General features: G+C 69.4%; 50 protein-coding genes and 1 pseudogene (1 of these 51 running past the window's edge). 37 read left to right on the top strand and 14 right to left on the bottom strand.

Annotation, left to right across the window (positions count from 1 at the left end; translation table 11 throughout):
• On the top strand, window positions 1-1,676 hold the 3' portion of the coding sequence (locus J9611_RS07665) for an ATP-dependent DNA helicase (protein WP_281414539.1). It extends 424 nt beyond the left edge of the window; 1,676 of the gene's 2,100 nt are visible here — the last part of the coding sequence; its start codon lies off the left edge, out of view; it ends in the stop codon at window positions 1,674-1,676.
• Between the two features lie 49 nt (window positions 1,677-1,725).
• Here the strand turns inward: J9611_RS07665 and lexA are convergent, their stop codons facing one another.
• Entirely contained in the window at window positions 1,726-2,475 is a 750-nt protein-coding gene (gene lexA / locus J9611_RS07660) for a transcriptional repressor LexA (RefSeq protein WP_211879060.1), read from the bottom strand.
• 165 nt (window positions 2,476-2,640) lie between these two features.
• The gene (locus J9611_RS07655; protein ID WP_211879058.1) at window positions 2,641-2,850 is read right to left on the bottom strand and encodes a hypothetical protein; all 210 of its coding nucleotides are present in this window, start codon (window positions 2,848-2,850) and stop codon (window positions 2,641-2,643) included.
• On the opposite strand from J9611_RS07655, the gene J9611_RS07650 reads away from it, so the two are divergent.
• From J9611_RS07650 to J9611_RS07615, 8 genes are all read left to right on the top strand, one after another.
• Complete coding sequence (locus J9611_RS07650; RefSeq protein ID WP_211879057.1) at window positions 2,849-3,277, top strand: LysM peptidoglycan-binding domain-containing protein; 429 nt, start codon at window positions 2,849-2,851, stop codon at window positions 3,275-3,277. The genes J9611_RS07655 and J9611_RS07650 overlap by 2 nt on opposite strands.
• An 89-nt stretch (window positions 3,278-3,366) precedes the next feature.
• Window positions 3,367-4,485, top strand: coding sequence for a histidinol-phosphate transaminase (locus J9611_RS07645; RefSeq protein ID WP_211879056.1), 1,119 nt, complete (start codon window positions 3,367-3,369; stop codon window positions 4,483-4,485).
• A 71-nt stretch (window positions 4,486-4,556) separates the two neighbouring features.
• Window positions 4,557-5,183: an imidazoleglycerol-phosphate dehydratase HisB gene (gene hisB / locus J9611_RS07640; RefSeq protein WP_211879055.1), complete on the top strand. Its 627-nt coding sequence runs from the start codon at window positions 4,557-4,559 to the stop codon at window positions 5,181-5,183.
• Complete coding sequence (hisH, locus tag J9611_RS07635) at window positions 5,180-5,998, top strand: imidazole glycerol phosphate synthase subunit HisH (protein ID WP_307857041.1); 819 nt, start codon at window positions 5,180-5,182, stop codon at window positions 5,996-5,998. The genes hisB and hisH overlap by 4 nt, the downstream gene beginning before the upstream one ends.
• Complete coding sequence (locus J9611_RS07630) at window positions 5,999-6,157, top strand: CG2302 family histidine operon protein (RefSeq protein WP_211879054.1); 159 nt, start codon at window positions 5,999-6,001, stop codon at window positions 6,155-6,157.
• Window positions 6,158-6,211: 54 nt separating this feature from the next.
• Complete coding sequence (priA, locus tag J9611_RS07625; RefSeq protein ID WP_211879053.1) at window positions 6,212-6,958, top strand: bifunctional 1-(5-phosphoribosyl)-5-((5-phosphoribosylamino)methylideneamino)imidazole-4-carboxamide isomerase/phosphoribosylanthranilate isomerase PriA; 747 nt, start codon at window positions 6,212-6,214, stop codon at window positions 6,956-6,958.
• Window positions 6,959-6,971: 13 nt separating this feature from the next.
• A complete protein-coding gene (locus J9611_RS07620) occupies window positions 6,972-7,889 on the top strand; it encodes an SseB family protein (RefSeq protein ID WP_211879051.1) in 918 nt (305 codons plus the stop codon).
• A 71-nt stretch (window positions 7,890-7,960) separates the two neighbouring features.
• Window positions 7,961-9,289, top strand: a complete 1,329-nt coding sequence (locus J9611_RS07615; protein ID WP_211879049.1) for an MFS transporter — start codon at window positions 7,961-7,963, stop codon at window positions 9,287-9,289.
• Window positions 9,290-9,387: 98 nt separating this feature from the next.
• On the opposite strand, the gene J9611_RS07610 is transcribed toward J9611_RS07615, so the two are convergent.
• Window positions 9,388-9,774, bottom strand: a complete 387-nt coding sequence (locus tag J9611_RS07610; RefSeq protein ID WP_211879047.1) for a DUF1844 domain-containing protein — start codon at window positions 9,772-9,774, stop codon at window positions 9,388-9,390.
• A 429-nt stretch (window positions 9,775-10,203) separates the two neighbouring features.
• On the opposite strand from J9611_RS07610, the gene infC reads away from it, so the two are divergent.
• From infC to J9611_RS07590, 4 genes are all read left to right on the top strand, one after another.
• The gene (gene infC / locus J9611_RS07605; protein ID WP_372447772.1) at window positions 10,204-11,319 is read left to right on the top strand and encodes a translation initiation factor IF-3; all 1,116 of its coding nucleotides are present in this window, start codon (window positions 10,204-10,206) and stop codon (window positions 11,317-11,319) included.
• Window positions 11,320-11,435: 116 nt separating this feature from the next.
• Entirely contained in the window at window positions 11,436-11,630 is a 195-nt protein-coding gene (gene rpmI, locus J9611_RS07600) for a 50S ribosomal protein L35 (protein ID WP_009358635.1), read from the top strand.
• A 119-nt stretch (window positions 11,631-11,749) separates the two neighbouring features.
• Complete coding sequence (gene rplT / locus J9611_RS07595) at window positions 11,750-12,205, top strand: 50S ribosomal protein L20 (protein WP_211879043.1); 456 nt, start codon at window positions 11,750-11,752, stop codon at window positions 12,203-12,205.
• Between the two features lie 56 nt (window positions 12,206-12,261).
• Window positions 12,262-13,173 carry a TrmH family RNA methyltransferase gene (locus J9611_RS07590; protein WP_211879041.1) on the top strand — a complete coding sequence of 304 codons (912 nt, stop codon included), beginning with the start codon at window positions 12,262-12,264 and terminating at the stop codon, window positions 13,171-13,173.
• 125 nt (window positions 13,174-13,298) lie between these two features.
• On the opposite strand, the gene J9611_RS07585 is transcribed toward J9611_RS07590, so the two are convergent.
• On the bottom strand, window positions 13,299-13,565 hold the full coding sequence (locus tag J9611_RS07585; RefSeq protein ID WP_211879039.1) for a GlsB/YeaQ/YmgE family stress response membrane protein: 267 nt from the start codon (window positions 13,563-13,565) through the stop codon (window positions 13,299-13,301).
• A 227-nt stretch (window positions 13,566-13,792) separates the two neighbouring features.
• Here J9611_RS07585 and J9611_RS07580 point away from each other — a divergent pair, with 227 nt between their 5' ends.
• Entirely contained in the window at window positions 13,793-14,713 is a 921-nt protein-coding gene (locus J9611_RS07580; protein ID WP_211879037.1) for a cation diffusion facilitator family transporter, read from the top strand.
• A gap of 44 nt (window positions 14,714-14,757) precedes the next feature.
• On the opposite strand, the gene J9611_RS07575 is transcribed toward J9611_RS07580, so the two are convergent.
• Window positions 14,758-15,966 (bottom strand): MFS transporter, encoded by a 1,209-nt coding sequence (locus J9611_RS07575; RefSeq protein WP_211879035.1) that lies wholly within the window; start codon window positions 15,964-15,966, stop codon window positions 14,758-14,760.
• A 159-nt stretch (window positions 15,967-16,125) separates the two neighbouring features.
• On the opposite strand from J9611_RS07575, the gene J9611_RS07570 reads away from it, so the two are divergent.
• The 5 genes from J9611_RS07570 to J9611_RS07545 all read left to right on the top strand — a co-directional run bounded on the left by J9611_RS07570 (window position 16,126) and on the right by J9611_RS07545 (window position 21,686).
• On the top strand, window positions 16,126-16,629 hold the full coding sequence (locus J9611_RS07570) for a (deoxy)nucleoside triphosphate pyrophosphohydrolase (RefSeq protein WP_211879033.1): 504 nt from the start codon (window positions 16,126-16,128) through the stop codon (window positions 16,627-16,629).
• A 123-nt stretch (window positions 16,630-16,752) separates the two neighbouring features.
• A complete protein-coding gene (locus J9611_RS21780; protein WP_246527506.1) occupies window positions 16,753-18,609 on the top strand; it encodes an HNH endonuclease in 1,857 nt (618 codons plus the stop codon).
• Between the two features lie 166 nt (window positions 18,610-18,775).
• Window positions 18,776-19,945: a Re/Si-specific NAD(P)(+) transhydrogenase subunit alpha gene (locus J9611_RS07555; protein WP_211879031.1), complete on the top strand. Its 1,170-nt coding sequence runs from the start codon at window positions 18,776-18,778 to the stop codon at window positions 19,943-19,945.
• The gene (locus tag J9611_RS07550) at window positions 19,945-20,316 is read left to right on the top strand and encodes an NAD(P) transhydrogenase subunit alpha part 2 (protein WP_211879029.1); all 372 of its coding nucleotides are present in this window, start codon (window positions 19,945-19,947) and stop codon (window positions 20,314-20,316) included. The genes J9611_RS07555 and J9611_RS07550 overlap by 1 nt, the downstream gene beginning before the upstream one ends.
• Window positions 20,313-21,686, top strand: a complete 1,374-nt coding sequence (locus tag J9611_RS07545; RefSeq protein ID WP_211879027.1) for an NAD(P)(+) transhydrogenase (Re/Si-specific) subunit beta — start codon at window positions 20,313-20,315, stop codon at window positions 21,684-21,686. The genes J9611_RS07550 and J9611_RS07545 overlap by 4 nt, the downstream gene beginning before the upstream one ends.
• A 91-nt stretch (window positions 21,687-21,777) precedes the next feature.
• Here the strand turns inward: J9611_RS07545 and J9611_RS07540 are convergent, their stop codons facing one another.
• From J9611_RS07540 to J9611_RS07530, 3 genes are all read right to left on the bottom strand, one after another.
• Window positions 21,778-22,974 (bottom strand): Rv2578c family radical SAM protein, encoded by a 1,197-nt coding sequence (locus tag J9611_RS07540; protein ID WP_211879026.1) that lies wholly within the window; start codon window positions 22,972-22,974, stop codon window positions 21,778-21,780.
• Window positions 22,975-23,067: 93 nt separating this feature from the next.
• Window positions 23,068-23,706, bottom strand: coding sequence for an SIMPL domain-containing protein (locus J9611_RS07535; protein ID WP_211879024.1), 639 nt, complete (start codon window positions 23,704-23,706; stop codon window positions 23,068-23,070).
• Between the two features lies 1 nt (window position 23,707).
• The gene (locus tag J9611_RS07530; RefSeq protein ID WP_246527505.1) at window positions 23,708-24,199 is read right to left on the bottom strand and encodes a hypothetical protein; all 492 of its coding nucleotides are present in this window, start codon (window positions 24,197-24,199) and stop codon (window positions 23,708-23,710) included.
• 267 nt (window positions 24,200-24,466) lie between these two features.
• On the opposite strand from J9611_RS07530, the gene pheS reads away from it, so the two are divergent.
• The 3 genes from pheS to J9611_RS07515 are packed head-to-tail and all read left to right on the top strand — an operon-like array spanning window position 24,467 to window position 28,821.
• Window positions 24,467-25,528 carry a phenylalanine--tRNA ligase subunit alpha gene (pheS, locus tag J9611_RS07525; RefSeq protein ID WP_211879022.1) on the top strand — a complete coding sequence of 354 codons (1,062 nt, stop codon included), beginning with the start codon at window positions 24,467-24,469 and terminating at the stop codon, window positions 25,526-25,528.
• Window positions 25,529-25,530: 2 nt separating this feature from the next.
• Window positions 25,531-28,074 (top strand): phenylalanine--tRNA ligase subunit beta, encoded by a 2,544-nt coding sequence (gene pheT, locus J9611_RS07520; RefSeq protein WP_211879020.1) that lies wholly within the window; start codon window positions 25,531-25,533, stop codon window positions 28,072-28,074.
• A gap of 27 nt (window positions 28,075-28,101) precedes the next feature.
• Complete coding sequence (locus J9611_RS07515) at window positions 28,102-28,821, top strand: 4'-phosphopantetheinyl transferase family protein (RefSeq protein ID WP_307857039.1); 720 nt, start codon at window positions 28,102-28,104, stop codon at window positions 28,819-28,821.
• 29 nt (window positions 28,822-28,850) lie between these two features.
• Here J9611_RS07515 and J9611_RS07510 read toward each other — a convergent pair whose 3' ends face one another.
• The 4 genes from J9611_RS07510 to J9611_RS07495 form a co-directional block, all read right to left on the bottom strand.
• On the bottom strand, window positions 28,851-30,215 hold the full coding sequence (locus J9611_RS07510; RefSeq protein ID WP_211879018.1) for a M1 family metallopeptidase: 1,365 nt from the start codon (window positions 30,213-30,215) through the stop codon (window positions 28,851-28,853).
• 47 nt (window positions 30,216-30,262) lie between these two features.
• A complete protein-coding gene (locus tag J9611_RS07505; RefSeq protein WP_307857038.1) occupies window positions 30,263-34,216 on the bottom strand; it encodes a Pls/PosA family non-ribosomal peptide synthetase in 3,954 nt (1,317 codons plus the stop codon).
• 142 nt (window positions 34,217-34,358) lie between these two features.
• The gene (locus J9611_RS07500; RefSeq protein WP_211879016.1) at window positions 34,359-35,324 is read right to left on the bottom strand and encodes a quinone oxidoreductase family protein; all 966 of its coding nucleotides are present in this window, start codon (window positions 35,322-35,324) and stop codon (window positions 34,359-34,361) included.
• A gap of 82 nt (window positions 35,325-35,406) precedes the next feature.
• Entirely contained in the window at window positions 35,407-36,495 is a 1,089-nt protein-coding gene (locus J9611_RS07495) for a fatty acid desaturase family protein (protein ID WP_211879014.1), read from the bottom strand.
• Between the two features lie 221 nt (window positions 36,496-36,716).
• Between J9611_RS07495 and argC the strand changes: the two genes are divergently transcribed.
• The 11 genes and pseudogenes from argC (at window position 36,717) to J9611_RS07440 (ending at window position 49,861) form a co-directional block, all read left to right on the top strand.
• Window positions 36,717-37,760, top strand: a complete 1,044-nt coding sequence (gene argC / locus J9611_RS07490; protein ID WP_211879012.1) for an N-acetyl-gamma-glutamyl-phosphate reductase — start codon at window positions 36,717-36,719, stop codon at window positions 37,758-37,760.
• On the top strand, window positions 37,757-38,923 hold the full coding sequence (gene argJ / locus J9611_RS07485) for a bifunctional glutamate N-acetyltransferase/amino-acid acetyltransferase ArgJ (protein ID WP_211879010.1): 1,167 nt from the start codon (window positions 37,757-37,759) through the stop codon (window positions 38,921-38,923). Before argC ends, argJ begins: the two co-directional genes overlap by 4 nt.
• 33 nt (window positions 38,924-38,956) lie before the next feature.
• A complete protein-coding gene (gene argB, locus J9611_RS07480; protein ID WP_211879008.1) occupies window positions 38,957-39,910 on the top strand; it encodes an acetylglutamate kinase in 954 nt (317 codons plus the stop codon).
• A gap of 2 nt (window positions 39,911-39,912) precedes the next feature.
• Window positions 39,913-41,229 (top strand): acetylornithine transaminase, encoded by a 1,317-nt coding sequence (locus J9611_RS07475; protein ID WP_211879006.1) that lies wholly within the window; start codon window positions 39,913-39,915, stop codon window positions 41,227-41,229.
• Window positions 41,226-42,203, top strand: coding sequence for an ornithine carbamoyltransferase (gene argF / locus J9611_RS07470; protein WP_211879004.1), 978 nt, complete (start codon window positions 41,226-41,228; stop codon window positions 42,201-42,203). The genes J9611_RS07475 and argF overlap by 4 nt, the downstream gene beginning before the upstream one ends.
• Window positions 42,203-42,733 carry an arginine repressor gene (locus J9611_RS07465; protein ID WP_211879002.1) on the top strand — a complete coding sequence of 177 codons (531 nt, stop codon included), beginning with the start codon at window positions 42,203-42,205 and terminating at the stop codon, window positions 42,731-42,733. The genes argF and J9611_RS07465 overlap by 1 nt, the downstream gene beginning before the upstream one ends.
• A 45-nt stretch (window positions 42,734-42,778) precedes the next feature.
• On the top strand, window positions 42,779-43,984 hold the full coding sequence (locus J9611_RS07460; protein WP_211879000.1) for an argininosuccinate synthase: 1,206 nt from the start codon (window positions 42,779-42,781) through the stop codon (window positions 43,982-43,984).
• 6 nt (window positions 43,985-43,990) lie between these two features.
• Window positions 43,991-45,427 (top strand): argininosuccinate lyase, encoded by a 1,437-nt coding sequence (gene argH / locus J9611_RS07455; RefSeq protein ID WP_211878998.1) that lies wholly within the window; start codon window positions 43,991-43,993, stop codon window positions 45,425-45,427.
• Between the two features lie 160 nt (window positions 45,428-45,587).
• On the top strand, window positions 45,588-46,325 hold the full coding sequence (locus J9611_RS07450) for a maleylpyruvate isomerase family mycothiol-dependent enzyme (protein WP_211878996.1): 738 nt from the start codon (window positions 45,588-45,590) through the stop codon (window positions 46,323-46,325).
• A gap of 53 nt (window positions 46,326-46,378) precedes the next feature.
• Window positions 46,379-46,531, top strand: a pseudogene (locus J9611_RS07445) (argininosuccinate lyase); the annotation flags it as partial.
• 153 nt (window positions 46,532-46,684) lie between these two features.
• The gene (locus J9611_RS07440; RefSeq protein ID WP_211878993.1) at window positions 46,685-49,861 is read left to right on the top strand and encodes a bifunctional cytochrome P450/NADPH--P450 reductase; all 3,177 of its coding nucleotides are present in this window, start codon (window positions 46,685-46,687) and stop codon (window positions 49,859-49,861) included.
• Between the two features lie 45 nt (window positions 49,862-49,906).
• Here J9611_RS07440 and J9611_RS07435 read toward each other — a convergent pair whose 3' ends face one another.
• Together J9611_RS07435 and J9611_RS07430 are read right to left on the bottom strand one after the other, a co-directional pair.
• Window positions 49,907-50,419 carry a methylated-DNA--[protein]-cysteine S-methyltransferase gene (locus J9611_RS07435; protein WP_211878991.1) on the bottom strand — a complete coding sequence of 171 codons (513 nt, stop codon included), beginning with the start codon at window positions 50,417-50,419 and terminating at the stop codon, window positions 49,907-49,909.
• On the bottom strand, window positions 50,416-51,912 hold the full coding sequence (locus tag J9611_RS07430) for a DNA-3-methyladenine glycosylase 2 family protein (RefSeq protein ID WP_211878989.1): 1,497 nt from the start codon (window positions 51,910-51,912) through the stop codon (window positions 50,416-50,418). The genes J9611_RS07435 and J9611_RS07430 overlap by 4 nt, the downstream gene beginning before the upstream one ends.
• A gap of 102 nt (window positions 51,913-52,014) precedes the next feature.
• On the opposite strand from J9611_RS07430, the gene J9611_RS07425 reads away from it, so the two are divergent.
• From J9611_RS07425 to tyrS, 4 genes are all read left to right on the top strand, one after another.
• Window positions 52,015-52,665, top strand: coding sequence for a DNA-3-methyladenine glycosylase (locus J9611_RS07425; RefSeq protein WP_211878987.1), 651 nt, complete (start codon window positions 52,015-52,017; stop codon window positions 52,663-52,665).
• 54 nt (window positions 52,666-52,719) lie between these two features.
• Window positions 52,720-53,325 (top strand): hypothetical protein, encoded by a 606-nt coding sequence (locus tag J9611_RS07420; RefSeq protein WP_211878985.1) that lies wholly within the window; start codon window positions 52,720-52,722, stop codon window positions 53,323-53,325.
• 143 nt (window positions 53,326-53,468) lie between these two features.
• Window positions 53,469-55,697, top strand: a complete 2,229-nt coding sequence (locus J9611_RS07415; RefSeq protein WP_211878983.1) for a HelD family protein — start codon at window positions 53,469-53,471, stop codon at window positions 55,695-55,697.
• A 42-nt stretch (window positions 55,698-55,739) separates the two neighbouring features.
• Window positions 55,740-57,053, top strand: coding sequence for a tyrosine--tRNA ligase (gene tyrS, locus J9611_RS07410; protein WP_211878981.1), 1,314 nt, complete (start codon window positions 55,740-55,742; stop codon window positions 57,051-57,053).
• Window positions 57,054-57,281: the final 228 nt, after the last annotated feature.

Here is a 57,281-nt window from a genome sequence, read left to right as displayed (position 1 = left end):
AGCTCGAGGGCGGGTTCCCGTCCGAGGAACCGTCCGAAGGCCAGCTGTTCTCCCTCGGCGAGGACACTTCCGTGCCGCACTTCGCGGCGGCCCTGGGCGGCCCGTCCTCCCAGCTGGGGAAGGAAATCGTCCGGCTGCGCGAATGGGCCGAGGACACGGCAACGGGGGACCGGGACGAACTTGTGCCCGGTGTCACGGACCGGGCCTGGCGGCAGGTCTCCGTCACCTCGATGGAATGCCTCGGCGCCCAGAAGTGCCCGCTCGCGGCCGAATGCTTCAGTGAACTGGCCCGGCAGAACGCCGCCGACGCCGACGTCGTCGTCACCAATCACGCCATGCTCGCCGTCAGCGCCTTCGAAGGCCTGGCCGTGCTCCCGGACTACGATGTCGTGGTCGTGGACGAGGCCCACGAGCTCCAGGACCGGGTCACCGGGGCCGTCTCCGGCCAGCTTTCCGTGGCCATGGTGCACGCCGCCGCCTCCGGCGCCCGCAAGCACACCGGCATCACCGTGGACGCGCTGAACAACGCGGCCTCCCACCTCGAACTTGCCATCGAAGGCGCACCCAGCGGCCTCCTGCCCAACGGGCTCAACAGCGAACAGCTGGACTGCGTCGACCAGTTGCGCGATGCCTGCCGCGCGGCCCTCTCCGATTCCAAGGGGGACGGCGCCAGCACGCCCGACGGCGGCCGCCAGCTCGCGCGCTCGCGCCTCATGGTCATCCTGGAACTCTGCGAGCGGCTCCTGGCCGCCGGCGAAAACCGCGAGGTCGTGTGGTTCTCCCGCAACAGCACCTTCGACCCGGCACAGGGATACTCCCCGCCGGACGAGAGCGCACCGGCGCTGATCAACGTGGCACCGCTCAGCGTTGCCGGGCGGCTGCGGGAAGGGCTGTTCGCGGACCACACCGTCATCCTGACCTCCGCGACGCTGGCGATCGGCTCCGCGTTCGAACCGACGGCCGGAGGCCTCGGCCTGGTGGGCCCCGGCGCGCCCAGCTGGACCGGCGTCGACGTCGGTTCCCCCTTCGACTATCCGAAGCAGGGCATCCTCTACGTCGCCAAGCACCTGCCCAAACCCGGCCGCGGAGCCTCACCGGAAGCCCTCGACGAGCTCGAGCGCCTGATCCGGGCCTCCGGGGGCGGCGCGCTGTGCCTCTTCTCCTCCCGGCGCGCCGCGGAGGACGCCGCGGGGGCCATGCGGCCCCGGCTGGACATGGACATCCTGTGCCAGGGGGATTCGACCATGACCGGGCTCGTGCGGCAGTTCGGCGAGGAGCCGGACACGTGCCTGTTCGGCACCATGTCCCTGTGGCAGGGCGTCGACGTACCCGGCGACTCCTGCCGGCTCGTGGTCATCGACCGGATTCCCTTCCCCCGGCCGGATGATCCGCTGATGACGGCCCGCTCACGGGCGGTGGCCCAGTCCGGCGGCAACGGTTTCATGTCCGTGTCGGCCACCCATGCCGCGATCCGGCTCGCCCAGGGGGCCGGCCGGCTGATCCGGTCGACGACGGACAAGGGCGTGGTGGCGGTGCTGGATTCGCGGCTGTCCACCGAACGCTACGGAGCCTTCCTCCGCGCCGCCTTGCCGCCGTTCTGGCCGACCACCGACCCTGCGGTCGCCCTGGCGGCCCTGGAACGGCTGTCGAAGGAGTCCCGGCAGGCTGCCACGTAGGCGCAGGGAACAGCCGGCGGGCAGGCCGGCGGGAAACGTTCGGCGGGGCCTAGAGGGAGCGCAGGACCGAGACGACTTTGCCCATGATGACGGCGTGGTCGCCGAGGATGGGCTCGTACTGGGTGTTCTGCGGCAGCAGCCAGGTATGGCCGTCGCGCTGGCGGAAGGTCTTGACCGTTGCCTCGTCATCCAGCAGCGCGGCAACGATTTCGCCGTTGAGGGCGTCACTCTGCCGCCGGACAACCACCCAGTCGCCGTCGCAGATGGCGGCGTCGATCATCGAATCGCCGGCCACTTTCAGCATGAAAAGTTCGCCGTGGCCCACCAGCTGGCGCGGCAGCGGCATGACGTCCTCCACGACCTGGTCGGCGAGGATGGGGCCGCCGGCGGCGATCCGCCCCACTAACGGCACCATGGCGGTGTCCGTGGCGCTGGCGAGCTCCGAAACGGACAGCCCTCCCACGGACCGCAGGCCGCTGGATTTCGCCACACCGGAAATCCTGGTGGTTCCCTCGTCAAGGGTCAACGGCATGAGCACCTCCATGGCGCGCGGACGCTTGGGATCGCGCCGGAGGTAGCCGAGCTTCTCCAGCTGTGAGAGCTGGTGCGTGACGCTGGACAGGCTGGCGAGCCCAACGGTGTCGCCGATCTCGCGCATGGACGGCGGATAGCCCTTGTCCGTCACGGACCGCTGGATGGTTTCCAGGATCTTTTTCTGCCGGACGGTGAGGCTCTTGGGTGCCCGGGCCGGCTGGGGACCCCGCTGGGTGGCCCTGCCGCCGGTGGCTTGTGCTGCCATGTTCGCCAACGCCTTTCCAATCCGCCCGGCCGCCGTCGCCGCGGTGGCCGGGATCTTCCGGTCTGAATTGTCAGACCCTGCTGGTCAACTACTGCTGACCAACTAGTGGGTTCAACTAGTGGGTTCAACTACTGGGTTCAACTCCGGAAGAGCTTGTTCTGTCACTCAAACGTAGGCCAGCCGGACCGGATTTTCAAACATTTGTTCTAGCGAGTCTCGACAATGTTCGTCAATAAGTGCTAAAACAGAACCAGCAAAGTTCGAATATGTGTTCGATTGGCTGAGGCCAAAGCAGAGGTAGACGTTCGGCAAAACGTTCGAGGACAGGCTGCCTGGCGGCAGCGGCACCGTATGGTCCAGGAGGGCTAAGTTCATGGCAGCATCAGGCGCGTTTCACGACACATTCGGCCAGTACGATCCATCCGAACAGGTCCGGTCCTTTGGCAGCCACGCTCCGGCGGCGCCGGCCGCTGCCCCCGGTGCCAGACAGGCCCCGCTCCGGCTGACCCGCCGGGGCAGGTTCATCTTCTTCGGCCTTCCGCTTATCCTGCTGGCCGCCCTCATTCTCTCGTTCAGCGGATTCCTCAACGCCCCCGCCAAGGCGGCGGACTCCGCATCCGAGCTGTCGCTGACGCCGACCGTGTCCGTGACGGTCCAGCCCGGGGACTCCCTGTGGGCCATCGCCGGGGCCGTCGCACCGGAGCGCGATCCCCGGGACGTCGTCGGAGACATCGTCCAGCTCAACAACCTGGACGCTGCGCGCGTCATCCCGGGCCAGCAGCTCTTCGTCCCGTCCAAGTAGCCCGGCTCCCCAAACATCGGCACCCCCAAAAGACGGGGCCGGGGCGTCACAGTTTCAGGGCCCGCCGCGGCCTCACTTAAACTGATGAGGTGACTGACCAGTTAGAGCGCCTCAACCGACTTCCCCTCCGGACCAATCTGCGCGGGCTGCGCCCGTACGGGGCGCCCCAGCTGGACGTCCCCATCCTGCTCAACGTTAACGAGAACACCCACGGTGTCCCGGCCGACGTCCAAGCGGCCATCTCCGAAGCAGTGACGGCAGCGGCAGTGGGCCTGAACCGGTATCCGGACCGCGAATTCACCGAACTGCGCGAAGCATTGGCGGAGTATCTCGGCCACGGACTGGGCGCGGAGAACATCTGGGCGGCCAACGGCTCCAACGAGGTGCTCCAGCAGATCCTCCAGGCCTTCGGCGGCCCGGGACGCACCGCTCTGGGCTTCCCGCCCACATACTCCATGTACCCGCTGCTGGCCGCCGGCACGGACACGGAATACCTTGTGGGGGTGCGCGCCGGGGACTACGGTCTGAGCGCGGAATCGGCAGCACGCCAGGTGCGCGAACTCCAACCCAACGTCGTCTTCCTGTGCTCCCCGAACAACCCCACCGGCACCGGCCTTGGTGTTGACGTCGTTGAGGCCGTCTACGCCGCCGGTGAGGCCAGCCAGACCATCGTGATTGTTGACGAGGCCTACCACGAGTTCGCCCATGATGGAACGCCCAGCGCGCTCACGCTGCTGCCGGGCCGGGAACGGCTCATCGTCTCGCGCACCATGAGCAAGGCCTTCGCCCTCGCCGGCGCACGGCTGGGGTACATGGCCGCGGCACCCGAAGTGACCGACGCCCTGCGCCTGGTCCGCCTTCCGTACCACCTCTCGGCGATCACCCAGGCCACGGCACTGGCCGCCCTGCACCACCGGGTGGCGCTCATGGCCGACGTCGAGGACATCAAGCGCCAGCGGGACCGGATCGTTTCCGAACTGCAGCGGATGGGCCTCAGGCCGGCCGCTTCCGATTCCAACTATGTCTTCTTCGGCGGCCTCGAGAACCCGCACGAGACCTGGCAGGGGCTGCTGGACGCGGGGGTGCTCATCCGCGATGTCGGCATCCCCGGCCACCTGCGCGTGACAGCCGGCACTGAGACGGAAACCACAGCCTTCCTCGAGGCCCTCGAACGCATCCTGACCGGCCGCGCAGCGCTGCAGGCCTAGACTTAAGCCTTGGACAGGACCACTGCCAGGCTGCCCAGCACCATGCCTTCTTCCAAAGGGGAAACACCCACATGAGCAACACCGGATCAACCGCTGCCGAGGGCCGCACCGCACGGATGGAACGGACCACCAGCGAGTCCTCCGTCCTGGTCGAGATCAACCTGGACGGCACCGGAGTTTCGGACATCAGCACCTCGGTGCCGTTCTACGACCACATGCTGACGGCACTGAGCAAGCACTCCCTGATCGACATGACGGTCAAGGCCACCGGCGACACCCACATCGACGTCCACCACACGGTCGAGGACGTCGCCATCACCTTCGGCGAGGTCCTGCGCACCGCCCTTGGCAACAAGGCCGGCATCCGCCGCTTCGGCGAGGCGACGGTGCCGCTGGACGAGGCCCTCGCCCACGCCGTCGTCGACGTCTCGGGCCGCCCCTACCTGGTGCACGCCGGCGAGCCGGCCGGCCAGGAATACCACCTGATCGGCGGCCACTTCACGGGCTCGCTGACCCGCCACGTCTTCGAGGCCATCACCCTGCACGCCGGAATCTGCCTGCACATGAACGTCACCGCCGGCCGGGACCCGCACCACATCGTCGAGGCCCAGTTCAAGGCCTTCGCCCGCGCCCTGCGCTCGGCCGTCGAGCCCGATCCCCGGGTCAAGGGCATCCCTTCCACCAAGGGCGCACTGTGACCGGCCCGGACATCCGGGACGGGGCCGTCATCAATCCCGAGGCCGGCCGGAAACCCGCGTCGCCCGAGGGCAAGCCCACCGTGACGGTGCTGGACTACGGCTCCGGCAACATCCGCTCGGCCGTCCGCGCCCTGGAACGGGCCGGGGCCGAGGTCATCCTGAGCTCCAAACCGGAGGATGTACTCAACGCCGACGGCCTCGTCGTCCCCGGCGTCGGCGCCTTCGAAACGGTCATGAAAGAACTCAAGGCCGTCGACGCGATCCGGATGATCGGGCGCCGCGTCGCCGGCGGCCGGCCTGTGCTCGCGATCTGCGTGGGACTCCAGGTGCTCTTCGAGGCCGGCGTCGAACATGGCACCGAAGCCGAAGGCATGGGGGAGTGGCCCGGCAAGGTGGAACTGCTGCCCGCCGACGTCGTCCCGCACATGGGCTGGAACACGGTCGCCGTCCCCGAAGGCTCCAGTCTCTTCGCCGGCGTCCAGAACGAACGTTTCTACTTCGTGCACTCCTACGGCGTCCAGCACTGGGACTTCGACGTCATCCAGCCGCGGATGGCGGCACCGCTCGTGACCTGGTCCGAGCACGGCGGCCCCTTCATCGCAGCCGTCGAAAACGGCCCGCTGTGCGCCACCCAGTTCCACCCGGAGAAGTCCGGCGACGCCGGTGCGCGGCTGCTGCGCAACTGGGTGGACAGCCTGCGCGGCCGCCCCCAAGCCGCCGATGCCGCCGAGGCCGAGTCCGCCCCCGCAGCCTCCGCCGTGGCCACTTCCGCGGGCACCGGAGGCCACGCCACGCCCCCGGAACAGACCGCCTAGATGTGGTCCTTGGTGCTGATGGGCCTTGCCGGCCTGCTGGTCGGCGGTGCCCTGTCCTTCCGGCAGCAGAAGAGCCCCCTCTGGGTCCAGATCGTGTTCTATGTCCTGGCCGGAATGTCGCTGCTGGCCGCCTATCTCCTGACGCTGCCGGCCGCCTGACGGCCCCGCAGCGTTCCTGACCAACCGCCGCCACACCGAAGCTGAGGATCCACGATGACCACCGAAACCCCGTTGCCCGTACTTGAGCTGCTGCCCGCCGTCGACGTCGTCAACGGCCAGGCTGTCCGCCTCGTCCAGGGCGAAGCCGGCAGCGAGACAAGCTACGGCACCCCGCTGGACGCGGCCCTGAACTGGCAGCAGCAGGGCGCCGAATGGGTCCACCTCGTGGACCTCGACGCGGCCTTCGGCCGGGGCTCCAACGCGGAACTGCTCCGCGAAGTGGTGGGCCGGCTGGACATCAAGGTGGAGCTCTCCGGCGGCCTGCGCGACGACGAATCGCTCGAGAAGGCCCTGGACCTCGGCGTCGCACGGGTGAACCTGGGCACCGCGGCGCTGGAGAACCCGGAGTGGACCCGCCGCGCGATCGAGCGCTTCGGCGACAGGATCGCCGTCGGCCTCGACGTCCGCGGAACCACCCTGGCCGGCCGGGGCTGGACCAAGGAAGGCGGCGACCTCTGGGAGGTGCTGGGCCGCCTCGAGGAGGCCGGCTGCGCCCGCTACGTCGTCACCGATGTGACCAAGGACGGCACCCTGCAGGGCCCCAACGTCGAGCTGCTGCGCCGGATGGTCGAGAAGACCGGCAAGCCCGTCGTCGCGTCCGGCGGAATCTCCAGCCTGGCGGACCTCAAGGTGCTGCGATCCCTCGTCCCGCTCGGCGTCGAAGGCGCGATCATCGGCAAGGCCCTCTACAACGGCAACTTCACCATGCCCGAGGCCCTCGACGTCGCCGGCCGCCGCTAGGCGGTCCGCAACAGTGGAGCATTTCCAGAAGGACGAGCAGGCAGCGCCAGGCAGCGGAGCCGCGGCGCGCCAGCTGCCCGGCCACATCGCGGCCGCGCTTGCCGGCGCGGGCGGCGCCACCGACTCCGCCGGCCAGCCCTGGGCCGGCCGCAGCCTCGCCGGCGACGACGCGACGATCCACAATTTCGAGGACGACGACGGCGCCGCCGACCCCGGCTACCTTGCGGCCCTTGCGGCCTTGGCGGCAGGCGAAGGCGACGAAGCAGGGGTGGTGGCCTCCCTGGCCGCCGCCCGGGTCTTCGTGCCCATCCTCGCCCGGCTCGCCGAAGAGGGCGAAGGAGCCGTGGGGCTGCACGGTGACACCCTGCAGGCGGACAAGCAGGCCGACATGGCCCTCGTGACCCTCAAGGCCCCCGACGGCCGGACGGCCATGCCCCTCTTCACCTCCGCGGCCTCGCTCATGGCCTGGCACGCGGCGGCCCGGCCCGTCGCGGTGTACGCGGCCCGGGCGGCGCTGTCCGCCGTCGCCGAAGGCGCCGAACTGCTGGTGCTGGATCCCGGCTCGGAGTTCACCTTCGTGGTGCGCCGGCCCGCCGTCTGGGCGCTTGCCCAGCAGCGCCCGTGGACGCCGTCGTACGGTGATCCGGAGCTGGCGCGGTGGCTGGGTTCGGCCGTGGCTGGCTTTCCGGCCGTCCGCCGGGTAGAAATTCATCCAGGTGGCGGAGTTTCCTCGGCCGCCGCCGACGGAACGCTCCTTCCCGGCGGCGGGGCCGGGCCGGAACTGAAGGTGGTGCTGTACCTTGAGGACGGACTCGACGCCGCCGGCGTCCAGTCGATGGTGGCCGGCCTCAACAACGCCTGGGCACGGAATGAAATGTTTGCCGAGCGGGTTGACTCGATCGAGGTCAAGTTGCAGCGCGCGGCGCCATAGCTGACGGCAAGCGGGGGACCCCTGCCGGAAGCAGTAGCAGGCTGCCGCGGCAGAACCAAAGGATGTAGTCCGTGAACTTCGCGCTTTACCGGGACCTGCTGGCCGTGGGGCCCATCAGGCGGCTCCTGCTGGTGGGAATGATCGCCCGCATACCGCACGCGGCGGGCGGGGTGATGCTGACCCTGCACATCGTCCTGACCCTGGGGCAGGGCTACGCCGCCGCCGGCGCCGCGGCCGCCGTCATGACCATCGGCATCGCCGTCGGGGCACCCTGGCGCGGACGCCGGGTGGACACGGTGGGCCTGCGCAGGGCCCTGGTCCCGTCGGTCATTTCCGAGACCGTGATCTGGTCGATCGTGCCGCACGTGTCCTACGAACTGCTGCTGCCGCTGGTCTTCGTCGGCGGCCTGCTGACGCTGCCCATTTTCAGCGTTGTCCGCCAGTCCCTCGGCGTCCTGGCCACCGGCGAGCAGCGGCGCACCGCCTTCGCCCTCGACGCCATCACCACCGAATTCGTGTTCATGATCGGCCCCGCCGCCGGGGCCATCGTGGCCACCGCCGGATTCTCCGTCCTGGGACTCACCGTGATCGGTGCGGCCACCTCGGTGTCCGGGCTTTTCCTCATGTGGTTCAACCCGCCGACCCGCAGCGCTGTGCCGGAAGCCGGCTTCGAGCCAGGCCGGCAGGCAGGCCCCCTGGAAGGCACACAGGTGGCCATCGTCGCTGCCGCGCCCGCCCACCTGCGGGAAGTGGCGGCCGGGCCCGCCCCGCTGGCCGCGTCCGCCGGGGAGCGGCGGGAGCGCCGGTCCGGCCTGAGGCACAGGGTCCTGCACAGCTTCAGCTGGTTCACCGCCGCCGTGGCCGCCGTCTTCGCCGTTGCTGCCGGTGCCGGCATGATCCTCAGCGGCACCGATGTGGGGATCGTCGCAGCCCTCGAGGGCGGCAGCCACCAGGCCGAGATCGGCCTCGTCTTCCTCTTCTGGTGCGGGGCGTCGGTGGTGGGCGGCATCCTCTACGGCGCCATGCACCGGCCCATCCCACCGCTCCTGCTGCTGCTCGGCATGTCCGCCCTCACCATCCCGATGGCGTTCGCGGCGGACACCTGGACCCTCAGCCTGCTCTCGCTCCTGCCCGGGCTGCTCTGCGCGCCGGTGCTCTCGGCAGCCTCGGAGAAAGTGGCCGAACTGGTCGACGAACGCCGCCGGGGCGAGGCAATGGGCTGGTACGGATCCGCCCTCACCGGCGGGATCGCGCTGGGCGCCCCGCTGGCAGGCCTCTTCATCGACGTCGTCTCCCCTCCGGCCGGATTCGTCGCCGTGGGAGTGGCCGGCGTCGCCCTGTGCCTCGCGGGGCTGATGCTGCAGCACCGTCGCCGGCGGCGGCTGGCCACCATCGTCTGAGCCAACGACGACGGCGGGCGGACCTGTGTGGTCCGCCCGCCGTCGTCGTGGTTCCTTGAAGTCCGTGACCGGAAAGGGCCCGGCTTCGGCGATCGCTGCTAGTTGACGGGGCCGGTGTACTTCTCGCCCGGGCCCTTGCCCGGAGCATCCGGAATGGCGGATTCCTCGCGGAAGGCCAGCTGCAGCGAACGCAGCCCGTCGCGCAAGGGTCCGGCGTGCTGTGAACCGATCTCGGGGGCCGCGGCAGTGACCAGGCCGGCGAGGGCAATGATCAGCTTGCGTGCCTCGTCGAGGTCCTTGAGTTCCTCGGCGTTCTCCTCGGCGGCAAGGCCGAGCTTCACGGCGGCGGCGCTCATCAGGTGCACAGCCGCGGTGGTGATGACCTCGATCGCGGGGACCTCGGAGATGTCGCGGATCTGCTGTGAGACGTCGGCCTGGCCGGTCGAGGGCTCGAAAACGTGTGAATTACTGTCTGAAGTGCTCATGCTGGTAAGCTTGTCACAGACCGACTGGATGTCGTTATTTTACAGAGCTCCATCACACAGTTGTATATCACACAGTTGTTTATCACAGTCCCTCCGGTTCCTGCCTGATCAGGCAGGTAGCGCCGGACGGGATTCGTTCTGTAGAATCGGTTTTCAGTTTGCAAGCGGAGTTCTCTCCCACCCGCGTCAGCCGCGAATCTTTCTTCGGGAAGTAAGGTTGCCGGGTACCTGGTCGGGCGTTTTCCCCGGGCACCAGCCTGGCGGGAACGCATGCCGCCTCTATGCGAGGCAGGCAGCTCCGATCTTCGAGGCCTTCGATTGCTCCGGCAATTGGGGGCCTTCTCTATTTGCCGGTGGAATGCCACTCACGAACACAGGAGCTTTAACATTAGCGAGCCAAGAATCAATGAGCGTATCCGCGTCCCCGAGGTGCGGCTGGTCGGCCCTGCAGGCGAACAAGTAGGAGTTGTCCGTATTGAGGATGCCCTGCGTTTGGCTGCCGAGTCCGATCTTGATCTCGTTGAAGTTGCACCGCAGGCCAAGCCTCCGGTGTGCAAGCTGATGGACTTCGGCAAGTACAAGTACGAAGCTGCGGTCAAGGCACGCGAGGCCCGGAAGAACCAGACCAACACGGTTCTGAAGGAAATCCGCTTCCGCCTGAAGATCGACACCCATGACTATGAGACCAAGCGCGGCCACGCGCTCCGGTTCCTCGGGGCCGGTGACAAGGTCAAGGCCATGATCCAGTTCCGCGGCCGTGAGCAGCAGCGCCCCGAGATGGGCATCCGCCTGCTGCAGCGCTTTGCCGACGACGTCGCCGAAGTCGGCGTGGTGGAGTCAAGCCCGCGTATCGATGGCCGCAACATGGTCATGGTGGTGGGTCCCCTGAAGAACAAGGCTGAAGCCAAGGCAGAGGCCCGCCGCGCATCGCAGCGTGCAGAAGCCAAGGCAGAGAACGAAGCCAAGGCTTCGGGGGCCCCGGGTCGCGTGGACGTTTCCGGTGACAGCAGTGCGCCGCTGACGCAGTCCCTGGCGGACCTCCTTCCGGAGGGATACCAGATCAAGACGGAAGCTCCGGCAACGGAAGCGGCTCCGGCGGTTGCCGAGGCCCCTGCCGCGGACAACGCAGTCGAGGACAAAGCAGTCGAAGAAACCGTAGCCACGGAGGCCCCCGCCGCCGAGGTCAAGGTGCAGGAAGCGGCGGCAGAAAAGGCTCCCGTCCAGGAAGCGCCCAAGCAGGAGGCCCCCAAGGCCGCCAGGCAGGCAGCTCCGAAGCGGGAGGCTCCCAAGGCCGCCGCGAAGCCGCCGGTAGCCCAGGCACCTGCCGCTGCACCGGCCAAGGCGACCGAAGCTCCGAAGGCCCCTGAGGCTGCCAAGGCGCCGGAGGTTGCGAAAGCACCCGAGGCCGAAACGGCCGCTCCGGCAGCGGCACCGAAGCCGGTTGCGGCTCCCAAGCCGGTACCGCGGCCTTCGGCGCCGAAGCCTGCGGCACGGCCGGCTGCGCCGAAGTCCGCCGCCAAGCCGGGCAGCAAGAAGACCAACTAGTTCACGGCTGCCGGACAGCAATGTCCGGCAGCAAGCAACCAGCACGCCGCCCGCAGGGGCGGCTGCACGAAAGAACTGCAGACCATGTCTGCGGATACGTAAGGAGATCGGTTCCCATGCCGAAGATGAAGACCCACAGCGGTGCTAAGAAGCGCTTCAAGCTGACCGGCAGCGGCAAGCTGCGCCGCCAGCAGGCCAACCGCCGCCACTACCTCGAGCACAAGTCCTCCAGGCTGACCCGCCGCCTCGCCGGCGACAAGATCGTCTTCAAGGGCGACGCCAAGGTCATCCGGAAGATGCTCGGCATCTAAGTTCCAAGTTCTCTGGCTGACTGCCACCTGGCAGCGGTCAACTACCAAAAGGCTTCTCAGGCCAGCCGGTCCGTCCGGCAGTAGACGCTTGGGATCAGAATTTTCGAAGGAGTACGCACGTGGCACGTGTGAAGAGGGCGGTCAACGCCCACAAGAAGCGCCGGGTTATCCTTGAACGCGCAAAGGGCTACCGTGGACAGCGTTCACGCCTGTACCGCAAGGCCAAAGAGCAGCTGCTGCACTCGTTTGTGTACAGCTACGGCGACCGCAAGAAGAAGAAGGGCGACTTCCGCCGCCTGTGGATCCAGCGCATCAACGCTGCCTCCCGCGCCAACGGCCTGACCTACAACCGCCTGATCCAGGGCCTGAAGGCCGCTGAGGTCGAGGTTGACCGCCGTATGCTGGCCGAGCTTGCCGTTTCTGACGCCAACGCCTTCGCCGCGCTGGTGCAGATCGCCAAGGACTCGCTGCCCGCCGACACGTCCGCTCCGGCCGTTACGGCTGAAGCCGCACCGAAGGCCAAGGCTGCCAAGAAGCCCGCCGCCAAGAAGGCCGCCGCCGAGGCTGCCAAGTAGCAGTTCAACAGCTACGCCGTTCGAGAACCGGCTGCAACAGCAACTAAGGTTCTTGTATGAACGAGACCGGGCGCCCGCAAGACTTTCCACTTTCCAACCCCCGAGCTGATCGGGTGCGGAAGGTGGCACAACTTGCCGGGCGCCCGGCCCGTTTAAAGCGCAGCGAGTTCCTGGCGGAGGGCCCGCAGGTTGTCCGGGAGGCCCTGGCCCTTCACCAGAAAAGGATTGCCGCGGGTGAGCCCGGCATCGTCTATGAGGTCTACGCGAGCGAGGCCTGCCTGGACCGCCATCCCGAGCTGGAGAAGCTGGCGGAGGGCACCACCGCATACCTCGCCACCGACGAGGTGCTCGCTGCGATGGCGGACACGGTGAACCCGCAGGGCATCATCGCCGTCTGCGGCTTCGTGGATGTCAGCCTGGAGCAAGTGCTCGACTCCGGTCCCCGGCTGGTCGCCGTGCTGTGCCAGGTGCGTGACCCCGGCAACGCCGGGACCGTGCTGCGGGCAGCCGATGCCGCCGGAGCCGACGCGGTGGTCCTGACCGGCTCAAGCGTGGACATTTACAACCCCAAGGCCGTCCGCTCGACGGCGGGATCCCTCTTCCACCTGCCGGTCGTGCTCGGCGCCGAGGTGGGGGAGCTCGTGGCCCGCTGCAAGGAACGCGGGATCGGCGTCCTGGCCGCAGACGGCTACGGCCAGCTGAACCTGGACCGGCTGCAGGACGAAAACACGGCCCGTCGCCTGGGGGCGTCCGCGGCCGGATCCGACTACGCGCTGGAAAACCCGACCGCCTGGTTGTTCGGCAACGAGGCCCAGGGCCTTTCCGAAGACGAGCTCGCGCTGGCCGACCACCGGGTAGCGGTGCCGGTCCACGGCGCCGCGGAAAGCCTCAACCTCGCGACCGCCGCGACCCTCTGCCTTTACGCCAGCGCGCGGTCACAGCAGGATTCCGGAGCGCACCCTTCCTAGCGGCTCCCGGATCAAGGCGGACAACAAAATACGGCGGGGGTCCACCGAAAAGGTGGGCCTCCGCCGTCGTATCCGCATCTGCCTGGCACCGTGGCGCCAGCCGATGGACAGTGCATTTACAGCAACTACGTGGTCCGGTTGCGTCCGGTGACAGCGCCGTAGATACCGGCAACTACCAGGCCGCCGACAATGGCGAGGAGCCAGGAACCGAGGTTCCAGAATTCCATCTTGCCGCCGCCGAACAGCAGGTCGCCGATCCAGCCGCCGACGATCGCACCGACGACGCCGAGCACGAGGCTGGTAACCCAGCCGCCGCCGACCTTGCCGGGCATGACTGCCTTAACGATTGCACCTACTATGAGTCCGAGAATGATCCATCCAAGAAAGCCCATGTCTCCTCCTACATAATCGTCGGCCTCCAAATTGTGAACGCCGAGTACAGCTTCAAGCTAACATAGGCCCGATTCCTTGTCAGCAGGATCACACCCAATCGTTACCTGGCCGGAGTGTTCCGGCCGCGGTGCGGTCGCCGGCCCGGACCGGGTACGGTATTCCTTGCGGGCACGGGCATTGCCGGGCCCGCGACCACCCGGCAAGAATCCCCGAAGGAGAAGCTCACGTGGCTGCAAATGGCGGTACCAAGGCGATTGTCGCGGCGCTGGCCGCCAACCTGACCATCGCCGTCCTGAAGTTCGTCGCCTTCGCGCTGACACTGTCCTCGTCCATGCTGGCGGAGGCCATCCACTCCGTCGCGGACTCGGGTAACCAGCTTCTCCTGCTCCTCGGCGGCAAGCGCGCCCGGAAGGCAGCCAGCCCGGAGCACCCGTTCGGCTACGGACGCGAACGCTACATCTACGCCTTCATCGTCTCGATTGTGCTGTTCAGCGTGGGTGGACTCTTCGCGCTGTATGAAGCGTGGGGAAAAATCCAGCACCCGCATGCCATCGAGGGCGACTTCTGGTGGGTGCCGCTGGCCGTGCTCGTGGGCGCCATCGTCGCCGAGTCCTTTTCCTTCAGGACCGCGATCGTCGAATCGAATCCGCTCCGCGGCAAGCAGGGCTGGATCAAGTTCATCCGCAATGCCAAGCAGCCGGAGCTTCCGGTCATCCTGCTCGAGGACTTCGGCGCCCTCGTGGGCCTCGTCTTCGCGCTCCTCGGCGTGGGGCTGACGCTCATCACCGGCGACGGCATCTGGGATGCCCTCGGCACCGGCATGATCGGGCTGCTGCTGGTGGCCATCGCCATCGTGCTGGCCGTGGAGACGAAATCGTTGCTGCTGGGGGAGTCGGCGACCAGTGCGGACGTCGCCAGGATCCGGACCGCCATCGAAGCCGGCGGGACCGGCATCATCCACCTCAAGACCCTGCACCTGGGTCCCGAGGAGCTGCTGGTCGCCGCCAAGATCAGCGTCGGCCGCGCCGACTCGGGCCAGGACATCGCCCAGGCGATCGACGACGCCGAGGCCCGGATCCGCGAGGCCGTCCCGATCGCCCGGGTCATCTACCTCGAACCCGACGTCGAGCGTGTCAACGCCGCCTGACGGATCTGAGCAGGTGCCGCTGGGCCGCAGCCGCACTGCGCGGGCTACGGGGCCAGCGGCCTCTTGCGTTCCACGAGGCCGCTGACGGCGGCGACGCCGAGCCCCAGCACGGCCAGGACGGCGCCCACCAGGGCAGGCGCGACGTAACCCCAGCCCCAGGCGATCACGAGGCCGCCGAGGAAGGCGCCGAGGGCGTTGGCCACGTTGAGGGCCGCATGGTTCAGCGAGGACGCCAGCGACGGGGCATCGGGGGAGGCATCCAGCAGCCGGGTCTGCAGAGCCGGGACCAGCAGGGATCCGGCGCCGCCCACCACGAAGACCATGACGAAGGCGGACCAGGGCCAGTGCACGGCCACTGCATAGACCACGAGTGCCACGGCGGTGGCGGGCAGGACCCAGTAGATGGTTCCCATCACGGACTTGTCAGCGATCCGGCCGCCGACGATGTTGCCGGCCACCATGCCGAGTCCGTAGAGCGCCACTACGAGCGGCAGCCACGCGGCCGGGATGCCGGCGACGTCGGTCATGGTGTGGGCGATGTAAGTGTAGGTGGCGAAGAAGCCGCCAAAGCCCACGATCCCGATCAGGATGGCCAGCCAGACCTGGAGCCGCTTCAGCGCGCTGAGCTCCCGGCGGAAGCTGGCATCGGCGTGGGGCTTCTGGAACGGCACGAACCGCCACAGCATGACGAGCGTGATGATGCCGATCAGGCCGACCAGCAGGAACAGCAGCCGCCAGCCGTAGCTCTGGCCGAGCCATGTGGCGAACGGGACGCCAATGACATTGGACACGGTCAGGCCGGCCATCACCATCGAGATCGCCCAGCCCCGCCTGGTCGGAGCGACCAGGGAGGCGGCGATGACGGCCGCAACGCCGAAGAAGGCGCCGTGGGGCAGCCCCGCCGCGAACCGTGACACCAGCATCGTGCCGTAGTCCGGGGCAATGAAGGATGTGAGGTTCGCGATGCTGAAGAAGAGCATCAGTCCCAGGGCCAGATATTTCCGCGGCATCCTGGCGCCGACGGCGGCCAGCACCGGCGCGCCGATGACGACGCCGAGGGCGTAGGCCGAGATCAGGTGGCCGGCCTCCTGGGTGCTGATGTTCAGGCCCTGCTCCACTTCCTTGAGCAGGCCCATCATGGTGAATTCGGTGGTTCCGATGCCGAATCCGCCCATGGCAAGGGCAACAATGGCAAGGGCAAGATGGCGGGCGCCGGTTTTTGGCGTGGCCTGGGCTTGTTGGGTGGTTGTCATTCGTCCGCTTTTCGGGGAGTTTCCGGGCAGCCGCCAGGAGGATTCGGCATCTTAAATATGATGTGTGCAACTTCGCGAGGGTGCGCGGTATTCCCGGGATTTCGGGACCGCGGCCCTCTCCATTCTCCCGCACCGCACCGCCGTCCTAGACTTGGGGGCGTGACTGGACTCATTAACGTTGTTGGCGGCGCAGTAGTGGACTCCCTGGCGGAACCGGCCCGGCTGCTCGTTGCACGGCGGACGGCGCCGCCGCAGTTTGCCGGCATGTGGGAGTTCCCCGGCGGCAAGGTGGAGTCCGGCGAGACCCCGGAGCAGGCGCTCCAGCGCGAGCTGCTCGAGGAGCTGGGCGTCACCGTCCGGCTCGGGGCGGAACTGCCGGCGTCGTCCGCCTCCGGCTGGCCGCTCAACGAGCGGGCCGCGATGCGCGTGTGGTTTGCGGAACTGGCCGACGGCGAGCCGCACCCCCTGCAGGACCACGACGAGCTGCGCTGGATCGACGTGGCGGACCGCGAGGACGTGCTGGGCCTGCCTTGGATCCCGGCAGACTTCCCCATTGTTGAGGCGCTCCTGGACACGCTCCAGGCTTCGCGCTGCGGATCGGGTGTCGTCCCGGGTGCGGTTCCGGGAGCGTTTCCGGTCCCCAACGGCACGCCGGCGACATGATCCGCCCGGTTCCGGCCCCTTAAACCTGGCTAAGTAAGGCCTGTCGGTCGATTCCCGTGACCTCTTTCTCCGCCATCGTGACATTGGTCTCTTACTGTCGGAGGTGCCTGATTGACTTGGTTCATGAACGGCAATAGGGAGCCGGAATCGGCTCCGGCGGTATCGGAAGGTATGGCGGTCAGAAACCTGATCGGCTCCCTGGCCGGTTCCCTGGCTGCCGTCCGGCCGTGCGGGGATGGTGCCGGGCTGGTCGCCCAGTTGCGGGAGCTGGAGGATGTGAAGTCCGCCGCGGCGGCGGCGCAGGCCCGGATCGCCGTAGCCTTCGATGCCCTGGAGCGCCGCGCCCAGGCCTGCGCGGGGGTGCCCGCGGCGGAGCTGGGAAAAGGCGTGGGGGCGCAGATCGCCCTGGCCCGGCGGGAGTCCCCGTCCCGCTGGGGCCGGCTGCTGGGCCTGGCGAAGGCGCTGGTGGCGGAGATGCCGCGGACGCTGGCCGCGCTGGCCGCCGGGGACCTGAACGAATGGCGCGCCACGCTGCTGGTCCGGGAAACGGCGTGCCTGTCGGCCGCGGACCGGGCCGCGGTCGACGGGGAGCTCGCCGCGGACACCGGCACGTTCGCCGGCGCCGGGGACCGGGCGGTCACGGCCGCGGCCCGCGCCGCGGCGTACCGGAGGGACCCGCGCCCGGTCGCGGACCGGGCCGCGGTCGACGGGGAGCTCGCCGCGGACCCCGGCACGTTCGCCGGCGCCGGGGACCGGGCGGTCCCGGCCGCGGCCCGCGCCGCGGCGTACCGGAGGGACCCGCGCCCGGTCGCGGACCGGGCCGCGGTCGACGGGGAGCTCGCCGCGGACACCGGCACGTTCGCCGGCGCCGGGGACCGGGCGGTCACGGCCGCGGCCCGCGCCGCGGCGTACCGGAGGGACCCGCGCCCGGTCGCGGACCGGGCCGCCCACGCCGCCACGGACCGGCACGTCAGCCTCCGCCCGGCGCCGGACACCATGACGTACCTGACTGCGCTGCTCCCGGCCAGGGAGGGCGTCGCGGTCTACACGGCGCTGAGCGGGCACGCCGGGGCCCTGCGCTCCGGCGGGGACCCCCGCTCCCGCGGGCAGCTCATGGCCGATGGCCTGGTGGAGCGGGTCACCGGGACCCCCGGCGGGATCACCGGGGTCCAGATCCAGCTCGTCATGACCGACCGGACCCTGTTCCAGGGCGACAGCGAACCGGCCCGGCTCCCCGGCTACGGCATCGTCCCCGCCGCCTGGGCCCGGACCCTCCTCACCCCCGCCGACGGCGCAACCGGAGCCCGCGGCGCAACGGGCTCCGGCACATCTGTCAAGGCCGACGGCGGCGGCAGCGGGACCGGCGGCGGCGCAACGGACGGCACAACGGATTACGGCGGGGCCGGCGGCGCTCCGGATTCCGGCGCGCGCGGCAGCCTCGGCAGCAACGGCACCGGCGGCCTCACCGGGGCGCCGCCGGCGTTCGCCATCTGGCTGCGGCGGCTCTACACCGCCCCCGGGACCGGGGACCTGCTGGCCCTGGACTCCCGGGCCCGGCTCTTCCCGGCCGGGCTGCGGCGCTTCCTGTCGGCCCGGGACGACACCTGCCGTACCCCGTACTGCGACGCCCCGATCCGGCACCTGGACCACATCATCCCGTGGCACGACGGCGGCACCACCAGCCACGCCAACGGCTCCGGGCTCTGCGAAGCCTGCAACCACACCAAGGAAATCCCCGGCTGGGCCGCCCGGCCCAGGCCCGGGCCGAGACACACGCTCGAACTCACCACCCCCACCGGCCACACCTACTCCTCCACCGCGCCCCCGCTCCCCGGCACCCCCATGACCGGCGACCCGATGGCCGGCATCCCGCTCCCCGGCACCCTCCACGACCAGACCCGCCACCGGCACGAACTCCGGCACCACGCAAAGGTCAAAATCCTAAAACGCACTCCGCTAAGCGCGCCGCTGGTGGCCTGACGCTGGTGGCCTGACGCAGGAGGCACTACTCCACCCGGGCACAGTGCTGGCCCGCGTCGGTGGCACAGGGCTCAGTCCCCATAGGCCAGATCACCCGCCGTGCCCCTGCCTCTCGCCAAACCGCCCGGCATGTGGCTACGCTGAAGCGGATCGGGAGGAGTGGTCCGTGCAGGTTGGTGTCAGGCGGGAGCAGCGTGCCGGGGAGCGCCGGGTCGCGGCCACTCCGGAGACTGTGCAGCAGCTGACCGCCCTCGGCCTGGACGTCGTGGTGGAGAGCGGGGCGGGGATGGAATCCGGCTACCCCGACGCGGCCTTCAAGGAAGCAGGCGCCACAACCATCGCCGAACTCCCGCTCGAATCGTTGGACGTCCTCCTGCACGTCCGGCCGCTGACCCCGGACTTCGCGGCCACGCTGCAGCAGGGCACCATCACCATCGGGTTCGCCTCCCCGGCGTCGGAACTGCCGACCGTCCGGGCCCTTGCCGCGGCCCGCATCACCTCCTTCGCGCTCGAACTGGTCCCGCGGATCTCCCGTGCCCAATCCATGGACGCGCTCAGTTCCCAGGCCCTCGTCGCCGGCTACCGCGCGGTGCTGGAGGCAGCCGTACGCTATCCCCGGTTCTTCCCGCTCTATATGACCGCCGCCGGGACGGTCCCGCCCGCCCGGGTGCTGGTCCTGGGGGCCGGCGTCGCCGGGCTGCAGGCGATCGGCACCGCGAAGCGCCTCGGTGCCCGGGTATCGGCCAATGACATCCGGGCGGCCTCCGCCGACGAAGTCGCCTCCATGGGCGCCACGTTCATCAACCTGGACCTCGACACCCCGGCGGAGGGGACCGGAGGCTATGCCCGCGAACTCGGCGAGGACCGGGCCGCGCGCCAGCGCGGCCTCCTGGCCCCGCATGTCGCGGCCGCGGATGTCCTCATCACCACGGCGGCCATTCCCGGCCGGGCCGCCCCCTTGCTCGTCACGATGGACATGGTGACCGGCATGCGGGCCGGTTCCGTCGTCGTCGACCTCGCCGCCGAATCCGGCGGCAACGTCGAAGGCGTCATCGCCGGCCGGGACGTCCAGGTGCCCGTCGTGGGCGGCTGCGTGACCCTGGTCGGACTGCAGGATGCGCCCTCCGCGATGCCCTCGGACGCGTCGCGGCTGTTCGCCAAGAACGTCAGCAACCTGCTCGCCCTGATGACCGCCGACGGCCAGGTCAGGCCTGATTTCGACGACGAGGTTGTCGCCGGCGCCTGCCTGACCCGCGCCGGCTCCGTGCAGCACGCGGCCACCGCGTCCGCCTTGGCGGCATTGAACTTGGCGCCACCGAAGGAGGGACAGCCCTGATGGATCCGGTCACGCTGCTGACGGTCGTGGTGCTCGCCGTCTTCGTAGGCTTCGAAGTGGTCTCCAAGGTCACCAGCAAGCTGCACACCCCGCTCATGTCCGGCGCCAACGCCATCCACGGCATCATCCTAGTCGGCGCGATCATCGTGGCGGGGCAGGCAGGCGATCCCTGGCTGCTGACGATCGCCCTCCTCGCCGTGGTCCTGGCGACGGCGAACCTGGTTGGCGGATTCGTGGTCACCGACCGGATGCTGGAGATGTTCGGCGGCCGGAAGAATGCCCGGACGCCTGGCCGCCCCCGCTCCGGCGCCGCGGTCGGCGACAGGGTCGACGGCGCGGTCAAGGGTGCTGGCAGGGGCGCGGGCAAGTGAGCATCCTCGGGCCCGGATGGACGGCCCTGCTCTACCTCGTGGCTGCCGTCTGCTTCATTCTGGCCTTGAAGGGCCTCAGCTCACCGCGGACGGCACGCCGCGGCAACGCCATCGGGGCCGCGGGCGCACTCGTGGCCGTGGTCACGGTGTTCCTCGCCGCGAAGCTGGACAACATTCCGCTTATCCTGGCCGCCATAGCCGCCGGCTCGGCCGTCGCCGTCCCGGTGGCCCGGCGCGTGCAGATGACCCAGATGCCCCAGTTGGTCGCCCTGTTCAACGGGGTCGGAGGCGGGGCTGCCGCGCTGGTCGCCGTGCTCGAACTGGGCCACAGCGAGGACCCGTGGGTGCGCCTGGCGGTCGTCTTCACGATGCTGGTCGGTGCGGTCTCGTTTGCCGGTTCCGCGGTGACGGTGGGGAAGCTGCAGGAGCTGATCGGCACCCGCCCCCTGCTCTTTCCCGGCATGCCGTGGGTGATGGCGGTGGTGCTGCTCGGCGCCGTCGCATCCGGCATCCTCGTCGTTTTCAGCGGTTCCGCCGGCTGGGCGCTCGCCCTTCTGGTGCTGGGGCTCGCGGCCGGCCTGCTGCTGGTGCTGCCGGTCGGGGGAGCAGATGTGCCGATCGTGATTTCGCTGCTCAACGCCTTCACCGGTCTCGCTGTTGCGGCGTCCGGGGTGGTGCTGGGCAACGTGCTGCTGCTCGTCGCCGGGACGCTCGTCGGGGCGAGCGGAACCATCCTCACCAAGGTGATGGCCTCCGCGATGGGACGCGGAGTGGCCGGGATCATGTTCGGGGCGTTCCGCGGCGGCTCGACGGCGGGTTCGACCATCCAGAGCGGCCGGCCGGTGCGCTCCTCCTCGCCGGAGGACGTCGCCGTCCAGCTCGGCTACGCCCAGCGGGTGGTGATCGTCCCCGGCTACGGGCTGGCTGTGGCGCAGGGACAGCACACCGTGGCTGAGCTCGCCACGGCCCTCGCGGCGCGCGGCGTGGAGGTGGTCTTCGCGATCCACCCGGTGGCGGGACGGATGCCGGGCCACATGAACGTGCTGCTCGCAGAAGCCAATGTGCCCTATGAGTCGCTGCGGGAACTGGATGAGGTCAATCCGGAGTTCGCCAACACCGACATCGCACTCGTGGTGGGCGCCAACGACGTGGTGAATCCGGCGGCGAAGTCCTCTCCCGGATCGCCGATTTTCGGCATGCCGATCCTGGAGGTGGTGCAGGCCCAGCAGGTGGTGTTCCTGAAGCGCTCGATGCGCCCCGGCTTCGCAGGCATCGAGAACGAGCTCCTGCACGACCCGAAAACAACGCTGCTGTTCGGGGACGCGAAGGACTCGCTGGCCAAAGTGCTCGGCGCCGTCAAGGCCCTCTGAAGGCCGCCACGGGGGCATGGCGGTTGCCCTGGTCAGGACAGCGCGGTGCAGCCACGGGGGCAGGGCGGTTGCCGTGGTCAGGACAGCGCGGTCAGAACAGCGTGGGCTGCGCGGCGTCGGCCTGCACGCCTCCGTGCCGGAGTGTTCCGGCGGCCTTGTCCGGGATGCTGCCGGCAGGATACCGGGCCTCCTCCTCCCGCGGATCGTCGTTGGGGTCGCGGTGGCTGAACCCCTGGGAGCCGGAGAAGCCATGGAGTCCCTTGAAGTGCCGGACGCGTCCGGCCAGCCAGGCCCGGTATTCCTTGGAGGCGTAGGATCCGGTGCCATATAGGCTCCGGTACCGGCCGACGAGTTGCGGATATTCCTTGGCGATCCACTGCATGAACCATTCCCGGGTGCCCGGTTTCAGGTACAGCGCCCCTGCCGTGACGCCGGTGGCCCCGGCAGCCGCCAGGGATCCGAACAGGGAGTCCAGCGCTTCGTCGCTGTCCGAAAGCCAGGGCAGGATGGGCATCGCCATGACGCCGCAGGGCAGTCCTGCCTCCCGGAGCCGGGTGATCAGTTTCAGCCGCGCCCGCGGACCGGGGGTTCCGGGCTCGACGGCCTCGGAGAGCCGTTCGTCGGTCATGGCCAGCGAGATGCCCACGCCCACCGGAACCTGGGCCGCGGCGTGCTTCAGGAGCGGAATGTCCCGGGCCAGCAGCGTGCCCTTGGTCAGGATGGACAGGGGAGTGCCGGAATCGGCGAGGGCGCCGATGATGCCCGGCATCAGCCGGTAGCGGCCCTCGGCCCGCTGGTACGGGTCCGTGTTGGTGCCGAGGGCCACATGCTGGCGGCCCCAGGACGGTTTGGCGAGTTCCCGGCGCAGGACCTCGGCGGCGTTGATCTTGACCACGACCTGGCTGTCGAAGTCCAGGCCGGCGTCGAAGTCCAGGTAGGTGTGGCTCTTGCGGGCGAAGCAGTAGACGCAGGCGTGGCTGCAGCCGCGGTACGGGTTGATGGTCCATTCGAACGGCATCCGTGAACCGGCCACCACCTTGTTGAGCACCGATTTGGCGGTGACCTCGTGGAAGGTGATGCCGGCAAACTCCGGGGTGGAGACTGAACGGACCAGCCCCACCAGCGGGAGCAGCGCATCGGTGGCGCGCGCGGCCGGGGATCCGGTGCCGCCATGTCCATCGTCAGGAATACTCCCGCCACGGCTGTCACCAGGGACGGTATTTCCGGGAGCAGTATCTCCAGGGGCGGTATCTCCAGAAGCGGTGAGTGCTTGTGCGTCCCATCTCATTGCTCAATTCGAAGGTATGTTCGAGTTTAAGTCAAGGTGGCAACCGGAAGGCAGCGCCCCTCGGCACGCCCTCCGCATGCCTCTGCGGGCAGTTCAGGCGATCAGTTCCCAGACGACGCTGACCGTCTCGCTGACGCTGGACTCGCCGGCTTCGACGGTGAGCGCGTCCGCCGCGACGGCGCGCTCCATCTTCGCCAGGGGGATGGGCGCCTGGAAGCCGGACTGCCGGGTGATGGAGAGGACCTTCCCGAGCCCGGCCCCGGACAGGGAAGCGAAGTGCTGCGCGGCCGTGAGGGCGTCCTGCCACGCGGCTTCCCGGGCCCGGGCCGTGACGGCCGACGGATCCGCGAAACCGAGCTCCAGGCCGTTGAGCCGGACGTCGTTGCCGCCGGCCGCCACGGCTGCCGCGATGACCTCCGAGGAACCGGCCAGTTCGCGGATCCGGACACTGAGCATGCTGGAGGCGAGGTACCCGGAGACCGTCTGCCCCCGGCCTTCCTGCCAGTTGACCTCGGCGCGGACGTTGAGGCCCGAGGTGGTGATGTCCGGCCTGCCGACGCCGTGGTCCCGGAGCACCGCGGTGATCGCGGTCGAGACCTTTCCGGCGTCTCCGTAGGCCGTGCCGACATCCTGGCGGCGGCACTCGACGCCGATGGACAGGGTCAGCAGGTCGGGTGCGGCTTCCGCGCTGCCGGATCCGGTGACCGCAATGGTCCTGGGGCTCTCCGTCATGTCATGCCTCATTCCGCTCAGGGTCCGCGCGGCCCGGGCCAGGACTGCCGTCAGGGCTGCCGCCAAGCTTGCCGCCCACTTTTCTGTGCCCACTACCGTCCGGGTAGCCGCCGGCCTGCAGCCCGGCCTGGAGCTCGAAGAAGTTCCCCGTCCCCGGATTGCCGGTCCGCCAGAGGGACCACCCCGCCGCCAGGAAGTACAGCGGCAGGAACGGCAGCCCGAGGCACCAGGCATACTGGGTGCTGTGGCGTCCCTCGTGCCCCAGCAGCGCGGCGTTGGACAGGGCCTCCGCCGGGCCGGCGCGGAACAGCACCACGTTGCCGACCGTGAATGCCCCGGCGAAGGGGAGCCGCCAGCGGTAGCCGGCGGCAATCAGCAGCCCGCGGGGCCCGTTGCTGACAGTGGTGCGGGCGGCGGCGGCCAGCAGAAGCCCCAGGAGGGTCGAGCCATTAAGCACATTGGCAAGTTGCCGCAGCCGTTCTCCGGGCGTCATGAAGCCATAGTAGCGGGGTTGGCCCGGTCCCGTTCGGGCACGGCGGCGCCGTCTACTAGACTGGGGGGAGGGTGCCCGCCGGAGGGATTTCGGCGTGGCCGGCCCTCGGTGACTGCCTTGTGGCCCTGCCCTGTGACCATGCCCTTGTGACCACACCATATGACCTGCCTTGTGACCCTGCCAGATGTTGACGAAAGAAGCGCTGCCAGCAAACGCCCGCAGCCGCACCGCCGTCGGCATGACCCGACTCGTAGCTAAGAACAGTAGATGACTGACACTTTGCCGGGCGCTGCCATCCCGAATCCTCTGGATGAAGCCGCCATCACCGCCGCCGTAGACCAGGCCGTTGCCGCCATAGCCGCCGCCGCCACGCTCGATGAACTCAAAGCCGTGCGGCTCGCGCACACCGGCGAAAAGTCCGCGCTGAGCCTCGCGAACCGTGGGATCGGCGGGTTGCCCAAGGACCAGAAGGCCGCCGCCGGGAAACTCATGGGCGCCTCCCGCGGACGCGTCAACAAGGCGCTCGCGGACCGCACCGCCGAACTCGAAGCCGAGAACGACGCGCGGATCCTGGTCGAGGAGACGGTCGACGTTACGGCGGCTCCGCGCCGCCGTCGTGCCGGTGCCCGGCATCCGCTGTCCACCCTGCAGGAACGCGTGGCGGACATCTTCGTCGGCATGGGCTGGGAAATCGCCGAAGGCCCCGAGGTCGAGTCCGAGTGGTTCAACTTCGACGCGCTGAACTTCAAGCCGGACCACCCGGCCCGCGAAATGCAGGACACCTTCTTCGTGGAACCGCCCGAGGCCCACCTGCTGATGCGCACGCACACCTCCCCGGTGCAGGTCCGCTCGATGCTGGAACGCGAACTGCCCATCTACGTGCTGTGCCCGGGCAAGGTGTTCCGCACCGATGAGCTCGACGCCACCCACACCCCGGTGTTCCACCAGTTCGAAGGCCTGGCGATCGACAGGAAGCTCAGCATGGCCGACCTCCGCGGCACTTTGGAGCACTTTGCGCGCCAGATGTTCGGCGACGAGGCCCAGATCCGGCTGCGCCCCAACTACTTCCCGTTCACCGAGCCGTCCGCGGAGCTGGACATCTGGCACCCGGGCGCCAAGGGCGGACCCGGCTGGATCGAGTGGGGCGGCTGCGGCATGGTCAACCCCAACGTGCTTCGCGCCGCCGGCATAGATCCGGACATCTATTCAGGTTTTGCCTTCGGCATGGGCATCGAGCGGACGCTCATGTTCCGCAACGAGGTCGGCGACATGCGCGACATGATCGAAGGCGATGTACGTTTCAGCGAGCACTTCGGGATGGAGATCTAACCGTGCGTATCCCACTTTCCTGGCTGCGTGAATTCGCGCAGGTACCGGCCGGAGCAACGGCCGAAGACGTCATGGCCGAACTGGTCAAGGTCGGTTTTGAAGAAGAAGCGGTCCACCGCCCCACGGACAGCCTCCAGGGTCCGATCGTGGTGGGCCAGGTGCTGAGCATCGTCAAGGAGCCCCAGACCAACGGCAAGACCATCAACTGGTGCCAGGTCCGGGTTGTCCCCGAAGGCCAGCAGCAGACCCTCACAGGAGACGGCATCGACCCCTCCGGCGTGCAGGGCATCATCTGCGGCGCCCACAACTTCGTCGAAGGCGACAAGGTGGTGGTCACCCTGCCGGGCGCCGTGCTGCCCGGGGACTTCCGCATCTCCGCGCGCAAGACCTACGGCCACCTGTCCGCCGGCATGATCGCCTCCGTCCGCGAACTGGGCATCGGCGAGGACCACGACGGCATCCTGGTGCTCCCGAGGATCGGGCTGGATCCGGAAATCGGTACCGACGCCATGGAACTGCTGGGCCTCTACGACCAGGCCGCCGAGATCAACATCACGCCGGACCGCGGCTACGCGTTCTCGATCCGTGGCGTGGCCCGCGAGTACGCCCACGCCACCGGCACGTCCTTCACGGACCCGGCGTCCAGGGTGCAGGCACCCGCGGAGCCGACCGGCGGCTACGGCGTCAAGCTCAACGACGACGCCCCCATTTACGGCAAGCCCGGCTGCGACCGCTTCGTGGCCCGCACCGTGCGCGGCGTGGACGCCACCCGGCCCACCCCGCCGTGGATGTCCTCACGGCTCCGGCTCGCCGGGATCCGCTCCATCTCCCTGCCGGTGGACATCTCCAACTACGTCATGCTCGAGCTCGGCCAGCCGAACCACTGCTATGACCTGGACAAGCTCTCGGGCGACATTGTGGTCCGGCGTGCGGTCGCCGCGGAGAAAATCACCACCCTGGACGGCAAGGAGCGCACGCTCGACGCCGAGGACCTCCTGATCACGGACGCCTCCGGAGCGATCGGCATCGCCGGCGTCATGGGCGGCGCCCACACGGAGGTCTCGGATTCCACCACCAACGTCCTCGTCGAGGCGGCGCACTTCGACGAAGTGTCCATCGGACGCTCGCGCCGCCGGCACAAGCTGCCCTCCGAAGCGTCCAAGCGTTTCGAGCGGGGGGTGGACTGGCACGTCGCCAATGTTGCCGCGCAGCGCGTGGTTGACCTCCTGGTCGAGCTCGCCGGCGGCACCGCCGATGAGGCCGGGACCGACGTCGGTACCGCACCGGACGCCGTCACGATCGCGCTGCCCGCCGCGTTCGCCTCGGACCGGATCGGGATCGACTTCACGCAGGAGCAGATTGTCACCTCGCTGGAGGACCTCGGAGCCGTCGTGGTGAAGAACGACGGCGGCTGGACAGTCACGGCCCCGAGCTGGCGCAACGACCTGGAAACCAAGGAAGACCTCTCCGAGGAAATCGCGCGGCTCGTCGGCTACGACAAGATCCCCGCGACGCTTCCGGTGGCGCCCCCCGGCCGCGGCCTGACCCGCGTCCAGCAGCAGCGCCGCCGCCTGGTCCAGTCGCTGGCCGCCGCCGGCCTCACCGAGGTCATGGCCTACCCGTTCGTCGCCAAGGCGGACAACGACACCTTCGGCGTGCCCACGGCAGGGACGGCCCGGCAGGCCCTCAAGCTCGCCAACCCGATCAGCGAGGAGCACGGCTACCTGCGGACCTCCATCCTGCCCGGGCTGCTCGAGGTGGCCAAGCGGAACCACTCCCGCGGCTTCCGGGACCTGGCGCTGTTCGAGGCCGGCCTCGTGTTCCTCCCGGGCGAAACGCCGGGCACCGCCACCATCCCCCCGCTCGGCGTCAAGCCCTCCGATGAGGTCCTCGATGCGCTGTACGACGGCGTCCCGGACCAGCCGCTGCACCTCGCCGCCGTCCTGACCGGCCATGACTCGCCGGCCGCCGCCGGCCACACGCCCCGCCCGTGGGACTGGGCCGACGCCCTGGACATCGCCCGGCTCGCCGGCGACGTCCTCGGCGTCGAGATCGTGGTCAGCCAGGGCCGGCACCAGGCCTTCCACCCGGGACGGGCCGCGCAGCTTGCGCTCCGCTCCGGCGAGGTGCTGGGCTACGCCGGCGAGCTGCACCCGAAGCTGCTGGCCGCGCATGACATGCCGGCCCGTTCCGTGGCCGTGGAGTTCAATGCCGACGCCCTGTTCGAAGCCGCCGCCGACGTCATCGTGGCCCGGCACATCTCGAGCTACCCCGTGGCCAGCCAGGACGTCGCCCTCGTGGTGGCGCAGGAGGTCCCGGCGGAGGAGGTGCTCGCCGCCCTGCGCGAGGGCGCCGGCGGACTGCTCGAGGACGTGGCGCTCTTCGACGTCTACGCGGGCAAGGGCATCGAGGAAGGCAAGAAGTCGCTGGCGTTCAGCCTGCGCTTCCGCGCCGATGACCGCACCCTGACCGCCGAGGAAGCGTCCGAGGCCCGCGCGGCCGCCGTCGCGGTGGCCCACGAACGCTTCGGCGCGGTCCAGCGCTGACCGGCTGACCGCGTCAGGAGCCGGCCGGTGCAGCCACTGCCCGTTGTGCGTTCCTTCCCTCCCATCCGCCTTTCCGGCTGCCCGGAAGGCCACCCGGAGGGACGGCCGGAAGGGCGGCCGGGAGGGCTGGAGCGGGACGCGCTGGCGCTGCTGGATGCCGTCGAGCTGCAGCGCGCCGCCGCCATGATGCCAGGGCCGCGGGCAGCGTTCCTGTCCGGCCGGCTGGCGCAGCGGCGCTTTGCCGCCGAGCTGCTGGGAGTGCCGGCCTCCAGACTGACCGTGGACTACCGCTGCCCGCGCTGCGGGACCGGCGCCGGCATCTCCCACGGCCGGCCCGGCTACGCTGTGTCTGGATCCTCCCTGGCCGGCTCCGCTGCGCCGTTGCTGCTCAGCCTGTCCCGGAGCTCGGGGTGGACTGTGCTCGCGGCGGTGCCCGATCCGGAACCGGGCCTGCGGCTGGGGATCGACGTGGAGGATCCCGCACGGATGGATTTTGACGGGTTCGACGACGTCGCCCTGGCCCCCGCGGAAAAGCAGGAGCTGCTCGGGCTGGCAGGTACCGCGCTGCTGCGCGCGCGGGCGCGGCTGTGGACCCGGAAGGAAGCCTGGCTCAAAATGGGCGGCGAAGGGCTGCGGACCGCCCCGGAAACCCTTGACGTCCTGCACCGGACCGGGCTCCGGGACCTGCCCGCGGCGGAAACGGGCCTGCCCGCGGACCTTGTTGCCGCCGTCGGGCTGTCCGCCTGAGCGCGCTGTCCGCCTGAGGCGGCACACACCTACCGCGGCAGGGCCGGGAGGGCCGCTTCGAAGAGCCAGGGGTGCAGCAGGGCCTCCGCATCGATGCCCGTCGCGGCGTTCGCGGCCAGGATGAACCCGGCCGTGGAGACCGTGCCATGGCGGTGGCGGTCGGTCCAGTCATGCAGGAGCGCGAAAAACGCCAGGTCGCCGCAGGCCACGCGCAGAGCGTGCAGCGCGAGGGCCCCCCGCTTGTAGACGCGGTCATCGAACATCAGCGCGGGCCCGGGGTCGCCCACGAGCAGGTCCTGTCCGGCCGCGTTGAGCTTCCGCCATGCGGTGGCGGCGCGGTCGGCGATGGACATGACGCCTGCCTCTTCGGACCAGATCCATTCCGCGTAACAGGCGAAGCCCTCGTGCAGCCAGATGTCCTTCCAGGAGGCCGCCGTCAGGGAGTTCCCGAACCACTGGTGGGACAGTTCGTGCGCGATCAGCCGTTGCGATTCCCAGTGCTGTTCCAGGTGGTTGCGGCCGAAGATGGACAGGGTCTGCGCCTCGAGCGGGATCTCCAGTTCGTCCTCCGTCACCACGACGGTGTAGTCCGCGAACGGGTAGGGGCCGAAGCAGTCGGCGAAGGTGCGCATCATCCCGGGCTGGCGCGCCAGCCCTTCGCGGGCGGTGTCCGCCAGCGACGCCGGAACGGCGGCATACTGCGGCACCTGCCCGGCCGGCCGCAACGGGTGGAGCGTCAGGAACTCGTAGCGGCCGATCTGGACGGTGGCGAGGTAGGTGGACATGGGTTCGGCCTGCTCGTAGACCCAGGTCTCGCGGCTGGACCGGCTGCTGCGCGAGATCAGGACCCCGTTGCACACAGCCCGGTAGTTGGCATCCGTGGTCACCGAGATCCGGTAGCTGGCCTTGTCCGCCGGGTGGTCGTTGCAGGGGAACCAGGAGGCCGCGCCGTTGGGCTGCCCGGCCACCAGGACGCCGTCCGTGAGTTCCTCCCAGCCCACCTCGCCCCACAGTCCACGGCGCGGGGCCGGGTTGCCCTCGTAGCGGATGTCCAGGCTGAACTCTTCACCCGGCAACAGGGCGGCATCGGGGACCACCACGAGCTGCTCGCCGCGCTGGCTGAACCTGCGCACCTTCCGGCCGCCGAGCCGGACCCTGGTGGCGCGGAGCCCGGTCAGGTCCAGCACAATGGCCGACGTCGGCCGCCGGGTGACCGCGTGCAGGACGGCGCGCCCGCTGAGGCGGTTGCTGCTGAGTTTGTAGTCGATCTCGAGTTCGTACCGGGTGACCCGGTACGCAGTGCTGCCGTGGCCGGGCAGGTAGGGATCCGGCGCGGCCTCTTCCGGATCCGGGGGCAGGACGTTGCCGCTGCTGGCTGGTGCGCTGGAACTCATGGACGGACCTTTGGTTGTGCTGTTATTCCCGCTGGCGCAGGGTTGGGCTACCTGGGCTTCGGGGCAGGAACCGACGGCCCGCCCCAGGGGCTCACGGGGTTGCCCATCCAGTATGTCGCGGCAGGCACCGTCTCGCCCCGCATGACGAGCGACGCCGGCCCCACCGTGCCGCCCGTGCCGATCCTCGCCTGCGGGAGGATGACCCCGTGGGGTCCCATGGTTGCTCCGTCCTCGAGCGTAACAGTGTCGATGCTCATCACACGGTCGTGGAACAGATGGGTCTGGACGACGCAGCCGCGGTTGACGGTCGAATTCCTGCCCAGCGTGACGAGGTCGGCTTCGGGCAGCCAGTAGCTCTCACACCAGGTGCCGGCGCCGATCCTGGCGCCGAGGGCCCTGAGCCACCAGACCAGGGCCGGCGTCCCTGTGGCCGCCCGCGCGAACCACGGGGCGCTGACCATCTCGATAAACGTATCCACCACCTCGTTCCGCCAGATGAAGGAGCTCCAGAGCGGGTGCTCGCCGGGACGGATCCGTCCCACCAGGACCCACTTGGCCAGCACCGCGCTGCCTGCCGCCACGGCGCCGGCCAGCACGACCACCACCCCGCCCAGGACCGCGGCAATGCCGTAGTTGAAGGCGCCGGCGATCCAGTCGAAGGTGAGCAGGACGGCCGCCGCGATCCCGACCGTCAGCACGACCGGGACAAAGCGGCACAACTCCCACAGCGTGCGGGCAACCTTGAGCCTGAACGGCGGCTCGTACGTCCGCGTGTCATCGGAGGCGATCGCGGTGCGCCGGAGGCGTACGGGCGGACTGCCAAGCCACGACGTCCCGGCTTTTGCCTTGGCGGGGGTGGCCGAGAGCACCGCCACAAGCGAGTTTTTGGGGACGTTTCGTCCGGCGGCGGTCATGCCGGAGTTGCCCAGGAAGGAGCGCTTGCCGATCTTGGCCGGGGCAATCCTCAGCCAGCCGCCGTCGAGTTCGTAGGACGCCACCATCGTGTCGTCGGCCAGGAAGGCGCCCTCGCCCACGGTCGTCATCCGGGGGATCAGCAGCACGGTGGAGGCCTCCACGTTCCTGCCGATCTTTGCGCCGAGCAGCCGCAGCCAGACCGGTGTGAACAGGCTGGCGTAGACCGGGAACAGCAGGTCGCGGGCCAGGTCGAGGACGCGTTCCGTGGCCCAGACCTGCCAGCCGATCCGGCTGCGGACCCGGTAGTAGCCTGCCTTCAGCCCGATGCCGAGGAGCCGGGTGGTGAGCAGGATCAGCAGGAGGTTGGCCAGGAACCAGGCCAGCGCAGCCGGCGGGAGGGACAGCACGAGCCGCGGCAGCGCCGCGGACAGCGATGCGCTGCCCTGGATGAACGCGTAGGCCACCATCGCGGCCGCGGCAGCGGAGGCATAGGGGATCAGGGCCAGCAGCGCCGAGGCCGAGGCGAAGCCTGCGAACCAGAGCCGGCCGATCAGATGATGCTCCCCGGGGATGTCCGGCCGGGAATGCTTGGCCTTGCCCCGGCGCTCGGCCGGGGATCCCGCGACGAGCTGGCCGGCCTTGACCTTGCCCAGCACGGCCGAGCCGGGTTCCACCTGGGCGCCGGCGCCGATGGTCGCTCCCGGCATGAGCGTGCTGCGCGCCCCGACGGTGGCGCCGGCGCCGATACGGATCGAACCGATGTGGACGACGTCCCCGTCGATCCACCAGCCGGAGAGATCGACCTCGGGCTCGATGTTGGAACCGCTGCCGAGCGAGAGCAGTCCCGTGACGGGCGGGAGCGAGTGCAGCTGGACGTCGTTGCCGATCGTGGCGCCGAGCGCCTTGGCGTAGTACGGCACCCAGGGGGCGCTGGCCAGGCTGATGGCGCCGGCGAGGTCCTGGATCTGCTCAGCGAGCCAGAGCCGCAGGTGGACCCGGCCGGAGCGGGGATACGTTCCCGGCACCACGTTCCGCAGCAGGAGGCGGGCGGCGGCCACGGAGATCAGCATCCGGCCCGCGGGGCTGACGAAGACGAGCCAGGCGGCGCCGACCCACCACCAGGAGAGCGTGGGGGCGGCCCTGAAGCCGGCCAGCGCGGACAGCAGGTTGTTCGCGGCCATCAGGTACGTCAGCCAGCGCATGCCCACGAGGATGTGCAGCGGAATGCCCATCAGGGTCTGGAAGATCCGGGACTTGCGGGCCGTGGGCCGGACAAAACGTTCCGGGGCGGGCCCGGCACCGCCTTCGGGCAGCGACTGGCGGGCCGCGTCGATGAGCGCGCCGATCCGTGGGGTGGCATAGATGTCGGCCACCGTGATGGTGGGGTACCGGACGCGGAGGGCGGAGACGAGCTGCGCGGCGGCGAGTGAGCCGCCCCCGTAGGCAAAGAAGTCGGCGTCGAGATTCGTGACGGCGCTGCCCAGCACGGCGGTCCACTGCTCGAGGATCCAGCGGGCGTCGTCCGGGAGGTTCAGCGGTGCGTTCCCGGCGTCGGCGGCTCCGGCGCCGCCGAGCGGCCAGGGCAGGGCGTGCCGGTCCACCTTCCCGCTGGTCTTGGTGGGCAGCGCATCCACGAGCGTCAGGAGGGGGATCAGCGGCGCCGGCAGGCTGGCGCCCAGCAGCTCCCGTGCGGCGGCGAGATCGATCTCCCGGCCGGCCGCGGGGGACAGGTAGCCGACGAGGATCTGGTTGCCCGCCGCCGTCGTCTGCACCGCCGCGGCGGCGCCGGCGATGTCCGGCAGCGACTGCAGGGCGGCGTCGATTTCGCCCAGTTCGATCCGCCGGCCGCCGAGTTTGACCTGCTCGTCGGCGCGGCCCTGGAAGACCAGGCCTTCGGCCTCGTAGCGGACCAGGTCACCCGAGCGGTAGGCACGCTCCCAGCCGAGCGAGGGCATCGGGGCGTATTTTTCGGCGTCCTTGGCCGGGTCCAGGTAGCGGGCCAGCCCGACGCCGCCGATGATCAGCTCGCCCACCGCGCCTTCGGCGACGGGCACCGAGTCGGCGCCGACGACGGCGAGGTCCCAGCCGTCCAGGGGGAGGCCGATCCTGACGGGTCCGGGCCCGCCCAGCGGCGCCGCGCAGGCCACCACCGTTGCCTCGGTGGGGCCGTAGGTGTTCCAGACCTCGCGGCCCTCGACGGCGAGCCGTTCCGCGAGCTCCACCGGGCAGGCCTCGCCGCCGAAGATCAGCAGCCGGACGCTCTCCAGGGATTCCGCCGGCCAGAGCGCGGCGAGCGTGGGAACGGTGGAGACGACGGTGATGCCGTGGCTGATCAGCCAGGGGCCGAGGTCCATGCCCGTCCGCACCAGTGCCCGGGGTGCGGGCACGAGGCAGGCGCCGTGGCGCCACGCGAGCCACATTTCCTCGCAGGAGGCGTCGAAGGCCACCGACAGGCCGGCAAGGACACGGTCCTGCGGCCCGATCGGCTCGTCCGTCAGGAAGATGCGGGCCTCGGCGTCGACGAAGGCCGCGGAGGAGCGGTGCCGGACCGCGACGCCCTTGGGGGTTCCGGTGGAGCCGGAGGTGAAGATCACCCAGGCGTCGTCGTCGGGGCCCGGCAGCCGGCCGGCAGGGAAGGGCCGGGGCCGCTGGCTGTCCGTGACAATCCCGCCGCCGCCGCGCAGGATGCCGGCGACGTTCGCCTCGCTGAAGACGAGTCTGGCGCGCTCGTCAGGATCGTCCGCGTCCACCGGGACGTAGGCTGCCCCCACCAGCAGCACGGCCAGGATCGAGATGTAGAGCTCGTTGGTGCCGGACGGAATCCGGACGCCGATCCTGTCTCCCGCGCCGAGTCCGGCCAGATGCAGCCGCGTCGCGGCCGCCCGGACCTCCGCCAGGAGCTGGGCGTAACTCAGCGAGCGGCGGCCGTCGTCAAGGGCCGAGGCGTCCGGAAAGCGTGCTGCGGTGTCCTGGAGGATGTCGATCAGGGTACGCTCCGGCGGCGCCGCGAGGGCGCCCGGCAGCTGCGCCCGGTACACGACGGCGCCGGCGGGGCGTTTAATGTTGGGCGTTGGCTGTTCAGTCACAGGGTGATTGTCGCCGCCTCAGATGAACAAAAGGTGTCGTGTTTGCCTGTTGTTGTCCGGTTGTTGTCCGGTTGGTCTCCCGGTGCTTGCCGGGAAGACAGGCAATGTCCGCCTGCTGCCCTGCAGGGGCTCAGGGCCCCGCTCAGGGGACCAGGAGGACCTTGCCGGTGGTGCGCCGCTGCTCCAGGTCGTCGTGGGCCTTCGCCGCTTCGGCCAGCGGATAGCGGGCGCCGATCCGGACCTTGAGGCTGCCGTCGGCGGCAGCGGCGAAGACCTCGCCGGAGCGCCAGCGCCGCTCCTGCGGGTCGCGCAGGTAGTGGGCCATCGTCGGCCGCGTCAGGTAGAGGGAGCCCCCGGCATTGAGCCGCTGCGGGTCGAAGGGCGGGACCGGACCGGAGGCGCCGCCGAAGAGCACGAGGGTGCCGCGGATCCGCAGCGCGGCGAGGGAACCGTCGAACGTGTCTTTCCCGACGCCGTCGTACACCACGTCGGCGCCGGTCCCGTCGGTCAGTTCCCGGATCCGGGCCGGGAAGCCTTCGTAGCGCAGCACGTGGTCGGCGCCGGCGTCGCGGGCCAGCTGTTCCTTCTCCTGGGTGGAGACGGTGGTGATGACGTTTGCGCCCTTGGCCTTGAGCAGCTGGATGAGAAGGAGGCCGACGCCGCCGGCGCCGGCGTGGAGCAGGACGGTGTGGCCGGGCTCGACCTTGAAGGTGGAGTTGATCAGGTAGTGCGCCGTCACGCCCTGCAGGGGGAGTGCGGCGGCCGTCAAGTCGTCGAGGCCGTCCGGGACGGGGAGCGCCTTGTCCTCATCGACGAGGGCGTAGCCGGCGTAGCAGTCGATGCCTTCGGCCGTGGCGACCCGGTCGCCCGGGGCGAAGCCGGTGACGCCTTCGCCGACTTCCTCCACGGTGCCGGCGGCCTCCGAGCCGGGCGTGAAGGGGTACTGCACCTTGTAGACGCCGCTGCGCTTGTAGGTGTCAATGAAGTTCACGCCCGCGGCGGCGACCTTGACGAGCAACTGGCCGGGGCCCGGCGCCGGACGCCCTGTTTCTGCCAGTTCCAGTACCTCGGGGCCGCCCGGCAGCCGGGCAACGATTGCGTGCATCATGAGTCTCCTTTTTCCGGGCGATGTCCTGGCCCGGATCCTGGAACCATCCTAGGGACAGCGGCGGAAATGGCGAAGGTGCGGCTCAGTAGCGGCGCGTCACGGTTGCCATCGGGCATTCGAAGTGTCGCCCGGCTGCGAGGCCGACGTCGTTGAGGTAGCGGACGATGATGCCGTAGGACTGGAGCAGCGTGGTTTCGGTGTAGGGAACCTGGTGCTTCTGGCAGTACTCGCGGACGATCACGGCCGCCTTGTCGAGCTGCGGGCGGGCCATGTCCGGGAAGAGGTGGTGCTCGGCCTGGCGGTTGAGGCCGCCGAGCAGGATGTCCATGAAGCGTCCGCCGGAGATGTTGCGGGACGTCAGGACCTGGCGGCTGAAGAAGTCCACGCGGCTGTTGGCCGGCAGAACCGGCATGCCCTTGTGGTTGGGGGCGAAGGAAGCGCCCATGTAGAAGCCGAAGACGGCGAGCTGGACGCCGATGAAGGCGAACGCCATGCCCAGCGGCAGGAAGGTGAAGGCCAGTGCCGGAAGGGCGCTCAACCGTGCCAAGAGGATGGGCAGTTCGGTCCAGCGGTGGGTGACCTTGGCGCGGCGGAAGACGAACCTGATCGAATCGATCTGCAGGCCGAGGCCTACAAGGAACAGCAGCGGGAAGAAGAACCAGCCCTGTTTGCGGGTCAGGAAGGAGAAGCGTCCCTGCCGGGTGGCCGCCGCTTCCTCGTGGAACGCAATCGCGCCGGTGGCGATGTCCGGGTCCTTGGAGATGACGTTCGGATGGTTGTGGTGCGCGCCGTGCTTCTGCTCCCACCAGGAGTAGCTCATGCCGGCCACGGAGGTGGCCAGCAGCCGGGCGGTCCAGTCGTTGGCGCGGCGGGAGGCGAAGATCTGGCGGTGCCCGGCCTCGTGGGCCAGGAAGCTCAGCTGGGTGCACAGGATGCCCACGGCGGCGGCGATGAGGAGCTGGAACCAGCTGTCACCGATCAGGGCGAACCCGAACCACGTGGCGGCCATGAGCAACACCAGGCAGGAAAACACGGTGACGTAGAAACCGACCCGGCGTTCGAGGAGGCCGGCGGCCTTGACGCTCTTGAGCAGTTCGGAGTAGCTCAGGACGACGGCGTTGGGCTGCCGGACGCGCGTTTGGGGGCGCTCCGCAGTGGTGGTGGGGGTCATGGGACGCTGGCCTCGTAACTGTTCCGGGCAACGCTGCAGCCGACATTCGGCCTGCACGGTCTGGATCACCCTCAGTCAAGTGTACGTGCCGGGGCTCCTTGGTCCGGCGCCTGCGCCGCCCTGCCGGGTGGGGCCGGCTGCCCGCGGACCAGATCCGGGCGCCGACAAATCCATGCATAAATATCGACCTCTATGCATAGTCTTGCTGTATAGTGGCGGTTATGACTATTTCTGTTGCCGTCTCCGGCGCAAGCGGTTATGCAGGCGGCGAGGTGCTGCGGCTCCTGGCCGGCCACCCCGATGTCACGATCGGCGCCATCACGGCGCACAGCAATGCCGGTTCCACACTAGGGGAACTGCAGCCCCATCTCCATAGCCTGGCGGACCGCATCCTCGAAGACACGTCCGTGGAGAACCTGTCCGGACACGACGTCGTGTTCCTGGCCCTTCCGCACGGCGCGTCCGCCGGGATCGCGGCGCAGCTGCCGGCCGGGACGGTGGTGATCGACGCCGGCGCCGACCACCGCCTCGAGGACCCGGCCGCCTGGGAGAGGTTCTATGGCTCCGCGCACGCCGGAAGCTGGCCCTACGGCCTGCCGGAGCTGCCCGGACAGCGCGAGAAACTCAAGGGCGCCAACCGGATCGCCGTGCCGGGCTGCTACCCGACGTCGGCCCTGCTGGCCCTCACGCCCGGCTTCAGCAACGGACTGCTGCACGCGGACGACGTCGTCATCGTCGCCGCCTCCGGCACCTCCGGCGCCGGAAAAGCCGCCAAGGTCAACCTGATCGGCGCCGAGGTCATGGGCTCCATGAGCCCCTACGGCGTGGGCGGGGGCCACCGGCACACCCCCGAGATCGAACAGGGACTCTCGCTGGCCGCGGGCGGACCCGTCACCGTCTCCTTCACCCCCACGCTGGCTCCCATGAGCCGGGGCATCCTCACCACGGCCACCGCGAAGGTGCGGCAGGAGCCGGGACGCAGGGTCACCGCCGGGGAGCTGCGCCGCGCCTGGGCCGAGGCCTACGACGACGAGCCGTTCGTCCATCTGCTGCCGGAAGGCCACTGGCCCACCACCAAATCCGTGCAGGGATCCAACCACGCCGTGATGCAGCTGGCCTTCGATGAGCACACCGGCCGCGTGATCGTCTGCTGCGCCATCGACAACCTGACCAAGGGGACCGCCGGCGGCGCCGTGCAGTCCATGAACATCGCCCTCGGCCTGGCGGAAACCGCCGGCCTCAACCTCCAGGGAGTCGCACCGTGAGCATCACCGCAGCCAAGGGATTCCGCGCCGCCGGAGTCACGGCCGGCCTCAAGGCCTCCGGCAACCCGGACTTCGCGCTCGTTGTCAACGACGGACCTTCCCGGGCCGCCGCCGCCGTGTTCACCTCCAACCGCGTGGCCGCGGCACCCGTGCAGTGGTCCCGCGAGGTGGTCAAGGACGGCAGGGCGGACGCCGTCGTGCTCAACTCCGGCGGCGCGAACGCCTGCACCGGCCCCCAGGGCTTCCAGAACACCCACACCACCGCCGAGAAGACCGCCGAAGCGCTGGGCATCTCCGCCACCGACGTGGTGGTCTGCTCGACCGGCCTGATCGGTGAGCAGCTCCCGATGGACAAGATCCTTGCCGGGATCGGCGCCGCGGCCGCCGCGCTCAGTCCCGAGGGCGGGGCCGGGGCGGCCACCGCCATCATGACCACGGACACGGTGTCCAAGCAGGCCGTGTTCACCGGCACGGACGCCGAAGGAAACGAGTACACCATCGGCGGCATGGCCAAGGGTGCCGGCATGCTCGCCCCCGGGCTCGCCACCATGCTGGTGGTCCTCACCACGGACGCAGACGTCCAGCCGGAAATGCTCGACGTCGTGCTCCGCGACGCCACCCGGGTCACCTTTGACCGGGCCGACTCCGACGGCTGCATGTCCACCAACGACACCGTGGTGCTGCTCGCCTCCGGCGCCTCCGGCGTCGTTCCCTCCGCCACCGGATTCGGCGCCGGCCTGACGCAGGTCTGCGCCGAGCTTGCCCGCAAGCTCATCGGCGACGCCGAGGGCGCCAGCCACGACATCGCGATCCGTACCTTCAACGCGGCCACGGAGAGGGACGCCGAGATCGTCAGCCGCGCCGTCGCCCGCTCCAACCTGTTCAAGACCGCCATCTTCGGCAAGGATCCCAACTGGGGCCGCGTGCTCTCCGCCGTCGGCACCACGGACGCGGTCTTCGAGCCGGACCAGCTGAATGTGTCCATGAACGGCGTGCAGATCTGCCGGAACGGCAGCATCGGGGCGGACCGCAGCCTCGTGGACCTGGAACCGCGCGAGGTGCTGGTCGAGATCGACCTTCAGGCCGGCGGGGCCGAGGCCACGATCCTCACCAACGACCTCACCCACGACTACGTCGAAGAAAACAGCGCCTACTCAAGCTAATCCCCCTGGAAGGACGAACAGAAGGACGGCAGCATGAACACCCAGACCCGCGAGACCACGTCCACGGCCGATGCCCAGGACAAGGCCGGCACCCTGATTGAGGCGCTGCCCTGGATCCAGCGCTTCGCCGGCACCACCATGGTGATCAAGTACGGCGGCAACGCCATGGTCAACGATGAACTGCGCCGCGCCTTCGCCGAGGACGTCGTGTTCCTCCACCATGTCGGCATCCACCCGGTGGTGGTGCACGGCGGCGGCCCGCAGATCAATGCCATGCTCAGCCGGCTCGGCATCGAATCCGAGTTCAAGGGCGGCCTGCGCGTCACCACCCCGGAGGCCATGGATGTGGTGCGCATGGTCCTCACCGGCCAGGTGGGCCGCGAACTCGTGGGCCTGATCAACTCCCACGGCCCCTACGCCGTCGGCATGTCCGGGGAGGACGGCGGCCTGCTGCGCGCCGTCCGCACCGGGACCGTCGTCGACGGCGAAGAGGTGGACCTGGGCCTGGTGGGCGAAGTGGTGGGCGTCAACCCCGCCGGCATCCTGGACATCATCGCCGCTGGCCGGATCCCGGTGATCTCGACGGTCGCGCCGGAGATCGCCGATGACGGGGCCCGCGGTGCAGACACCCATCAGGCGCAGACCACCGGACAGGTCCTCAACGTCAACGCCGACACGGCCGCCGCCGCCCTCGCCGAAGCGCTCGGCGCCTCCAAGCTCGTGATCCTCACGGACGTCGAGGGCCTCTACGCCAACTGGCCGGACCGCTCCTCGCTGATCTCCTCGCTGACGGCTTCGGAGCTGCGCGGGCTGCTCCCGGGCCTCGAATCCGGCATGATCCCGAAAATGGAAGCCTGCCTCAAGGCCGTCGAGGGCGGCGTCGAGCGGGCGCACATCGTGGACGGCAGGCTGCCGCACTCGATGCTGCTGGAAACCTTCACGACGGCGGGCATCGGCACGCAGGTCGTCCCGGACGAGGAAGTGTAAACATGAACAACTCTGAAGATCTCGACAAGCTCGATCACCGGAGCCCGGTGGGGGAGCTCGATCACCCGAGCCCGGTGGTTGAGCTGGTCGAAACCCGCGGCCATGCCACCGGCGCGCAATGGCTTTCCCGCTATTCCTCGTCCCTGCTGGGCGTCTTCGGCACCCCGCAGCGGGTCCTGGTCCGCGGCGCCGGCTGCCTCGTCTGGGACGCCGACGGCAAGGAGTACCTGGACCTGCTCGGCGGGATCGCCGTCAACGCCCTCGGCCACGCCCACCCGTTCGTCACCTCGGTGATCTCGAGCCAGCTGGCCACCCTCGGGCATGTTTCCAACTTCTTCACCAGCCCCACCCAGATCGCCCTGGCCGAGAAGCTGCTGGAAATCACCCGGGCCCCGGCCGGGTCCAAGGTCTTCTTCGCCAACTCCGGCACCGAAGCCGTCGAGGCCGCGTTCAAGCTGGCCCGGCGCAACACGGGCGCCGGCCCGGACAGTCCAGAACGGCCCCGGACCAAGATCATCGCGCTGGAAGGGGCCTTCCACGGGCGCACCATGGGTGCCCTCGCGCTCACCGCGAAAGAGGCCTACCGGGCGCCGTTCGCGCCGCTGCCAGGCGGCGTCGTGCACATCCCGTTCGGTGACATCGACGCGCTCCGCGCCTCCGTCGACGACACCGTTGCCGCCGTCTTCCTCGAGCCGATCCAGGGCGAGGCCGGCGTCCTTCCGCTGCCCGCCGGGTACCTGCAGGCGGCCCGCGAGGCCACCACCGCTGCCGGCGCCCTGCTGATCCTCGACGAGGTGCAGACCGGCATGGGCCGCACCGGGAAATGGCTCGCCAGCGGCGACGCCGGAATCGTGCCCGACGCCGTGACCCTGGCCAAGGGCCTGGGCGGCGGCTTCCCGATCGGCGCCCTCGTGACGTTCGGTCCGGAAACCTCCTCGCTGCTCACCGCCGGCCAGCACGGCACCACCTTTGGCGGCAACCCGGTCGCCACCGCGGCCGCCCTGGCCACCCTGCACGTCCTCGAAAGCCAGCACGTTCTGGACCACGTCCGCGAGGTGGGGGAGCACCTGCGCTCCGGCCTCGCCGCGATCGACGGCGTCACTGCGGTCCGCGGCGAAGGGCTGCTGATCGGCTTCGACCTTGACGCCGACGTCGCCCCCGGCGTCGTGGACGCCGGCCTGGACGCCGGCTTCATCGTCAACAGCCCCGGCCCGCACACCATCCGGCTCGCGCCTCCCCTGATCCTCACCACCGACCAGGCCGACCGTTTCCTCGCCGCGCTGCCCGCCCTCCTCCAGACCGCAAAGGACGCCCAGTGAACGCCACAGCAGTCACCCGCCATTTCCTCAAGGACACGGACCTCAGCCCCGCCGAGCAGGCTGAAGTCCTCGACCTGGCCGTCCGGATGAAGGCCGCCCCGTACAGCGTGCAGCCCTTCGCCGGGGCAGGAAACGGCCGCAAGACCGTGGCCGTGATCTTCGACAAGACGTCCACCCGGACGCGGGTCTCCTTCGCCACCGGCGTGGCCGACATGGGCGGCAATGCGCTCATCATCAACCCGGGCGAGGCGCAGATCGGCCACAAGGAATCGGTGGAGGACACCGCCAGGGTGCTCGAGCGCATGGTCGCCACGATCGTCTGGCGGACCGGTGCGCACGCCGGGCTCGTCGCCATGGCCGCGAACTCGCGCGTCCCCGTGATCAACGCCCTGTGCGACGACTACCATCCGTGCCAGCTCCTCGCGGACCTGCTCACCATCAAGGAACACAAGGGCCAGCTCAAGGGCCTCACCCTGAGCTACCTCGGCGACGCGGCCAACAACATGGCCAACTCCTACCTGCTGGCCGGCGTCACGGCGGGCATGAACGTCCGCATCGCCGGCCCCGACGGCTACCTGCCGTCCCCGGAGATCATCGCCGCGGCCGAGGACCGTGCCGCGGAGACCGGCGGCTCGGTGCTCGTCACCGTGGACCCGGCCGAAGCGCTCCTGGGCGCCGACGTCGTCGCCACCGACACGTGGGTGTCGATGGGCCAGGAAGACGAGAAGCAGGCGCGGCTGCGGTTGTTCCGCGACTACGCCGTGGACGAAGCGGCGATGAAGCTGGCGGCGCCGGACGCCGTCGTGCTCCACTGCCTCCCGGCCTACCGGGGCTACGAGATCGCCGCCGGCGTCATCGACGGCCCGCAGTCCGTGGTCTGGGACGAGGCGGAAAACCGGCTCCACGCCCAGAAGGCCCTCATGGCGTGGCTCATGCACCGCTCCGGCCTGGCCGTTGTCGAGGGACTCGGATAATGTCCGTCCAGCCGGCCTCCCCGGGGGCCAGCCCGGCCACCAAGACCGCCCGGCAGGCGCGGATCACCGCGATCCTGACGGGTGAATCCGTCCGCTCGCAGGCGGAACTTGCCGCACTGCTGGCCGACGACGGCGTCCAGGTCACCCAGGCCACCCTGTCCCGGGACCTCGTGGAACTGGGCGCGGTGCGGGTCCGCGGCAAGGAGGGCGTGCTGGTCTACGCCGTGCCGGGGGAGGGCGGCGAGCGCGGCGCCAAGAGCGGGGTGACCCAGGAAATCCTCGACGCCCGGCTGGCCCGGCTGTGCGGGGAACTGCTGGTCACGGCCGAGGCCTCCGGGAACATCGTGGTGCTGCGGACCCCGCCCGGCGCGGCGAACTTCCTGGCCCTCGCGATCGACCACTCGGTGATGCCGTCCATCCTGGGCAGCATCGCCGGGGACGACACCGTGCTGCTGGTCACCCGCGATCCGGTCGGCGGGGCCGCCGTCGCCGCCCGCTTCCTGCAGCTCGCCGAGGAAGCCGGCCAGTAACCTTGCATGAGACAACCAACAACCAAACAACTAAGGAGCATTTCCGTGACTGAGCGTATTGTGCTGGCCTACTCCGGTGGCCTCGATACTTCCGTAGCCATCGGCTGGATCGGTGAAGCCACCGGCGCCGAGGTCATCGCCGTGGCGGTCGACGTCGGACAGGGCGGCGAGTCCCTGGAGACCATCCGCCAGCGTGCCCTGGGCTGCGGCGCCGTCGAGGCCTACGTGGCCGACGCCAGCGACGAGTTCGCCAACGAGTACTGCATGCCCACGCTGAAGGCCAACGCCCTCTACCAGGGCCACTACCCGCTGGTCTCCGCCATCTCCCGCCCGGTGATCGTCAAGCACCTGGTCAAGGCCGCCCGCGAATTCGGCGCCACCACTGTCGCCCACGGCTGCACCGGCAAGGGCAACGACCAGGTCCGCTTCGAAGTCGGCATCCAGACCCTGGGCCCGGACCTGAAGTGCATCGCCCCGGTCCGCGACCTCGCCCTGACCCGCGACAAGGCCATCGCCTTCGCCGAGGAAAAGGGACTGCCGATCGAGACCACCAAGAAGAACCCGTACTCGATCGACCAGAACGTCTGGGGCCGCGCCGTCGAGACCGGCTACCTCGAGGACATCTGGAACGCCCCCACCAAGGACATCTACGACTACACCGCCACCCCGGAGTTCCCGCCGGCCCCGGACGAGGTCACCATTTCCTTCGAAGCCGGCGTGCCCGTAGCGATCGACGGCGTCAGGGTCACCCCGCTGCAGGCCATCAAGGAACTCAACCGCCGCGCCGGCGCCCAGGGCGTCGGCCGGATCGACGTCGTCGAGGACCGCCTCGTCGGCATCAAGTCCCGCGAAATCTACGAAGCCCCGGGCGCCATGGCGCTGATCACGGCGCACAAGCACCTCGAGGACATCACCATCGAGCGCGAGCAGGCACGCTTCAAGGCCAACGTCGGCCAGCGCTGGGCCGAGCTGGTCTACGACGGACAGTGGTTCTCCCCGCTCAAGCGCTCCCTCGACGCGTTCATCGAGGACACGCAGCGCTACGTCACCGGCGACATCCGCATGGTGCTGCATGGCGGCCAGGCGATCGTCAACGGGCGCCGCTCCGAAACCTCGCTCTACGACTTCGACCTCGCCACGTACGACACCGGGGACACCTTCGACCAGTCGATGGCGCGCGGCTTCATCGAGCTGTGGGGCATGTCCGCCAAGGTTGCCTCCGGCCGCGATATCCGCGTCGCGGGAAAGTAAAAATCGGTGGTTGAGCCTGTCGAAACCCCGAAATCAGCGACGAACACCGGTGCCCTGTGGGGCGGCCGGTTCGCCGGCGGCCCGGCGGACGCCCTCGCGGCCCTGAGCAAGTCGACGCACTTTGACTGGAGGCTGGCCCGGTACGACATTGCCGGGTCCCAGGCGCATGCCCGCGTGCTGCACAAGGCCGGGCTGCTGGACGACGCCGAACTCGAAGGCATGCTCGCCGCCCTGACCCGGCTGGACGAGGACGTCGCCTCGGGCGCGTACACGCCGGTAGAGTCCGACGAGGACGTCCACGGATCGCTGGAACGCGGGCTCATCGAACGGGCCGGCACCCAGCTCGGCGGCAAGCTCCGGGCAGGACGGTCACGCAACGACCAGGTGGCCACCCTCGGCCGGATGTTCCTGCGCGACCACGCCCGGATCATCGCCCGCGGCGTCCTCGCCACCATCGATGCGCTGATCGGCCAGGCCAGGGAACACCGCGGCGTGGCCATGCCCGGCCGCACCCACCTCCAGCACGCCCAGCCGGTCCTGCTCAGCCACCACCTGCTGGCCCACGCCTGGGCGCTGTTGCGCGATGTGCAGCGGTTCCAGGACTGGGACAAACGCGCCGGAATCTCACCCTACGGTTCCGGCGCCCTCGCCGGCTCCTCGCTGGGCCTGGATCCGGAGGCCGTCGCGGCGGAACTGGGCTTCTTCTCGGCCACGCACAACTCGATCGACGGCACCGCCTCCCGCGACGTCTTCGCCGAGTTCGCGTGGATCACGGCCATGATCGGCGTCGACCTGTCCCGGGTCTCGGAGGAGGTGATCCTGTGGGCCACGAAGGAGTTCTCCTTCGTCACCCTGCACGATTCCTACTCCACCGGTTCCTCGATCATGCCGCAGAAGAAGAACCCGGACGTGGCCGAGCTGGCGCGCGGCAAGGCCGGCCGGCTGATCGGCAACCTGACCGGGCTCCTGGCGACGCTGAAGGGCCTGCCGCTCGCGTACAACCGCGACCTGCAGGAGGACAAGGAGCCGGTGTTCGACGCCGCCGACACGCTGGAGGTCCTGCTCCCGGCGGTCTCCGGCATGATCGCGACGCTGACGTTCAACACCGAACGGATGGAATCGCTGGCACCGCAGGGCTTCGCGCTGGCCACGGACATCGCCGAATGGCTCGTCCGCCAGGGCGTGCCGTTCCGTGAGGCCCATGAGCTCTCCGGCGCCGCGGTGAAGCAGGCCGAAAGCCGCGGCGTCGAACTCTGGGACCTGACGGATGAGGAATACGCCGCCATCTCGGGGCACCTGACGCCGGAGGTCCGCACGGTCCTGTCCACCGAAGGCTCGCTCAACAGCCGTAACTCGCAGGGCGGCACGGCACCGGCCGCCGTCGAACGCCAGCTGCTGGCCCTCGACGCCGAGCTTGCGGCCGTGCGCGGGTACGCAGGGTAGCTGTACCCCGGCTCGGCCAGGGGGCCCACGCCCGCAGGGTTCCCTGGCCGGGGGCCCACGCCTGAGCTTGCGAAGGCTGGGAGCCGGTGGGGACTTGCGAGGTTAGGGTGCGGGTGGGGAGCCATCCCGCGTTCGTCCGCCCTCCGCTAGGATGGGCGCCATGACCGACATCACACCAGAAAAGCTGCTGGAAGAACTTCGCCGGTCCGCCGACGTCGTGGCCGCAATTGCCGCCAAATTGACGGAGCAGGACGTCAAGGCGCCGTCGGAACTGCCGGGCTGGACCCGCGGCCACGTTCTGGCCCACATCAGCGGGATCGCCAACGCGATGGCCCGGCAGCTGGAATACGCCGTCCGCGGCGAAAGAATCGAGCTGTACGACGGCGGGTTCGAGGGCCGCACCCGGGCCATCGAGATGACCGCCGGACACAGCCTCGCGGAACACCGCGCCGCCGTGGACGCAGCCCTGGAACGGGCCCTGCGCGCCTTCGGGGAACTTGATGCCGCCGGCTGGCACGAGCCCATCACCTACCGCAGGGGAGTCGTGTTCGACGGCGGCCTGGCCCTCTGGCGTGAACTCGTCATCCACGCCACGGACCTCGGCACCGGCCGTGGTCCGGAAACCTGGAACCGGCCGTTCTGCGAGCACCTCTTCGACTTCCTGTCCGCCCGGGTCCCCGAGGGGCAGAAGCTCGTGCTGCAACCGCTCGGACTGCCGGCCGTGGCCATCGGCAGCGGCGGCCAGTCGACGGTGATCAGCGGGATGCTGACGGACATCGCAGCGTGGCTTGCCGGCCGCACGCCGTCCCTCGGGAGCCTGCGTGCCACCGCGGCGGCCGACGGCGTCGACCTCCCCGCGTTGCTGCCGTGGCCGGCCGGGTTGCCGGTCAACAACTAGGACCCGTCCTTAGCTCACGTCAGGGCGGGTGCCTGTGCGTGTTCCCGGTCCACCTGACGGATGAGGAATACGCCGCCATCTCGGGGCACCTGACGCCGGAGGTCCGCACGGTCCTGTCCACCGAAGGCTCGCTCAACAGCCGTAACTCGCAGGGCGGCACGGCACCGGCCGCCGTCGAACGCCAGCTGCTGGCCCTCGATGCCGAGTTCTGGAGCATGCTCGAGAGGCATCCGGGACGCCGCCAGACCCATAGTGCCCGGGATGTGACCGGAGTATCGTGGATGCAGGCCGGACAGTCTCATCCGGCCAGGCAGCAATAGCGCTCACAAGTGTCGATCCGCGACCGCCTAGGAGGGCCGATGCCTTCGCCCAGCGTCCCCATACCCCAGCCTCCTCCGCGGCCGGTGGTCGGCAATTTGCCCGATATCGACTCCAGCAAGGGAGTCCTGGGGCTGGTGGAGGTGGCCGAGCAGTACGGCCCCATTGTCCGCATCCAGTTCTTCAACCGCAGCGTCGTCGCCGTCTCCTCCCAGGAGCTCGTCAACGAGGTGTGCGACGAATCCCGTTTCGGCAAGGTGCTCGGCATTGCCCTTCGGGAGGTGCGGCAATTCGCCGGCGACGGCCTGTTCACCGCGGAAACCCAGGAACCCAACTGGCAAAAGGCGCACCGGATCCTGATGCCGGCGTTCGGGCCGGCAGCCCTGAAGCGGATGTTCGTGGGCATGGACGACATCGTCGAGCAGCTGCTGCTCAAGTGGGAGAGGCTCGGTCCCGCGGCCCGGATCGACGTTCCGGACAACACCACCCGCCTGGCGCTGGACACCATCGCCCTGTGCTCGTTCAGCTACCGGTTCAACAGTCTCTACCGGGAAGAGATGCACCCCTTCATCGGGGCCATGGTCCGCGCCCTCGTCGAGTCCAGGGATCGCTCGCGCAGGCTCCCGGTGCAGAACAAGATCATGCTGCGCCGACGGCACCAGCTCGAGGACGACAATGCCCTGATGTTCGAGGTCGCCGAGCAGATCATCAGCGACCGGCGGCGCAATCCCAGCCCGGCGGGCAGCGAGGATATCCTGGACACCATGCTCAGCGCGGCGGACCCGGTGACGGGTGAGCGTTTATCCGAGGAAAACATCCGCTATCAGATGGTCACCTTCCTGATTGCCGGGCATGAGACCACCAGCGGCCTGCTGTCCTTTGCGCTCTACGAACTGCTGCGCCATCCGGGAGTCCTGGCCAAGGCGCGCGCCCAGGTGGACGAGGTCCTCGGCACCGAAAGCGCCAGGTTCGAGCATCTGCCCCGGCTGGGCTACCTGGACCAGATCCTCAAGGAAACGCTGCGGCTGTGGCCCACGGCTCCGGCGTTCAACGTCGCTCCGTACGAGGACACGACGCTCGGCGGCCGCTACGAGGTCCGCGCGGGCCAGCCCATCCTGGTCCTGATTCCGCAGCTGCACCGGGACAGGTCGGCGTGGGGCGAGGACGCCGGGATCTTCGAGCCGGACCGGTTCTCCCCGGAACGGGCCGCGGCAATCCCGGCCAATGCGTGGAAGCCCTTCGGCAACGGGCAGCGTTCCTGCATCGGCCGGGGATTTGCCCTGCAGGAGGCCATGCTGTTCCTGGCCAAGCTCCTGCAGCGCTTCGACATCACATCGGCGGACCCCGGCTATGAACTGCAGATCAGGCACACCCTTACGATGAAGCCCGAAGGGCTGTTCATCCATGTGCGACGGCGGGACGTCAGGATCAAAGCGGCCGGCCGGACCGCCGTCGAACTTGCCCGGGAGGCGGAAGCGCCGGCCGCTGCAGCCGCCAACGGCGTCCCGCTCCGTGTGCTCTACGGTTCCAATGCGGGCACCTCCAAGGACTTCGCCCAGCGCATTGCCAACGACGCCGGACGGCGCGGCTACAGCCCCGCCATCGGTCCGCTCGACGAGGCAGCCGGCGGACTGCCGACGGAGGGGCTCGTCACCATCGTGGCCTCCTCCTACGAGGGGCAGCCGCCGGACAATGCCCGGAAATTCATGACCTGGACCGAGGGCCTGCAGCCGGGCAACCTCGCCGGGGTGCTGTACACGGTCTTCGGCAACGGCAACAAGGACTGGGCCCGCACCTACCAGGAGGTGCCCAAGGCCATCGACGCCCGGCTCGAGGCCGCCGGCGCCGTGCGGATCTACGCCCGGGGCGAGGCCAATGCCCGCGGCGACTTCTTCGGCGATTTCGAAGAGTGGTACGCGGGATTCTGGCCCGCCGTGGACGCCGCGCTCGGGCAGAGTACCAGCTCCCCGGCCGGGCAGCCCCAGCTTGAAATCCAGTTCGTGGGCAACGTCCGGGACCCGCTGCTGCGCCAGAACGGGCTGGCACTCGGTACCGTCGTCGCGAACCGGGAACTGGTCGATCTGGCCAAGCCCGGCGCCCGGTCCAAGCGGCACGTCGAGATCGCCCTGCCCGCAGGGATGAGCTACCGGACCGGCGACTACCTGGCCGTGCTGCCGCTGAATCCCAGCGAACCTGTGCAGCGGGCCCTGTCCCGTTTCAACCTCGACTACGACTCGCACGTCCTGTTGAGCATGGAGCGGGGAGACACGTTCCTGCCCACCGGCACGCCCGTGGCCGTGGGCGAACTGCTGAGCAGTTACCTCGAGCTCGCAGCCCCAGCCACACGCACCCAGCTCGAGCAACTGGCCGACGTCGCGGCGGATCCTGCCCACCGCGGGGAACTTGAGGCCCTGGCGCAGGACCGCGGGCGCCATGCGGCCGAGATCCTCGACAAGCGCGTCTCTGTCCTGGACCTGCTGGAAACGTATCCGTCATGCCAGCTGTCGTTCACCTCGTTCCTGCAGCTGCTGACCCAGCTGACCCCTCGGCGCTACTCCATCTCCTCGTCCCCGCTCTGGAGCCCGGACCATGCGACCCTGACCTTCGCCGTCATCCAGGAACCGGCGTGGTCGGGCCGCGGCATCTTCGAAGGCGCCTCTTCCACCTATCTCGCCCAGGCCAGGCCCGGGTCAAGGATCGCGGTCACGGTTCGCCCCTCGAATGCGGCTTTCCACCCGCCCCAGTCCCTGGGTGTTCCGCTGATCATGGTGTGCGCCGGGACCGGGCTGGCGCCCTTCCGCGGATTCGTCCAGGACCGGGCGCTGCGGGCCGAGGCCGAGGGGGTGATGCCGGCGCCTGCCCTGTTGTTCTTCGGCTGCCGGGCCCCGGACACCGGCTTCCTCTACCACGCGGAACTTGCAGCCTGGGCAGGCCAAGCCAACCTCGACCTCCGGCCGGTCTTTTCCACCGCACCCGAAGACGGCCGGAAGTACGTCCAGGATCGGCTCTGGGCAGACCGGGCCGACGTCGTCGAACTGGTCAAACAGGGCGCCACGTTCTACGTCTGCGGCGACGGCAAGAACATGGCGCCGCAGGTCCGCGACACGTGCGCACGCATCTACCGGGAGGCGACCGGCGCCTCTGAAGAGGACGCAGACGCGTGGATGGATGAGGTGGAGCGCACCCATGGCAGGTACGTGGCAGACATCTTCACGTGAAGATGCCCGCGCGGAAGCCATCCGCACGATCGCTGGCGGTTCCCCCTACTTCAGGGCCAGTGCCAGCGCGTGTTCGCGGTCCAGCAGGCTCTCCTTGATGGCGATCCCCCAGCGGAAGCCGCCCAGCGTGCCGTCGGTGCGGATCACGCGGTGGCACGGGACAAACAGGGCGGCGGCGTTGAAGGCGCAGGCACCCGCCGCGGCACGGACCGCCTTCGGGTTCCCGGACAGCGCCGCGTACTCCGCATACGTCACCGGACTCCCGGGCACCACGGTCCGCAGCGTGTCCCAGGCATGGCTGCGGAACGGGCCCGACTTCTGCAGCACCGGCACCTCCATGGCCGGGCCCGGATTGCCGGCATAGAACTCCTCCACGGCCGCCGAGACGGAGCCGAGGTCCATGACGGGCTCATACGACCCGGGCAACAGCTCCGGGTGGATCTGGCCGGTCAGTTCGCCCGGAACCGCGGTCCAGCCGGACGCCAGCACCGCGCCGTCCCTGGCAATGATGGTGAACGGGCCGTCCGGGGTGGACATGGTCAACAGCTGGGCTTTCATTTCTTCGCTTCCTTCGTGGGAGTCTGGGCGCGGGTGGTGGATCGCGCGGCCTGCGCTGCCGCGCGCCAGAGGTGCATGGTGGCGTAGGAGCGCCACGGGCTGAGTTCACGGAAATCAGGGCTCAGGGTGCCGCCGTCGAGCTCGCGGGCGAGCGAGCGGATGCCGTTGCGCACCGCGGCGTCGTTGGCGAGGAAGACGTCCGGGGCCCCGATGACCCGCATCGCGACATACCCCACCGTCCACGGCCCGACGCCGGCCAGGGGCAGGAGCTTTGCCCCCAGCCCGGGCAGGTCGTCGCCGTAGCCGAAGTCGAGGTCCCCCGACGCCATCGCCTCCGCGGCCGCGCGGACCGAGTCGATGCGGCGCTGCGGGCCCCGGAGCAGCCCGAAACCGGTCTGCGCAATCTGTGCCGCGGTGGGGAACAGCCGGTGCAGCCCGTCAGCCGGGACGGCGCTCGCGGTCCCGGCCGCGGACAGCCGGACCAGCGCCGTGCGGGCGGCCGCCACGGTGACCTGCTGCCCGATCATCGCCCGGACCAGCAGTTCCTGCGGGTCCACCGCGCCCGGCATCCGCATCCCGGGGGTGCGCGCCACGCTGGCCGCCAGCCGGGGATCGGCCGCGAGGGCGGCGTCGATCGCGACGGGGTCGGCGTCGAGGTCCAGCAGCCGGCGGACCCGGCTGAGCAGCGGCGCCAGGTCCCGCAGATCCACGGCACCGATAGTGAGCACCAGCGGGCGCCCGGGCGCGGCGGCGTCGTACTCCACCCGGAAGCGGGCGTCGCCGTGGGCCAGCCGCATGGTCCGCGCATACGAGGTGGAGGTCCCGGCCTCGATCCCCGGGAGGGCGCGGACCGCCAGGAAATCGAACACGCCCGGATCGAACGGCTCACGGTACGGCAGGTTCAGCGTCAGCGCCGTGGAGGACGCGGGAGTCCGGTGGTGTGCCGTGGCCCGCAGCGCCGAGGGCGTCATGGCGAAGACCTCGCCGATGGTCTCGTTGAACTGGCGGACGCTGCTGAACCCGGCGGCGAACGCGATGTCGGCCACCTTCATCCCGGTGGAGACGAGCAGGGTCCGCGCGGTCTGGGCGCGGCTCGCCCGGGCCAGGGACAGCGGGCCGGCGCCGAGTTCGTGGCTGAGGATCCGGTTGAGCTGGCGTGAGGAATAGCCGAGCCGGGACGCCAGCCCTTCCACGCCGTCGCGGTTGATCACGCCGTCATTGATCAGCCGCATGGCCCGGCCGGCGAGGTCCGAGCGGAGGTTCCACGCCGGCGTGCCGGGCACGGCCTCGGGCAGGCAGCGCTTGCACGCCCGGTAGCCGGCCTCATGGGCGGCTGCGGAGGTCTCGTAGAACGTGACGTTGCCCGCCTTCGGTGTCCGGGCGGGGCAGGAGGGCCGGCAGTAGATGCCCGTCGTGCGGACAGCCGTGTAGAACTGCCCGTCGAACCGGGGGTCCCGGGCATCGATTGCCCGGTAGCGCTGCCAGAAGTCCATGGCTTCATCCTCTCAGCTTCCCCCGCCCCGCTGCTAGCGGAAATCGGACACGGCCGTGGAGGGAATGGTGCCCCGTCACGGCAGGTTTGTTAAAGTCGGAGCATGACTTTGCACCCCGGGCAGAAGGGCAGCGCACCGCTGCGGCGGCTCCTGTCCGGGGATCCCCGTCAGGTGGCACCGCTGCTGCTCGGCGCGGTGCTGACGCACGAGGGACGGGAGGGCCCGGTGTCGGTACGGATCACCGAGGTCGAGGCCTATCTGGGACCCCATGACTCGCTGCACCCCGATCCCGGATCCCATACCTTCCGGGGCCCGACGGCCCGCAATGCGCCGATGTTCGGCCCCGCCGGCCACCTGTACGTGTACTTCACCTACGGGATGCACCACTGCGCCAACATCGTGTGCGGCCCGGACGGCGTGGCGTCGGCCCTGCTGCTGCGGGCCGGGGAGGTCGTCGCCGGGCACCGCCTGGCACTGGCCAGGCGGCCGACGTCGAAATCCCCCAAGGACCTGGCGAGCGGCCCCGCGCGGCTCGCCACAGCGCTCGGACTCACGAGGGCGGACAGCGGGCGGGACGCGCTCGGCGCACCGTTCCGGCTGGAGCTGGCGCAGGTGCCGGCGTCCGGCATCAGCTCTGGGCCGCGCGTCGGGGTCGCCGGCGACGGCGGCACGGACGACTATCCCTGGCGTTTCTGGCTGACCGGCGATCCGACCGTGTCCCGCTACAAAGCGGCGAAAGCGCGCACCGCGTAACTGGAGCCGCAACCGGATGCCCCGGCACCCGCGGCTGGGGGATGATGAACTCTTATGGGCGAGGGTAAACGAGGGAAGCCGACAAGCGAGCTGGACAGGCTCCGGATTTTCGAGAAGCTGGCCACCGAGTATTTCCGGATGGTTGAGCTGTTCACACCGGATGAACCCCCGGCGCCGGCCGGCGCCGTCGAGGGGGAGCGGCGGCACTGGCTGGAGCTCTTCCGCGCCGCCCTACTGCGTAAATTCATTGTTCGTGATGAACACGTGTCGCTCAAGCTCGTCGTTCGGGCCCTCCGCCTCTGCAATTACACGGTGGACCGCAAGGTGGCGGAGGGGACGGAAGCAGTGGCCGGTCTGTTCACCGCCGAGATGGTCCAGGGGCGTCAACCTGTGACGGCGGGACCGGCTCCGGAGGGGCACGACCTTTTCGAGGATGTCCTCTATGGACGCCTCCTGCATGGCGACGCCGACAGGTTCCACCGTTCCGAATGGGCGGACGACTACTCCCGGCTGAGTACCGCGGCGGCCAGCCGGTTCGACGCGGAGCACGCGCTCCGGAAAGCGCTCGACGTGGTCCGGTACGGGCTCGCGAATGAACTGCTGCGGTCTCCAGGCGTGCCGCCCGACGACGCCGGGCCTTCACCGGCCCTGAGGCCTTGAGCGGACACCGCGCCCACGCCCTGCTGCACGTTTAACTGGACCATTCCGGCCGTATCGGTACAATGCCTGACACGTTTCACAATCGTCCGCCGAAATGGTTGTAGAATGGACGGTCGGTCTTTTATTCGATAGGGGAACTTTCGATGCACGACGCTGATTTGGCGCATGAACGCGACTATGTGGCCGGACTCTACGCCCGGCTGGATGAGTTGCGGGCGGAAAAGCGCGCCCAGCTGGCCCAGGTGCGGCGTGCCGGCGCGGTCGGCACCATGCAGAATGTGTCCGAACGCGACGCCTTCGCGGCGCTCTATGAGGACCGCCTGGCGCAGCTCGACGCCGTCGACGACCGCCTCGTGTTCGGCCGGCTGGACCTTGACTCCGGGGAAGCCCAGTACATCGGCCGCATCGGCCTGACCACCGAGGACCTCCAGCGGCTCATGATCGACTGGCGGGCGCCCGAAGCCGGCCACTTCTACCAGGCCACCGCATTCGACCGGCAGGGCGTGCGCCGCCGCCGGCACCTCATCCTGCAGGGTCGCGAGGTCAAGGCCATCGAGGATGACGTGCTCGATGCCGACATGCTCGCCGACAAGGACTCGCTCCAGGGCGAAGGGGCGCTGCTGGCCGCGCTGAACTCCAAGCGCACCGGGCGCATGTCCGACATCGTCGGCACCATCCAGTCCGAGCAGGACCGCATCATCCGCTCCTCCATTTCCGGTGCCCTCGTGGTCCAGGGCGGCCCCGGCACGGGCAAGACCGCCGTCGCGCTGCACCGCGCCGCGTACCTGCTCTACACCCACCGGGACCGCCTCAAGACCGCCGGCGTGCTGCTGGTCGGCCCGACGTCGTCGTTCATGAATTACATCGAACGCGTCTTGCCCTCCCTCGGCGAGACCGGCGTGGTGATGGCGAGCCTGGGCCGCCTGATGCCCGGCATCCATGCTGTCGCGGAACCGGAATCGTCCGTCGCCGCGATCAAGGGCCGGCTGGACATGGCGGACGTCGTGGCCAACGCCGTCGCCCAGCGCCAGCGCATCCCCGCCGGAAACCGGATCCTGGAAGTGGACGGACGCAAGCTCGTGCTGACGCCGCGGCAGGTCCGCCGGGCCCGGGACAAGGCACGCGCCAGCGGAAAACCGCACAACGAGGCCCGGGTTTCGTTCGTCAAGATCCTGCTGCGCGAACTCACCGAACAGATGACCGAGCTGGTCGAAGCCGGCAGCATCGGCAACAACGCCGACCGCTCCTACCTGGCCGAGGACGTCCGGTCCGCCCGCGACGTCCGCATTGCCCTGAACCTGTGCTGGATGCCGATGACGCCGGAAAAGCTCGTGGCGGAACTCCTGAGCAATCCCGCCATCCTGGCAGCCTGCACGCCCAACCTCACCCCGGCCGAGCGCGCCCTGCTGCTCCGGCCGGCCGATTCGCCGTGGACCGAGTCCGACGTGCCGCTGCTCGATGAAGCCGCGGAACTGCTCGGCGAACTCGATCCCGCGGCCGGGCGCGGCCTGGCCCAGCAGGAAAACGACCGTGCCCGCGATCTCGCCAACGCCAAGCAGACCCTGGTCAACATGGAAACCGCCGGCGTGGATGTCCTCATCTCCGCCGAGGACCTGGTGGACCAGAACCAGGAGCGCGTGTCCCGGCTGACCGCCGCCGAACGTGCCACGACCGACCGCAGCTGGGCCTTCGGGCACATCGTGGTGGATGAGGCCCAGGAACTCTCGCCGATGCAGTGGCGCCTCCTGGTTCGCCGCTGCCCGCTGAAATCCTTCACCATCGTGGGGGACATCGCGCAGACGAGTTCCGTGGCCGGGGCCAATTCCTGGCAGGGCGCCCTGGCCCCGATGTTCGGCGACCGCTGGCAGCTGGAGGAGCTCACCGTCAATTACCGCACGCCGTCCCAGATCGCCGAGGCTGCCGCCCGGATGGCCAACGCGGCCGGGCTCGTTGTCTCGGCGCCCAAGGCGGTCCGTGAAGGCCAATGGTCCCCGGTCATCGACCGTGTGGAGCCCGGCCAGATCGTCAACAAGCTCGTTGAGGTCCTGCCGGCCGAGCTGGACGCGATCGAGGGCGGACTCCTGGCCGTGATCGCCGACGGCGGGCTGCTCCCGGAGGCGACGGCCGCGCTGCGCGCCGTCTACGGACGCCGCGTCGGCACCGGTGCCGGCAGCTACGCGCAGGACATCGTGGTGATCAGCCCCCGCGAGGCCAAGGGCCTGGAGTTCGACGGCGTCGTGGTGCTGGAGCCGACGGCGATGCTCAACCATGAACACGGCCGCGTCGGTGACCTGTACGTGGCAATGACCCGGCCCACCCAGCGGCTGCGGCTCATTGCCGCCGCGGGTGTTCCGGCAGGGATCGAAGACTGAGCCGCGCGCCTGCGCCGGCCCGATCCTGCTAACTTAGATTCCGTGTCCCAGCTAAATAATCTCCAGTCCCAGCAGAATGACCGAAGCTTCGCCAACGTCTGGCAGGAGCTGAAATGGCGCGGCCTGGTCCATGTCTCCACGGACGAGGCGGAGCTGGAAAAGCTGCTTGCCGGTGATCCTGCCACATACTACTGCGGCTTCGACCCCACCGCGCCGAGCCTGCATCTGGGCAACCTCGTCCAGCTGCTGCTGATGCGCCGGATCCAGCTGGCCGGCCACAAGCCGCTCGGACTCGTCGGCGGGTCCACCGGGCTGATCGGGGACCCGCGCCCGACGGCGGAGCGCACCCTGAACACCAAGGACACGGTTAACGAGTGGGTGGGGTATCTGCAGGCCCAGGTCCGTCGCTTCCTGAGCTTCGAGGGCGACAACGCCGCACGGATGGTCAACAACCTTGACTGGACCGCGCCGCTGAGCGCCATCGACTTCCTGCGGGAGATCGGAAAGCACTTCCGTGTCGGCACCATGCTGCGCAAGGATGCCGTCGCGTCCCGCCTTGGCTCCGACGAGGGCATCAGCTACACGGAGTTCAGCTACCAGATCCTGCAGGGCATGGACTACCTCCAGCTCTTCCGCGACTACGGCTGCGTCCTGCAGACCGGCGGCTCGGACCAGTGGGGCAACCTGACCAGCGGCACCGAACTTATCCGCAAGGTCGAGGGCAAGCACGTCCATGCCCTGGGTACGCCCCTGATCACCAATTCCGACGGCACCAAGTTCGGCAAGAGCGAAGGCAACGCGATCTGGCTGGACCCGGAGATGTGCAGCCCCTACGCCTTCTACCAGTTCTGGCTCAACACGGCGGACGCCGACGTCGCGGCCCGCCTGAAGGTCTTCACCTTCCTGAGCCGGGCGGAGATCGAGGCCCTTGAGGCTTCCGTCGCCGAGCGTCCCTTCGCCCGCGAGGGCCAGCGGAAGCTCGCCTACGAAGTGACCTCGCTCGTCCACGGCGTGGACGCCACGGAAAAGGTCATCGCGGCGTCGGCCGCGTTGTTCGGCAACGGCGACCTCACCGTGCTGGATGAGGCAACCCTCAGGGCCGCGACATCGGAACTGCCCTCAGCGAGCGTCGGCGCCGGCGCGCTGGGAATCATTGAACTGCTGGTGGCCTCCGGCCTGTCGGAGAGCAAATCCGCGGCCCGGCGCACCGTGGGGGAGGGCGGCGCCTACGTGAACAACGCCAAGGTGTCCGATCCCGAGACCGTTATCGCGCCGGCCCAACTGTTGCACGGACGGTATTTGCTGCTGCGCCGGGGCAAGAAAAACCTTGCGACCGTGGAAGTCTCCCAGCCCTGAGCTGAGTCGTGGACCTTCCTCCACGCTCCTTTCCCGCCCGATTTGCCGCGCGGGGGAGGGGCGTGTATTGTTTTCTGAGTCGCCACCGGAGAGTGGCGGCCAACCCCATCAAAAAAGTGAAGCAATTCTTCGGGCACTGGACGCCGGAATTGAAAATTGCTTCATGTTTTGCTGGGCGGATTCACTCCACCGGGTGAATTCCGGGAGAATTTCCCGGATTTGCAAAGT

The organism is Pseudarthrobacter albicanus, from assembly GCF_018224015.1.
GTDB lineage: Bacteria > Actinomycetota > Actinomycetes > Actinomycetales > Micrococcaceae > Arthrobacter > Arthrobacter albicanus.
Note: the sequence above shows the minus strand (reverse complement) of the source record. Positions and strands in the feature narration are given on the sequence as shown.

What these genes read in the sequence shown, in the direction of transcription:
- lexA (WP_211879060.1), bottom strand. Translation starts at nt 2,475, where the DNA reads ATGGCAGCACAAGCCACCGGCGGCAGGGCCACCCAGCGGGGTCCCCAG.
- J9611_RS07650 (WP_211879057.1), top strand. Translation starts at nt 2,849, where the DNA reads ATGGCAGCATCAGGCGCGTTTCACGACACATTCGGCCAGTACGATCCA.
- J9611_RS07655 (WP_211879058.1), bottom strand. Translation starts at nt 2,850, where the DNA reads ATGAACTTAGCCCTCCTGGACCATACGGTGCCGCTGCCGCCAGGCAGC.
- hisB (WP_211879055.1), top strand. Translation starts at nt 4,557, where the DNA reads ATGAGCAACACCGGATCAACCGCTGCCGAGGGCCGCACCGCACGGATG.
- J9611_RS07630 (WP_211879054.1), top strand. Translation starts at nt 5,999, where the DNA reads ATGTGGTCCTTGGTGCTGATGGGCCTTGCCGGCCTGCTGGTCGGCGGT.
- priA (WP_211879053.1), top strand. Translation starts at nt 6,212, where the DNA reads ATGACCACCGAAACCCCGTTGCCCGTACTTGAGCTGCTGCCCGCCGTC.
- J9611_RS07610 (WP_211879047.1), bottom strand. Translation starts at nt 9,774, where the DNA reads ATGAGCACTTCAGACAGTAATTCACACGTTTTCGAGCCCTCGACCGGC.
- rpmI (WP_009358635.1), top strand. Translation starts at nt 11,436, where the DNA reads ATGCCGAAGATGAAGACCCACAGCGGTGCTAAGAAGCGCTTCAAGCTG.
- J9611_RS07590 (WP_211879041.1), top strand. Translation starts at nt 12,262, where the DNA reads ATGAACGAGACCGGGCGCCCGCAAGACTTTCCACTTTCCAACCCCCGA.
- J9611_RS07585 (WP_211879039.1), bottom strand. Translation starts at nt 13,565, where the DNA reads ATGGGCTTTCTTGGATGGATCATTCTCGGACTCATAGTAGGTGCAATC.
- J9611_RS07575 (WP_211879035.1), bottom strand. Translation starts at nt 15,966, where the DNA reads ATGACAACCACCCAACAAGCCCAGGCCACGCCAAAAACCGGCGCCCGC.
- J9611_RS21780 (WP_246527506.1), top strand. Translation starts at nt 16,753, where the DNA reads ATGAACGGCAATAGGGAGCCGGAATCGGCTCCGGCGGTATCGGAAGGT.
- J9611_RS07550 (WP_211879029.1), top strand. Translation starts at nt 19,945, where the DNA reads ATGGATCCGGTCACGCTGCTGACGGTCGTGGTGCTCGCCGTCTTCGTA.
- J9611_RS07540 (WP_211879026.1), bottom strand. Translation starts at nt 22,974, where the DNA reads ATGAGATGGGACGCACAAGCACTCACCGCTTCTGGAGATACCGCCCCT.
- J9611_RS07535 (WP_211879024.1), bottom strand. Translation starts at nt 23,706, where the DNA reads ATGACGGAGAGCCCCAGGACCATTGCGGTCACCGGATCCGGCAGCGCG.
- J9611_RS07530 (WP_246527505.1), bottom strand. Translation starts at nt 24,199, where the DNA reads ATGACGCCCGGAGAACGGCTGCGGCAACTTGCCAATGTGCTTAATGGC.
- pheS (WP_211879022.1), top strand. Translation starts at nt 24,467, where the DNA reads ATGACTGACACTTTGCCGGGCGCTGCCATCCCGAATCCTCTGGATGAA.
- J9611_RS07510 (WP_211879018.1), bottom strand. Translation starts at nt 30,215, where the DNA reads ATGAGTTCCAGCGCACCAGCCAGCAGCGGCAACGTCCTGCCCCCGGAT.
- J9611_RS07500 (WP_211879016.1), bottom strand. Translation starts at nt 35,324, where the DNA reads ATGATGCACGCAATCGTTGCCCGGCTGCCGGGCGGCCCCGAGGTACTG.
- J9611_RS07495 (WP_211879014.1), bottom strand. Translation starts at nt 36,495, where the DNA reads ATGACCCCCACCACCACTGCGGAGCGCCCCCAAACGCGCGTCCGGCAG.
- argC (WP_211879012.1), top strand. Translation starts at nt 36,717, where the DNA reads ATGACTATTTCTGTTGCCGTCTCCGGCGCAAGCGGTTATGCAGGCGGC.
- argB (WP_211879008.1), top strand. Translation starts at nt 38,957, where the DNA reads ATGAACACCCAGACCCGCGAGACCACGTCCACGGCCGATGCCCAGGAC.
- J9611_RS07475 (WP_211879006.1), top strand. Translation starts at nt 39,913, where the DNA reads ATGAACAACTCTGAAGATCTCGACAAGCTCGATCACCGGAGCCCGGTG.
- J9611_RS07465 (WP_211879002.1), top strand. Translation starts at nt 42,203, where the DNA reads ATGTCCGTCCAGCCGGCCTCCCCGGGGGCCAGCCCGGCCACCAAGACC.
- J9611_RS07450 (WP_211878996.1), top strand. Translation starts at nt 45,588, where the DNA reads ATGACCGACATCACACCAGAAAAGCTGCTGGAAGAACTTCGCCGGTCC.
- J9611_RS07440 (WP_211878993.1), top strand. Translation starts at nt 46,685, where the DNA reads ATGCCTTCGCCCAGCGTCCCCATACCCCAGCCTCCTCCGCGGCCGGTG.
- J9611_RS07435 (WP_211878991.1), bottom strand. Translation starts at nt 50,419, where the DNA reads ATGAAAGCCCAGCTGTTGACCATGTCCACCCCGGACGGCCCGTTCACC.
- J9611_RS07430 (WP_211878989.1), bottom strand. Translation starts at nt 51,912, where the DNA reads ATGGACTTCTGGCAGCGCTACCGGGCAATCGATGCCCGGGACCCCCGG.
- J9611_RS07425 (WP_211878987.1), top strand. Translation starts at nt 52,015, where the DNA reads ATGACTTTGCACCCCGGGCAGAAGGGCAGCGCACCGCTGCGGCGGCTC.
- J9611_RS07420 (WP_211878985.1), top strand. Translation starts at nt 52,720, where the DNA reads ATGGGCGAGGGTAAACGAGGGAAGCCGACAAGCGAGCTGGACAGGCTC.
- J9611_RS07415 (WP_211878983.1), top strand. Translation starts at nt 53,469, where the DNA reads ATGCACGACGCTGATTTGGCGCATGAACGCGACTATGTGGCCGGACTC.